Source organism: Pseudoalteromonas luteoviolacea DSM 6061, assembly GCF_001625655.1.
Classification (GTDB): domain Bacteria; phylum Pseudomonadota; class Gammaproteobacteria; order Enterobacterales; family Alteromonadaceae; genus Pseudoalteromonas; species Pseudoalteromonas luteoviolacea.
Genome location: NZ_AUYB01000002.1, coordinates 1 through 54,113, shown reverse-complemented (window position 1 = coordinate 54,113; position 54,113 = coordinate 1). Strand labels below are relative to the sequence as shown.

Here is a 54,113-nt window from a genome sequence, read left to right as displayed (position 1 = left end):
GCAGCGGCTTCGTTCAACAAGGCGGTTAAACTAGGGATACAAAACAGCAGGCTTGTGCTCCTTCTTCGCAAATTTTGCCTGCTATTTTACGCCGGTTAAGCAAGGCGTTATATGGAGTTAAGAGTACGAATGGGACAATCAGCATCACAAGCTGCCGCTTTCTATAAGGAAGTAGGTAGTAGCGGAAAACTGTGGACATGTAAGGATGCCGGTGGAGTTCCAGCTCCTCTCAAATCAAATGGGCAAAGAGCCATGCCTTTTTGGTCAAGTTTGTCGCGTGTTCAAAAAATCATAGACACGGTTTCTGACTACCGAAAATTTGAGCCTTACGAGCTGACTTGGAGCGCTTTCGTAACGGACTGGGCCCCAGGATTGAAAAAGGATGGCTTGTTGGTTGGTATAAACTGGAGCGGTATTTATGCCACAGGCTACGACTTGGACGTAAGTGATGTAATTGCAAACACTAGTTACCATGCGAAGAAATTCACATAACAAGGCCATCAAACATCGCCCCTTGCGGGGGCTTGACTTGCAAAATACGTTCGCTGTTTATGACAAGCGTTAGGTGACTCTATTGTCTAGCATTCCTAAATTAAGTTTGAAATTTAAAACTCGCATAGTTGCGGTTTTCGATTTAGGGTTGATGACTGAGGCCATGGACGGTAAAAAATACCAACTAAGGGTGCCAGAGTTTACATCTGAGTATCAGAAGTTAGATAGAGAAAGTAAGTTGCACGAAGTTGTAGGGAAAACAATATTTGTTTATGAGTTTATTGAAAATAGAGGTCAGGTAAGTCAATTATCAGAAGCAGAGTTAAAATTAAGAGCCAAAGAACATAAAAAAGAAATGGATAAACTACAGAGAAAATATAAAAATAAAGTGTAGTCTTTCAGTCTCCTAAAAAATTACTAAAGCGGGAAAATTAACATCTGGCTATTTTCACTGCGTTTAACATGTTAGCCAACTATAAATTTCCCCATAGTGGGACGTTATATGCTCTAGGAAATTATGAAACATTTAGTCAAACTTTGTCTTGTTTTTGCCATAGTGGGCTAGTAAGAATAATAGCTTGATTGAATTACATTTATTAGTTTGCGAAACTTGTTTCGGTCACAAAGTGCAGGTACATATAAATCTTGATGATAATGGTTATCTAAAGTTTTCTAAAAAGCTTCGGAACCGATTGATATTTCATGCCTAAGTGAAGCAAACAAAAATATAATATTTACCTTCGCTCCAGAAAAAAGCATATAACAAGTGAGCCAACGGGACAGTTTTAAGCCGGCTCCCGTCGCTTCGCTCATTATTCTAGCCAGCTTAAACATGGGGCGTTATGTACATATGGAGTCATCTTAAATAATGGATAACAAGCCAAATTTTAGTGAGTTTACTTATGATGAATTGCTTGATGCAGAGAAGCACATAGATAAGGACATTTACCCAGAAAGGTATGAAGCAGTAATTAAGTTATTAAACGACCCTGAACACTTACCTCAACCAAAAAAAGAATTCGCACAAGATATGGAAGTATGCAAATATTCTACTTTCTGGCCTCGTTTTTGGGCTGCGGCGATTGATGGTATTTTATTTGCTCTGCTCTTATACATTGAATGTTTAATATTTGGTGTCGAGTACAGTGCCCAGGATAAATTTCTACAAGCTTTAAACGGAGTTCAATTCGCGTTGTACGCTATTTTCATGCACGGCTATTTTGGTCAAACACTTGGGAAAATGGTTATGGGGGTTAAGGTACTGAATCATGATACTGAAACCAAAATAAATGTTAAACAAGCACTGCGTAGAGAGTCAGTTAATTTAGCACTAAATATTGCTTGGGTTCTAATTATTCTAACAGTTGCCGCAACACTAGAAATGACAGGTACTATTTCAGTCGGGCTATCGTATGCAGTTATTGGTTTTGGTATTTTAGCTATAGTTTGGGGAGTATCCGAATTCGTTACCATGCTATTTAATGATAAACGTAGAGCCATTCATGATTATATTGGTAAAACGGTTGTGGTACGTACATAGCGGGCTACTTAAGGCGAGACTGCTAACGTTTGGAGCAGTTTCGCTTCACTATAAATTAAGTCGAACATTAATCAACCCCTTAACAGGGCGTTATATATCATCATGATTAAGATTAGAGTAAAAATTAGCGGCCCAAGACCTCCATTTTATGCGTTGTCTAACGAGCTATGGCCGGGCCAAGATATAGATTCAGATGGGGATTCCGAATCGCCAGGTTCAGATAGCTGGACTGAACTCACGTTAATCAATCGTAGTGATGAAACACTAAGAGTTGACATTGATCCGGAATCGTTAGATCCATTAGTGTTAATTGTGAAATCTGAAACTAAAGAGTTGGCAGAGTATGCGGAAAACTTCCTTGTTAGCAATTGCGCTAGTGAGGTGATAAGCCATGTATAATAAGGCAATTGACTACGCACTTATGGCGCCGGGCACACTTTCAGCACGCTGGATATTGGAGCTTTAAGAGTAAAGAGAAAAATGGAAGCATCAATAAAAAAATCAGTAAATAAAATATCAATGGCATGTGGTGGTGTAATTGCACTACAAGGGCTAAATATTAACTTCATTATATCGTTAGCAATTTCATTTATAGTTTTATTTTGTGTATCTGCTTTGGTTAAAGCAAACATTCAATCATCATTAGCCAAAGGTGAGCTAAATAAAGAGGAACTACAAAAAGCTATTCTGACGTCTCCATATATTTGGTTAGGCCTTTTAGCTTTTGTTATTCTGGCGTTGTATTTTTGAGTTTACTGCTAACAATGCCTTTAGATCATGGACATAAAACAGCAGGCTTGCGCTCATTCTTTGCTTAGTTTAGCCAACTATTTTTAGCCGTTTATTTTAGGCGTCATATGTCTAGGGAAAGTTATGGTTTCATACGAAGAAAAAATAAAGTCTAAAAGTGTTGGTTATGGACTGATCGTTTTAGCCATTTTTTTCTTTTTATTACCCTTAATCTGGTTAGGAATGATTACAGCTACGAGTAATTTTAACCTTAACGAATTAATTGAAAAGATCACGGAAGAGTCCCAGATCGCGTTAGTGATTGGATTGTTTGCCATTTTATTTTGGGCTTTAAGTGTTGTGTTTTTTTACCAAGCATGGAATGAGATAAAAGCTAACGGGCTTTGGATATGTTCCGTAAAAAATAGAGTCTTAAAATTTATAGCTCCTAGCCCTAAATTAGAGAAAAGTATATCAATCGAAATCGAAAAAATACGATTCATTGAGAAAAAAGTAAAAGATATTGGAGATGGTGAGGAATCAGTTATATGGTCATTTATCCTTTTAAATGACTGTATAAATTTAGAGCATTTTGGGCTGTTAGATATTGAACAGGCAGTATCGTTTATTAACCAAAACCACAATACCCCAATAATAACCCGTAATTTCGATATTCGTGGTAACGAAATATAAAAAACGCATCAACGCATGGACTAATAAAGCTTGGCTTAGTTCGTGCCTCACTCCGTTTAGCCAAGCTTTATTAGTCCGTTATGCGGTTGTAAGGTACTTTTTTGACTCCAAGAGAAATTCGTAACACCAAGCTTCTACTCATGTTCTTAATAGTACCGTCAATAATAGGTTGGGGGGCTTTGTGTATTCTAGGCTTGTTGATATTTGGTCATGCTTTCTTGAAAGACTTTAATTCTTTGGGGTTAAGTTTGTTGGCGGTAATTGGGTTAGCTAGTTTAACTATCAGTGCAATTTCAATTTTTAGATACCCTTATGTTTCTAAATTAACAATTTTAACATTTATCCTAGGGTTAATAGCCTTAATCATTGGCGGATTTATTGGCTTTTTTGGTTCAACTTACATTTTATCTCTAGCCTCGCTCATTTGGGCGGGCGTTATATTAATTGCTCAGTTCAACAAACAATGCACCTAACAAGCTGTTAAACAAGGACAAAATACAGTTGGCTTTTGACCCTTAGTCGCATATTCTAGCCAATTATATTTAGCATGTTAACAAATGCATCATGCTACCGGTCACAATCTTCAATGAGGGATTCTATGAAACAGAACATTGTCCATATCGCTTTGGTCGTAAAGGACTATGATGAAGCGATTGATTTTTACGTGAACAAACTCAAATTTGAGCTTATTGAAGATACCTATCAACCTGAACAAGACAAACGTTGGGTGGTTGTAGCACCACCGAACTCTCATGGTGTTACGTTGTTATTGGCCAAAGCCTCGAAGCCAGAGCAACATGATTTCATTGGTAATCAAACAGGCGGTCGAGTATTTCTGTTCCTAAATACAGATGACTTCTGGCGAGATTTTGAGCATATGAAATCTATAGGTATTAACTTCGTCCGCGAGCCTGCTGATCAAGACTATGGAACGGTAGCCGTATTTGAAGACTTGTATGGAAATTTGTGGGATCTTCTTCAATTGAACCCAGGCCATCCAATGGCGAAAAGGTAGCATAACCAAGCGCTCAATTTGATTGCCAACGCTCTAGGGGTGAGCATGTGGCGGCATTGTCTGTCTATTAACAAGGCGTTATACGCAAATATGAATTTGAACTTTGTACCACAAAATAAGCATGATTTAGATGCGTGCAAGAATCTAAATAAGTTTACTAGTGAGGACTTGGTACCCCACTTTGAAATACTTCTGCCATGGCTGCAAGATATGAATTGGCCTGTGGCGTTACCTATTTCTGAAAAATTAGCAAGTGCAAATGCCGAAATAGTTCCATTTATAAATGAGGTGCTGTTAGGCGATGATGAAATATGGAAGTGTAATATCATCGAATATTTAGTTATGAAATTGAAGCCAGAGGTCATGGAGTTAGCTTTAATTGAAGTTGTAAAGATTATTAATTCGCCTTCTAAATCAGAAGTTGAAGAAGGTGTTAAATTAATTGCAAGAGAAGCCGTGTTCTATTACAGTCATTGTGTATAAAAATTACTTAAAAAGGACTCAAAATGCTTGGCTTGATCTCCTTCTTTGCTAATTTTTGCCAAGTATTTTCGCTGGTTATATGAGCGTAATATTTCAAGAGGTAGCATGAAAAAATTTCTAACGTTTATATTGATTTTATTCACTTCTTTTTATTCTTTTTCTTCAACTGACATTAGTTTAATTAGTGGTAAATGGGATTGTAGTGTACGCATTGAAGAAGGTAGTTTTAGTTCATATTTTAAGATTATAGATTCATATAATGTTGAGAGTTATAAATTTACTTCGGAAGGTAGTGTTGCCTTGAAATATAAAAGTACTAGCATATTTGAATTCGAATTTCAGTCACAAGGTACTTTTACTGTAGAGGGGGGTGTATTCAAACCAATTTTTACAGAGGTCGATGTTGAGTTAGTATCCGGAGATATGCTGGAAAGTGAGTTAAATAAGTTTAAAAATGATCTTTTGAATAGCAAAAGGTCTTACAAAACTCTAAAAATTAATAATAAAGAGCGGACTGTATTAGATTTGACAGATAATTCTGAAAGCACCTGTTTGAAAATATAACAAACGCATTTAGAGCCGGACTATACGCCCTTAGTATTATCGATGAAGTATTTTGTTCTTATCAGATAAGTCATATGCAGCTGTTAGTTCTCATGAGTGTGATGTCACTAAGGTTGAGTCGGGTAGCGATTCGTTAATGGTGTTCGTAGAAAACTGTGAAGTGAGGCCTGGTCCAAACACTACTATGTCTCAAGGCAATGCATCTAAAGATGATATAAGCGGGCCTCAAACGTACTTATGGTTTGCACAATCAAGCGTTGATGTTTAAGAAAAGCAGCATATGAGAAGTTTTCTTTTATCTTCCTTGGTCGCAAAAAGAAGAACTGTATATAGTTGGGAGCCTAATGGCACTAAAGCGATAATCAGTTATGTTTTAATCAAGGTAAGTGCTAGGTGTAACAAAACAAGTCACGCGAAGAGTGGGTGTTAGCGACGTTAGGCACTGTGAGCGTTTTCAGTGATCAAAGAAACATTAGAATATCTGATAGATATTTTTCCCGAATGGAAGGCTGAAATCTTCCGTGTTTGGTCAGACTCTAATTATTCAAGCCAATTTGTCCTTGATCCTAAATGGGAAGAACCAGCGGTTTGGGGAATCGCGCTTGCAGATATAGTGAGAAATATTGCTGTAGCGCATATTGAAAAACATGGTGGTAATTTTGAAGCGGTTACAGAGTCGATTTCACAGGTACTAATTGCTGAACTCAGCAACCCGATGGCACCAGTTCTAAGGGTTGAATAAATTTACGCATAACAAATTAATCAAACAATGAACTTAAAGCAGCAGGTTTTAGCTCATTGTTTGCTTTGTTCAGCCTGCAATTTTACGCCGTTTATTTGATGCTTTAAGTTTTTGGGTGAATACGAACGTCTTTGCAAGAATTGAACAAGTATATTGGTAGTCGCACTTTGCTATGCAGCCGAAGCTGTTGTTCCTGCGCTAAAGCGCCTCGTAGCGCTGGATTTGGTGAAAACTTAAACATAACAAGTTGATTTAATAATGGACGAAAGCAGTGTGCTTGCGCTCATTATTTGCTTAGTTTAGCCTGCTATTGAGACGTTAGTTACCAAGGAGAAAGTCGTGCAAGTAGATCAAATTAGAGTATTTATCCCGAGCAAGGATTACGAAACTAGTAAATCTTTCTATCAAGCTCTCGGTTTTAAAATGGACTATGTATCCGATGACCCTCGTTATTTGAAAATGGTGACTGTTTCTTCTTTTTACAAAGGTTTTATAACCACGACTTAGCAAATAATTTAGTTCTCCAATTGTCAGTTCTTGATATAAATGAAGCACATGAACGTATAAAAAATTTACAGGGCTTTGATTTTAAATATAATCCAATTCAAGAAGAACGTTGGGGTAAGGTTAATTTTTTTATGGGGGCTATCAGGTGAACTTTGGCAAATAACAGAGTTTACTAACAACTAACAAGCTACTCAAAATGACGCAAAACGCTTGGCTTGCGCTCCTTTGTCGCGAATTTTTTCCGAGCTCTTAGGTGTCTATTAGTAAAAAGTTAGACATAAAATCATGCTTGAAGAGTTTCGATACATTTTATCACCAATAAGAGTGAAACAGCACGCTGAATGGGGGCCATATATTGAACTTATTGATTACGAACACTTAGATTACATTGACGACGTATTGTGTGAATGTTTTGATTTGGACTGTGCGTTTTTTTTAAACGAGGATGTTACGGGAAAATACATCTTATATTTCGCTGAAAACGCAACATTTGATGTTGTAGAGAAAGCAGTAAATGAAATTAACGAATACCACAAGGTTAATAACAAAGAATATAAAGTGGCGCCGTATACCTAACAAATGCTTTAATCACAAAGGGCGCAAAATAGCAGGGGAACGCTCCTTCGTCACTAACTTGGCCTACTCTTTTAGACCGGTTAAGCGAGGCTTTATTTATGTTTAAAGAGGTAATAAGTGACTAGAGAGTTTACTGAAAATTTAGAAGAAATTGCTACCTTTGGCTTTGAGAAAATCGACCCAGATGAAAAAGTAGAAGTTAACCTAAAAGACTTGATGTATGTCTTTTCTACTTTACAAGAATATCAGAGGTTCTTTCATCAGCCATAGCACTACCAAAATATGAAGGATATCGAGCGCTTTCTTGGTTCAGTTAATGAGCCAGCAGGATTTAAGCTTCTCTATACTTCTATCCACGAAAAGATGGGTGATATGATCCCAAAACACATTGATGAGAAATACAGAGATGGTGATTTTGATTCCCCTAAATCACCTTTCTATTACGATGAAAATAGATAAAAACATAACAAGGAAAAATTAAAAATGGCGGACAAAAATAAGTCGGCTTTGTTTATGTCTCACAAATTATAACCAACTATTACTCACCGCATTAGGCGGGGTTATGTACCAAGGAGGACCTTATGGCAAAAATTGCTATAGGATTGTCGATAGTTTTTTCTTTACTTTGTATGCTGCTAGCCGCTGCACCATTTACTCCAGCTATAGGGGGATCTTTTCTAATGCTTTTATTCGCTGGCTTCATTGGCTATAAGGGCTATATCCAGTGTGGTTTGGTTTTGATATTAATTAATACTCTGGCTGTAATCGTAAGCCCGGGCATGTACATATCAAACCAAGAGGCACTTCTATTTGTTTTAGTTCTCTTCCCTGTTTCATTTGGTGGGGTTCTAATGGGCATAAGAAAACTGGTTGCAAGCACAGGCACATAATTATTTAATTAAACAATAGACGCAAACGTTATATATTAATGGAGTAAAGAGCATTGACAGAGTATAGAAAAGCATTCCTCAAAGAGCAGGATGAATTAAAAGCGCTACTTTGGGAATTCGGTCCAAATGAATGGAATTACTTAACACCAGAAGGAGTAAATGACGAGTTTTCTCTTGTAGAAAATGGAAATGCTCAAGTTATTGTTGCGACAATCGATGCAGAAATTATTGGGTTTGCTGTTTTAATTGATGGAGTAGCTAGCCCAGCTTACCTCGAAAAATATTGTGATTTACAAAAAATTAAATTCGTTGGGGATGTAGTTGTATCTTCGCTACACTCCGGAAAAGGTATTGCGACAAAGTTGCTAGAAAAATGCTTGTTGGAAGCAAAAAACCATAAGGCACATAGTGTATTAATAGAAAGGCATGAAGAAAACCTCGCTTCTGCAGGTATGATGCGAAAAGCAGGATTTGAGATTATAGACACATTTTTTGATCCTAAAAAGAGAGCTACAGGTTCACAAAATAGTGTAATTTTGGAATATAAAATATAATAATGCGCTCAAACGGTAAAGTTCAGTAGACTCGCGCTTTGCGCAGTCTCGCGTGACTGTACTTTTCCGTTTAGCTTAGCGTTATATTCACTGAGGTTTAGTGTAATTGGAAACATTAGTCGTCATTTTGATATTTTGCTGTATAGCTGCTATTGCAACAAAAGTGAGTAATTCTAATCGGGATAAAGAGCTTTACTATCTAAAAAACTTAAAATTTTTAGAGGAAAACTCACAAGCTGTAATAAGCGATATAAATAACTTCGGTGATTACTATGTTAGTTATGAGAAAGACGGAAAAAATCATTACCACTTTTTTGATAGTCGAAAAAAGCGAAATCTTCAGTGCCCTATAATTGCTAAAAAATACGGTGTAGACGATATCGTAATTGGTCAAAGGCCGTCTTATCTGCCTGAGCACAATAAATGGTAGTTAACATAGCAAGTTAATTAAGCGATGGACGTAAACAGCAGGTTTGCGCTCCTTCGTTGTTAACTTTAGTCTACTATTTTCCGCCTATTTAGGGGAATATTTAACTCTTGGGATAAGCGTGCACCGATGAAATTAGATAATATCACAAACAGATAAATACTATCTGCTCTAAAAGCTTCAGCTGCTCTGGGTATAAAGTTATATGTTTCCATTGGATTATTTGAAATGGCATATATCTAGGGGCATTAATCAATAGTAAAGATGCCATGGAAGCAAATAAGGCACTCCATGCGGCCAAAGTAAAAAGATCTGGTTTTCGCTTTCACCAAGAGATTGGCTTGGTGGGTAAAGAATATGAAAAAACAATTAAACGGCTATGTAAGATCTGTATGTAACAAATAGCTGCTAGGGACTGCATTGCGTTGCATCATAGCCTGAGGTTATATGTTTTTGAGAATTCTAATGAAACCTGAAAAATTAGTAGATGAAATACTTATACTCACATTGAACGATAATGTTACATTGTATTCTTAGGTATTGGAGAGTTTACCTCGAGATTAAGTAACAATCCCTTATTGCAAAGAGTTGTTGGCTTTTTACGATATAAGCAGCGACAGTAAGTGCGAGTTGAGTATTATATTAATGCGTCAAGGACTTCAAGACTCTATTGCTAGTTTACTTTCGATATTTGATAGCATTAGCTACTCTGTATGGGCTCTGAACAGCAACTTACAGGTTAAAGTAGTAAACAGCCACAAAAGGCGATTCATCTGATTTATTTATCAACAGGTGTGAGCGAATCAGCATATAACAAACTGATTAAAAGTGGACGGAGTTTCGTAGACTGATTTCGTTCCGCTGCATATTATAACCGAGAAAATTTTTCCATTAATAGGAGAGGGTGAATACATATGATGTTGCGAGTAATTTTACTATTATTTATTTTTTTATGCGGCTCCTCATTCGCGTCAAAACAAGTTGCGCCTAAGCCGAATTTTGAAAAGTTAATGCAAGGTGTCTGGGCCGAATCTTACAATGAGGACGGCAAGATATTGTCTTACATGGCTTATCTCCCTGAGGGAAGATTTCATGCTTTTGGCTATCTTGAGAATGACATTCGAAGTTATTGGTTCGCTGACGGGGTGTGGAAAATGGTAGGTGAAAAGAGTTGCATAATCTTCACATTCGATTCGTTCGGTATAACCAACAAAGATGAATTAGATTGCGTCACTGTTATATCGGTCAATGATACTACACTTGTTTATAGAGATGATAAAAATAACTCCATTAATACTTTAAAAAGAGTATCAACAGGATTTATCGAGTAAATACTCATAAAAAATTAATTAAATATGGATGCAAAACAGCAGGGTTGTACCCATTACCCTCTTGATTTGGTTTGCTATTTTTCTCGTTTTATTAGGGCGTTATACGTAAAAGAAACGATGGCCACATATATTGAACAATGCTGCGAATTGTCGTTAACCACGAGGTTTGCGATTGCTTTAAAAGTTTTGATGGTTTCTGTGCAGAAAACTCGTTAAGTAGTCCTTTAATCGATGAATTTGCTGATCACTTATGGAAATGGCCTTTCATCGATAGCCCAGACCAATTTACTCCATGGGAACCCTCTAAACCATACATAGTCAACTACGGTATTGGTGATGAAGCGAACTCCGAGTTGAAGTTCTGCGGGAGAGCTTCTGGGGGCGTGTGAAAATGAAAAATCCTTAAGTGCCCCCTCAGCAAAGTAATAGAACAACCTTCTATCCAGGATCTACCAAACCTAACCCCATTCAAATCTTCTAAATGTTCAGACAATGGAGGCTGGGGTAATAAAGAAGCTTTAGAAGATGAAATTGCCTATCATGACCCCCTAATTTTTGAGCACAAGACATATATTGCGGACCTGATTCATAATTAGTGGCTTTCGGATACAGGCGAATTAGTTTAAAATTACCAAGCCTATTAGGTAAAAGTTAAATAACGAATAACAAGGTACTCAAACGGTCGCAAAACGCTTGGCTTGCGCTCCTTCTTCGTTGATTTTAGCCAAGCATCTATGCGCCAATTAGTAAGGCGTTAAGTACTATGGAGTTGAAGTGAAAAAAATCGCATTTTTATTAATTTTCCTATCGGGTTGGGTCCGTGCAGGCGAGTGGGTAGAGTTTGCCCCCAGTGATTTATTGCAGTATGAATTAGTTCAAAGCAATGCTTTTTCGTTTGCTGAAGAAGGGCTCTATATCAGACATAAGTCTGCATTCACATTTGCTAATCAGGTTCAATGTAGTAGAAAAGAGTTCATTGTAATTACGGATGCAAAGTTAACAGATAGAGCTTTATCTAGTTTACTTTTTGCTATGAGTACTTCAAGAACCATAAAGCTCTATGTCAAAGGGTGTACAAAAGACTACCCTCTAGCTGTTGGCATAATGGTTAAGAACTGAAACAAAACAAACGCATCAAGCACGGACAATTAAAGGTTGCGGCTGTTCGTGCCTTGCAGACTTTAGCCAACATTAATACGCCGCCTATCATTGCGTAATGTTTTCAAGGTAAAAAATATAACTATGCATAAATTAAAGTTATTAGGATTTATAGCTATTGGCATTTTTCCATTTAGTGCACTGGCCAACTTACCAACGCTTTATTCAGAGTTAACGATCAAGCTAATTGAAACTTGGCCAAATGCGACAAGTCCAGAATATGGTTACACTGTTATATTGAATGAACAAATGCCTAATACAGGATGCTCAAATAACGATAGGTTCGTAGTAGAAGCTGGTGACTTTCAAGATGATACTCTGAGCATCTTATTGTCAGCGATGATGGCAAATAAAAAAATCCATGTGCGAGTAGCTCGGTGTACAGACAGACCTGTAGTTGATCGAGTTGCAATTCTAAATCACTAAAGAAATCTAATTAACACATCAACGCATGAACTGATAAAACTAGGTTTGGTTCATGCGTCACCAATTTTTGCCAAGCATTATTAGCTCTTTATGTGGGCGTTAAGTGTCTATGGAACTCGAGTCTAAAGTGACGGAAATATTAATGAAGCACGACTCAGATAAAAGTCTACCATTAGATAGGTTATCGTTGATAAAAACTAGGTCCAGTGAATTTATTAGAAAGCTTAATCAGATAATTGAGAAATTCCCTGATGTACACCAGTGGTACATAGAAAATTACCATCAAGATCTAAGCGACACCTAACAAGCAATTTAAAGTTGACAAAATTACGTAGGCTTGATTTCGCTTCAAATTATAGGCAGTATAATTTTTTCCATTAACAGGGCGTTATAACTACTCACAGGTTCGGCTGTAGTATTGATATTCCGGAGAGATAAAATTAATAAACTGATCACACAAGAACACAAGCTACTGTTGGTTTTGGGTATATCAATGTTTTTAGCAATTTTTATCATTCAATGGGCAAAGGAAGATAGTCCCGTTTACAGACCGCTAATTCAAGATATGCGTTTAGTTGACTCAGTGAAAATCGCTGATGTATTAGATCAAGAGCATATTTATTACTATGCGGATGTGAAAAATCATATGCTTTACGTTAACCAAGAACAATCAGAATTAGCTCGTGTCGCGCTAGCGAAAATCGGTATTGTCATTGAGTACCCACAAATTACTAAACACACTGATCTGAATAAAGCTTACGATGAGTTCATCAAGCAAACTAAAGCAGAAGAAGAAAACGGAAAAGTATGGGAAAGGCCTTGGTTTTTTAAACTGGTTAAATTGGTTATGGGCGCAACCATAATTATTGTTCTAATTTTTACCGTCGTTCGTCCAGCTTTAGCGTCAATAATTTATGATGAAGATGAAAAGTAGTTATAGCAAGGACTTTAACCACGAACTAAAATAGTAGGTTTGTGTTCATTCTTCGTTTGGCTTAGCCTGCTATTTCACGCCGTTTATCTAGGCATTAAGTTTTTAAATGTATATTGATGAATTCTTGAAGTTTGAAGAGCTTGGCTTAATCGATTAATCACTAATTAATGACAACTCTGATCTTGATAAAAGCTAAATTTTGAGTGCTGCATAATGCTCCCCTTACTAAAATCTGCTCAACGTAATTTGTTGATAGGCGATTGTTTAAAATTGCAGGGGTTGCAATCTACCTTAATCGGGCGGACAAATAACGAGTAAATATATGAGATGGATAATATGGGCTGGATTAATCTGCGTTATGATGATGTCACATGCCGTAAGGGCAGGCCAATGCCAAGGTATTGAGCAGTGTATTGCACAGATCCCTTACATACAGGAAAACGTAAGAGGCAGAGGCAAAGTTGACAAGTCAGTGAGAGAAAGGTTGAGGGCATATGGCAGAGAAGCGCTTTTGCCTTTGGCGCAAGTAGCGCAAGAGTCAAATCCTAATCGCCAAGCGGTAGCTGATAGTTTGATTGCTCAAATACAAGACTTGCAAGAAGAAGACTTTGAAGTAATCCAAAGTGTGATAAAACACAACCGTTCATATGAACTGGGGGGAGTATGGTCTTATCGGGCTTTAGGCTATGTGGGGGGCAAAAAAGCAGGCACGTTTTTAGTCAATGAACTCAAGCGTGTTCAAACTGCGTCAAATCAAATAGGTGCTGCGTTTATGCGTTTAGGTGTTGATGGCATTCCCTTTCTGATTGAAGGTCTCCGCTGTTTTGATTCCTGTAAAGAGGATGAGGAAACGTTTGATGGGATTGGAGAGGTTTTCTATATGCTCGGAAACGAACTCAACATAGTCGATGCAAAATATGCCAAACAGCTGATAAAACTCATAAAAAATGACAAAGTGACCGATGCTGCAAAGCACGTCGCTATGTCAGCAATAGGCGACATTACCCAAGACCCAAAAATTGCTCAATGGGTTTATGACTATGCCATTGCGCATCCCAAATTTGTTGACTCTGCAACCGAGTCATTGCAAACCATGAAAAGCCCATTGGTAGAGTATTTTTATTTAGCGCAGTTGAGTAAAGAAATAGAGGCTGGGTTTCCCTCTTCTGTTTATCAATTGCCGTTTTCTGATTTAGCTAGACTGGGGAAAGTATCTGAAAAAACGGGTAGTAAAGTCGTGGCTTTCTTACAAGCGCCAAGCTGGGAAGTCAGAGTCGAAGCTGCGCTAAGTTTGGGTTATATAGGGTATCATCAAGGCATTTCAGAACTGATTACGTTAGTTGATAACCCTTATGATTGGCGCCAATCCTACGCAGGTATCAAAGCACTACATTTATTATCTGCGAAATCTGCATTAACAGCGATTGAGCGCGTCGCGCAAACACATTGGTATGCACCACTGAGGCAATATGCCCATGAAGTCGTGACTGCTTTGAACTTGGATACTCCCTTAAGTGCCTCCTATCAAAAGCAGGATATATCTGAAGACTTTTTAAGGTTGATGGCATTGGCACAAGTTCCCCCTATATGCCATACACATTTTTTCGAAAAAGAGCTTGAATCGATTGAAGTCAAAAAGTATGCAACCAAAACACAGCCGTTAGCGGAGTATAGTTATCCAGAGCCTGTATGTGCTTATGAACCTGAATTTTGTGAAGTACCTCGCAACATCGTCCCGACCGTTGCAGCCAAGTTTCAAGGGCAGTGGCTCGCAGGTGATAGCCGTGGAGAGTTTGGTGGCGAGCTAATGTCTTTTGCGACAGATAGTAAGGCCCACATTATACTAAAAGAGAATATTGAAGATGTGTATGTCATTGGTGACTACGCTTATGCCATTACCGGGCTTGCACACGGGGTTTCCAATCTCGGCATGATTTTCAAGATCCAAATGACAAAACAAGGTTTTGTCATTGTGCCATTTTATCGGTTACCCGGGGCACCGAATGCATCTTGGAAGCTAAATGACGGCGCCATTTTTATTAAAGTGGGCGCAGGTGCTGTGATTTTTCACCCTGAAACAGGGCTAAAAGTGGCGGATTGTGACGAACAGAGCGTTCAACTATAGCAGGCCCAAAAAGAAGATAAAAAGAACAGGTAAGGGCATGATGAAATCATCACTTCAATTTTATTGCAATGACAGCCAAAAACGTTCTGACTGTGGTGACGTGTTGGACATTGAGTTTTCTAATCAAGGGCTCGATTGGCCGGGTATTGTATTAGAAAAGGGCCGCTCGCCTTACTTTTATCCGCAAAATGTGTATACCCCATACTTTTATTTTGCATTGGCATTGGAAAAAGACCTCAATTGGCAAGTTCACACCAGTGAAGGGATCACAGCGCTTAAAACAGTACCAGGCAACACCTGGATTAACCCTCCAAAAACGCCGTTTACACATGATATTTCTGAGCCTTGTTTCTTTGTAATTTTAGCGATTGAAGAGGACGTCTTTTTAGACAACTGCCCACTCGATATACAGGGTAAGTCGCTCCAGTTCTTGAACAACTATAATGTGCAAGATGACGCCATAAAAAGCGTTATGGAGCTGTTTATTTTAGAGGCAAAAAACAAAGGCAGAAATGGCAAGCCATTTATAAATAACTTAGTGTCACTGCTAAGCAATCACTACATCAATAACTACTCCAACTACCAAGGTTTAATCGACCAAAAAAAGCAAGCCTCCAAACTGGATACGTATCAGATTGAAAAAGTCGATAAGTTCATCTCCGATAATATCAGTAACACCATCACGGTGGATGACTTAGCCGAGCTGGTGGGGTGTAGTAAGTTTTACTTTTTACGAGAGTTTAAAAAGCGGATGGATATTACGCCATATCAATACTTGCTAAATCATCGTCTGCTTCGAGCCAAAGCGCTACTAGCACAACCGTCGGCACATATCGCTGATATTGCTGAGCAGCTCGGGTTCAATGACCAATCTCATTTTACCCGAATATTTAAAGCCAATGTGGGTTGTACACCGGGCCAATTTGTTAAAAATCACTTACCCGACTAACCCTAGCGATAAAGCAATAAAGTACAAAAAATCGAGCAGGATTGTTCAATCTTCTCATTTTGTTACTTGTTAATCTAACCCCAGTGCAAAGGCAGACTAAATCGTTTGCCTGACGGGTTAAGAGTAGGAGTGACAGTATGAAATCCCCCATAGGCAAACGTAAATCACTGACTATCTGTATTTTGTCGGTGTTAGCAGGGCTACCTTCAATTGGCGTGGCGGCAGAGAATTTGGCCAATCCCAATAAGTCTATAAGCTTAACTACGACGCAGCAGCAAGCTGAAATAAAGCAAGTGATCGTTGAAATGGTCAATGCCATAGACACAAAGCAATGGCAAAAGGCGCAATCTTCATTCGCTAATACCGTATTTGTTGATTATTCAAGCATGTCTGGTCAGGCTGGCAGCAAGGTGGCTGCCACTGAACTTATTGATGGATGGCGTAACCTGCTTTCCAAGGTTGAGACGCATCATATGCTGAGCAACTTTCAGGTGTCTGTTACAGGTAGTACAGCCCAAGTTTTCTCTCATGTTTATGCCAGTCACAACGCACAAGGCATTGAGTATTGGGATATTTATGGACGTTATGTTCACGCCTTAGAAAACGTTAATGGCCGCTGGCAAATCATCGAAATGACGTTTCAAACACACGGTCAAAAGGGCAATTTAAACTTTTTACAAGAGGCAAGCCAAATGAGCCAAGCTAAGCAATTAAGCAGCGTAATATCCCCAGTTATGAACACGGTTGAGTTTTTAAGTGATGGTGACAAGATAGTGGGAAACCTTTATTTACCAACAGACTATGATGCAAGTAGACAGTATCCCGCGGTGATTGTGTCAGGCAGCTGGACCACGGTAAAAGAGCAAATGGCGGGTCTTTATGCAAATAAACTGGCCGAGCAAGGCTTTATTGCGCTTGCTTTTGACTTTAGGAGTTTTGGCCAAAGTGAAGGCGAGCCGCGCTTTTACGAAAACCCAACGCAAAAAGTGGCGGATATAAAAAGCGCGATCACGTATTTACAATCATTGCCTATGGTTAACAATGACAAAATTGGTGCGCTCGGTATCTGTGCAGGCGCTATGTATACGCTCATCGCGGCGTCTCAAGATAACAGGATTCAGTCCGTTGTCACTGCGGCATCTTGGTTGCACGATGCTGAGGCCGATAAACTATTTTACGGCGGTGAAGCGGGGGTGTTTGAAAAAATTACACAAGCCCAGCAGGCGAAAAGGCAATACCAGTTAACCGGAGATGTCGCGTATATTCCTAGTATTTCGACAACAGATATAAATGCTGCGATGTATGGACCGTATGATTATTATCTTAACCCTGAACGCGGTGCTGTCCCTCAGTAGAGTGATGATAAATTTGCGGTCATGTCATGGGAAGATTGGTTAACTATTGATCCTATGCCATCGGCTAAAGAACTGAAAACTCCGACGCTGATGATCCACTCTGATGGCGCCGTATTACCAGATTACACAAAACGATATTTTGCAGATATCGCCAGTGAGGAAAAAAAGCTACATTGGATGGAAACTGACTTGGCGTCGCCTTATCATCAATTTAATTTTTATGACCAAGATGCAGAGGTCAACGAGTCAATTGTGCAAGCGAGTACGTGGTTTAATACCCATCTTTAAATGGAAAATGCCACCATCAAGGGATGGTGGCTGATTAGTGGTGATTAAAAGTACTTGACCCAAGTAGACTGACTTGAATGTTTAAACTGAGAAAACTTTTTACATGGCCAATAGAGTAGCGCTGCAAGCACAATGGCTGCAAGCCAAACTAACCAAACATTAGGGAACCCCAAGTAAGGGTAGTCGTTAGGGCCAATGACAGTGGTTGTGCCAATGACTTTTGACAGTATAAAGTAGGTAATGAGCAGCACGTATAAATGCAAAATGTAGAAGAACATCGGTACTGAACCAAAGGTTTTTAGCATCGCGCACAGCTTACTTTTTGCAGTTTCTAAATAGGCTAATACAAATGCGCCTATGCCAAGAGTAAAGAGCAAAAACATCAGCGATGGTGGGTATTTGGTAAAGTTCAAAAATGACATCACACTGCGAATAGACTCATCATACATTTGCCAAGGCTGTGACTCGCCATAAATGTTAAACGCTCTAAGTAGTACCAAAGCAATAAGGCACGCTGTACCACCCATTATTAAGGTTTTACGTCGTGTTAATTCATCTACTGTTTGGCTGAATAGCGGTCCTGCTGCATAGCCCACGGCAATCACACCTATCCAAGGCAGCACAGGGTATGATGCCCTGATCTTTAATGCCCCTTCGCTGACTAAAAATGCTCTGTCATGCAGGATAGTCCACAGTGTGTAACCCGTTTCATGAGGCGCAAACTCAATAAAACCAAGCGCGTTGTGGCCAAGTACAATGGCTAATCCGATGACTGCTATCCAAAGACGGGGCAAGTATAGGAGCGCGGCTAATGCAATCATGCTCACACCAATGGCCCAAATTACCTGTAAGTAGAGGGTGGTATAGGCTGCAAACCACGAAAAATTAACGAGCGTGATTTCAATTAAAATCAAAAATAAGCCGCGTTTAAGTAAAAAGCTCTGTGCACTGCGTGGTGCTTTATTGGCCGGATGGGCATATAACCACGCAGACAAGCCGGTTAAAAAGACAAAAATGGGTGCACAAAAATGCGCGAGTAACCGTGTGAAAAATAGATCGGGATCGGTACTATCAATATTCATCGGATCAGCGACGTTTTTGTGTAAATAGAACTTTTCGCGCGCATGGTCGACGAGCATGATTAAAATGACCAACCCCCGAAGCATATCGATGGAGTCGATGCGTTTTTTTATAGTTGTCTCATTCATAGTTTAAAGGGCCTGCAAGCAGGCCGTTCCTATTGATTAGAATTGATATTTTAGCGTTGCACTATACTTCGATGGCTGACCCGGCATCGTCCACATATGAGAATAGGAGTTTGCGTAGTAGCGCTCGTCAAACGCGTTATCTAGCTTCAATTGCAGGCCAAGGTCCTGCGTCAGCTCAACGTTGAAAAACAGATTTACCAGTGTGTAAGCTGGTAGGGTATAGTCTGGGTTGATGGTTTCACCTAACCGCGTGCCGACATATTGAACGTGAGCACCAAAGTCGACAGGGTAACCAGCCAGCGCACGGTTGTGGCGCAATATGACATTCGCACTGTGTTCAGGAATATTAATCAATTGACTGCCCGCGGGTAACTGCACACCCCAATCAAGGTTTACCATATCGTTGGCTGTTTCGGCTTTGGTATATGCGTAGCTGACAGACAACTCGGTCTGATTACTTATATCCCAAGCTAAGTCGAGTTCGACTCCCTTACTTTGTGCTTTACCAAGCGCCGCAGAGAAGCCTTCGTTGACAGGGTCGACCGTTAGAATGTTTGACTTTTCAGCTTGGAAAAGTGCAGCATTTAAACGCACGATATCGTTGGCTGTTATGAACTTTATACCGGTTTCTAGCGATTTACTCTTTTCCGGTTCGAACGTATTACCTTCAAAATCAGCCCCCGCGTTAGGTCTAAACCCTTCTGAATAGCTTGAGTACCAATTCAGCTGCTTATTGACGCGGTACACAACGCCAGCACGAGGATTAAACTCTGTTTGTGACTGTTCGCTGGCCGTTTGTTTAAGTTGATTTGTGACCGTTTGTTCAAATTTATCAAAGCGCGCGCCAACAAGTATTTGTAATGCGTCCGTGACATCAATTTGATCTTGCAGATATATCCCCCACGCTTGTTGCGCTTCGAGGTTGTGAATGGTTGGACTCATTGCAGGCTTTGCTTGTCCATAAACAGGGTTGAAAATATTGATACTGTAGGTTGGATCACCCTTACCCCAAGCTACACGGTAACGCTGTTGTTCAAAATCCAGTTCATAGTCATAAATATCGGCACCAATAAGCAGGTTATGGTTGAGTTCAAACAGTTGGAAATCGCCACTTATTTCAAGTCGTGCCGATAAATCTGTCGCATCATAATCACGATAACGACGTTGTCGATTCAGCGTTTTTCCATCTATGTACAAAAGCTGGCGTCCGGGCGAAAGCTCAGTGTCTGATGAGAGTCCGGTTAGTGAAGATGTACGATAGCCCAAACCCGCATTGAACATCCAAGTGTTATTCAATTGATGTGAGACTTCAAACTGATGACCTGTCGCTTCGACTTTAATTGGACCATCACTGGGCTCGCCTAAAAAACGCTCAATGGGTAATTCAAGCCCCGGTAAAACCGGAATACCACGGTCAAATGGGATCTCCTGATCGACATGTTCAAGCTCATAGTTAACCTGTGTCGAGTCAGAGACTTTAAAAGTGAATGAGGGCGTTAGTGCGAGTTTTTCAGAGCTGATGGTGTCTCTGTAACTATTGGCTTTTTCATAGGCGCCATTAATACGAAATGCCACAGAGTCAGTGAGTCCATTGGTGTAATCTGCTTCGACTCGACGCTGGGCAAATTCACCCGCAGTTAGTGCGATATAACCACTTTGTTCAAATTGAGGCTTTTTAGTGATGATATTAACGGTGCCTCCAGGTTCACTGCGACCATAAAGTGCAGACCCCGGGCCCTTCAAAACTTCAATAGATTGAATATTAGAGGTATCGCGCAAGCCGCTATAGCCTCTACCGGCACTGAACCCGTTAATTAAATAGGCTGAAGGTAGGTTTTCATCACCAGCAAACCCCCGAATTGCAAAGCTTTCCCAAAGGCCGCCAAAATTATTTTGTCGTGAAATTGCGCTAACCAAGCCCACCGCGTTTTGAAAGTCTTTCACGCCAATATCGTTGAGTAAATCGCTAGAAACGACAGAGACAGATTGCGGCAAATCGTTTATAGAGACATTTCCGCGATAAGGAAGTCGTTTTTCAACGACCTGAATAGTTTCAATTTCTTTATCTTGCTCGTTGGCAAATACAAAATTAGGGACAAGGAGAGAAGAGATAATAAGAGCTAGATACTGCTTAGACACTAGAATACCATTTGTTATGTTATAAAGTATCAATATGGTATTGATAAAGCAGATACTGCGCAATCATTTAAGTTAAGTAACAGTCAGCGTCGACGAATTAATTATTAATTTTATAAATTGCTGACTGATAGTCTGTTTTTACAACTTAGTGTGATAGGCCTCCGATGTTTTTTATTGGGGCCTATCCTCTGTTGGAGCTGTGAATTGAATTAGAGTTTAGCTTGCCTTTGGCCTGTCGATTTTGCTGCGAGATAGTTTCGATGCGGTTGTCAATTTCTGACAAAAGCGGCGAAATTTTCTGAAATAAGGCCTGACCATCCACGGTAAGAGAAAACTGTCGTGTGCTGCGATGGAACAAACGAGTACCTGTTTGCATTTCAAGTGCAGATATCATTTTAATTAGACTGTATTAATGCAATGCGCATGGTATGAAGCGGACGTGTTTTGTTGCGGTCACATACCAGTTTTACATCAAAATTAATTGAAAATTTCACAATGATATAAGTTGCAAACGTGAGTATCTCAATTGCGACGAAATATTCCAGCCTAACTCTATGATCTAATTGATAATTCAATGAAATTAATGGTCTTTTAATGCTAACTTTTAATCTAGAAATCTGAGATACGCATTGAGTCAGCGTTAATGAATTAACCAATAAAGGTAAAAATGAAAGCAAAATGTAAAAAATGAGTGTTAATTTACAAGTTTTGCGCAACATTCATAAATTTAATAACTCAAAAACATGAGGAAAACCATGAAATTTAATTACGCTGCAATACTTGGCGTCATCTCTGCGATCACATTGTCACCAGCCGCTGATGCATATCTATATAAAGATCCAGGTTATGTTGAGCGCAATGTGCGTTCAATTCAAAAAAATGACGTTATTGGGCAGTCTCATCAGTACCGTGATCAACAGGGGTGGATGTATGTTGATCAAGTCGCAAACGGTGCAACTCAGGGCTTTTATCAAGCTGGAAATTGGCTGAAACTACACAATCGCAATTTCAAAATGTCGATTGGTGAATTGGAATTTGCTTTTAACCCCAGCAAGTTAGATTGTACTCAGGGCATGAGCTTTAACTTTACCGTTGGTGACGACACGGTAGCGAGCTTCAAACCGAATTGTGATGATCTTTTGAATGCATCTATCACTTACCCTGTGGAATATTACTTTGATTTAATCCCTGAAGTAATTAAGCCAAAAGTTGAGCTACCACTCGATCCGCTTGGTTTGCTAAAAGTGGGTGTAAAGTTTGGTGCGGGTATTGAAGCTGGCGCTGAGTTTACCGTAGGCGGTGTTGTTGGTGGACATGGCAATGAAGAGCCATTTGAAGTTGACGGTGTAAGACGCCCAGACTATTTATACGCAGCTGTTGAGCCGTATGTGAGTGGCTTAGTATCAAGCTCAGCGTATGGTAGCTTTGGCCACGGTATTTCTGAAGCAGGCGTAAAAGGAAAGCTAAACCTATTGAAAGTAAAAGGTAAAGGCTACGTTGAAGCTGGTATTCGTCGTGTAGTTCAAGATGAGCAAGTTATTGAACAAGGCTTCTTAGAGCTCAAAGTGAGCACTAAGCTAACAGGTGGAGATGGAAAAATCCAAGCCTATTGTAAAAAGCTTTGGGGCTTGTTGCAGTTTAACGTTGACGTCATGAAGTGGGACCCACTTTATACGCGTGAAACGGTGTTATATGAATACGCAAGCCCAGTTTGGGAAGCGCTTTAATACTTGACTGTGGTGGCCTCGGCCACCACTTTGAGATAAGAACATGAAAAAAATAACGATTATTGCGATATTTGTCATTGCTGTTAGCGCATTTTTGGTATTAAAGGACTCAGATAGCAAACCCTCAGTGCAAGTGACATATACAGCCTCTGAATCAATGCAACCGATGCATAAGGATAACCAGGAATATGGGTATCAGGTTGAGATCCATTCAGCGGTTTTAAGTGAGAAAGGTACTCCAATTACATACTCAGATCTCAGCTGGCAGATGTATTTCAAGCCAAAGACTGAGGGGGCATCAGATTTGGTGGCGATGCTCACGAATATACAGTTCACGTCAGACAACAAAGCTCAAGAAATGCCTACCCAGTTGCCATTTTATATGACCTACAAGGATGGTCAGTTTACCAAGTTGAACTTACTCGGGTTAGGTGAACAACACACGTTATCTGTGCTACCTAAGGTACTGGATTTGATGAGTTACTCGCTTAGCGCTGCTTTGACATTTGAAGACGCGCAAGGGATGAAAACTTATCGCTATACCCAAAAAGATAACGCGGTAAGTCGCACGAGAATAAACACAGCATCCAACCCTGAACGCGAAGAAGAACAGTGGCAGCTAACGCTTAGTGACAACGGCTCCATTTTGGTCGGTATTCGCGAGCTTAACTATCATAATCAACAGGTTTGGCAGCAAGGTGAGCAACATTATGATGTCGTACAGTCGGTATTTGTGAGACCCATCGACTTTACAAGCTTTGACTATGTTGGCTGGAACAGTAACCAAAATGGGACAGTGTCCACAGCTCAATTAAAGGCCAAACAAGTCTATGACATCACAGACGAAAATTTGCTTTCTCATTTAACTGAGCTCAAATCGTCTTTGGATGCGGATCTTGCTGCACAGTTGGGTAAATACCTGCTGGCCAATCAGGACCCAAATGAGATTAAGTCGTTATTGATGAATCATGTAAGACTCAACTCGGCATTGATTTATGCGTTACAAAAAGCGCAAACCCCGCAAGCAGAGCAAATGCTGTCTGATCTGATCAGCGATGAAGAACTGGGTCAGCAAGTACGACAAAAAATAGTGATGGCCCTCGGGCGGTTTGAAAATGCCACAAATATTGCGTTTTCGAGCTTACAAACGGTGGCTGATAACGCTGAGAATAGTGCGCTGTCGAACATGGCAATGCTGAGCATCGGCACTATGAACCGCTTTTCACCCATGCAGTCTCAGCAGGTTGCTGGGTTTTTAAATACTAAACTCTCGGATCCAACTCAATTGCCTACGGCAATACTGGCTATAGCCAATAGTAAAAACCCTGAATTGGTCGAAAAGCTGCCTAATTACTTACATCATAGTGACACTCAGGTTCGCGATAACACGATCAAATCTTTGGCGCATAAAACAGAGTATCAAGATCAAGTAATCGCAAGTTTAGTGCAATCGCCTCATGTCACAACAATAGACTCTTTCACTCGGGTATATCAGCAAGCGAATTACAAACTGTCTGAAAATAATGTCGATAGGCTGCAAGCGCTTTACCGCGAACAAAATAATCCGCTTATTAAAAAGCGCTTAGCGGTAATTTTAGATATCTAGTGTCCGTGTAGATTTGGCGTTATCCGAGAATAGAAATGCGTGATAACGCCAAAATTTGGTCGTTAAAGTAACAGATTAATCATTATTGATAATACTTTTTAGCGCCGCGACATGATTATTAAATGCTAATTGACCAAGGTCTGTTAATGACACCCAAGTACGTGGGCGACCGTTGTAGCTGCGCTTTTTCGCTTCAATGTAATTGGCGTCTTCCAACGCTTTGAGTTGTTTCGAAAGTACAGAGTCACTCACATCTAGTTGTGCTTTTAGAAGCCTAAAGTCTAATTCAGCACTGGTCGCTAACATTGCGCAAATGCGTAACCTATTTGGGGCATGAATAATGGGATCTAACTCTGGCATCTCTATTTTTCCTCTACCACGGTTTCTCCTGTAGGGAGCATGATAAGCAGCCAAAACATGACAATTGAAGCCGTTGCGGCGCAAATGTGTGGCGCCCAATCAAGGCTTATGTCGGTGCGTAAAAAACGGCTGAAAAACCCAAGGGCTGCAAACCCAATTGCTGCATACGCATTTATTTTCTCAGCTTTAATAGAGCGAGGGATGATACGGATTTTGATCCCTTGTATTTTATATAAGTAATAATAAAGCGCAGTAGATAAGGTAAAGATGATTGCGCCAACTATCATTGCCAGCGCCCAATTGTTTTCGTGCTCGGTCATACCATAACCAAAGAATATCGCCCCATAACTTAAGCTCATGATCAGTCTCAACCAAACTGGTGGTGAATATTCAATGAGCAGGTTTTGTTGAATATTGTGCACCGCGTTGAGCGCATCTTCAGCTTCTGTCTGAGATGGTAAATCGTTTTTCACTGGGTATTTCCTTTTACTTTCCATGATGGAAATTTAGTCTAGTTTATAACTTTCCACTTTGGCAAGTTATAATTTTCCGTTATGGAAAGTAAATGAAAGTAGGGGTATGAAGTTCTATAAATTGAGTTTTTACTCTAAAATTAAGGTTCATTGCTTGCTAACTGGTTTTACCACTTGTAAGCTAAAAGTTATGCACTCATAATTTTTTGCCGTTATGTCAGAAATAACCAATCGAGAAATCACAATTATTTGCGAGGATAATTACCCATTAGCAGCAACCGTTTACCAACCAAACGATGGTGTAAAAGGGGCTGTTTTAATTGGTCCTGCAACAGGGATTAAGCGTCAGTTTTATACTGCTTTTGCGCAATTTTTAGCGAGTCACGATTATGGTGTTTTAACCTATGACAACCGAGGGATCGGCGACTCCCTACAGGGAGATATTGGCAAGCACCCAGCTAGCTTACAATGCTGGGGTCAGCTAGACCAACCAGCAGCGATTCGGGCTTTAACTCAAGAATTCCCACAATCAAACTATCATCTTATAGGACACAGTGCAGGCGGTCAGTTAATCGGTCTGGCGTCCAATGCAAAAGAACTGACATCCATGTTTAATTTTGCCAGTTCCTCTGGTCGGTTGTTGAATATGAAAATTCGAGACCAGTTTAAGTCTCACTTTTTTATGAACATGTTTATTCCATTTTCCAATTTATTGTTTGGGCATACTAAGTCACAGTGGTTTGGCATGGGGGAGCCACTTCCTGCAGCTGTAGGTCACCAATGGCGTACATGGTGCAATGGGGGTGGCTATGTTAAAACCGCATTTGGCAAGACCATTGATAAGCACTATTTTGAAGAGTTGACCTTGCCTGCTCTGTGGGTGAATGCCGTGGATGATTTTATTGCAAATGACAAAAACGTCAAAGATATGATGGCTGTTAGCCCAAACATCAAAGGTCAAACAATGACCTTAGATCCTAAAGAATATGGTTTGAAAGAAATTGGCCACATGAAGTTTTTTAGTCGCAGAGCCAGTAAGTTATGGCAAATTCCCCTGACTTGGTTGGATACGCACTCTGGTTGAGTTTAGACGCTGGCACTCATAGCCTAAAAGTCAGGCAATGCCGCTGTTTGGTACTAGTCCCAACTTGAAAAGCGAGCTAATAAAAAGTCGATAGCAAGTCTTGCCCTCAGGGGCATAAATTGTTTGTTTTGGTAAACAATCCAGCTAGTAGCGCCACTTATACAATATGGTTCAAGAATTGGTACTAGGGATTTTTGTGCAAGAGATTCGGTAAATGTGCTTTGTGGCATATAGGCAATACCGAGTCCCTGTTTGCAGGCCTCAAGGACAACGTTAGCATTATTGCTGCGCCAATTGCCTGTTACTTTGATACTTTGTTTAGTATCGTCAATATTAAATGTCCAATGGTCATTGTTGGCGATAATGCAGCGGTGGCTTTTTAACTGATTGGGGTGGTTGGGCGTACCATGCGCATCAAGATAGCTTGGACTTGCGACCACCATCATTGATCTGCTTATCAATTTGCGGGCGATTAAGTTAGAGTCATTTAACTCTCCATAACGAATGGCAAAATCAATACCGTCTTCAACAAAGTTTACCATACGGCTGTTAAAGTCTATTTCGATATTTAGCTCTGGATGTTGTGCAGCAAATTCCATTAGCGCTGGTGCAATGTATCGTTCGGCGAATGCGCCAGCAGCACTGACTTTGAGCGTGCCACTGAGGTCAAATTGTTGTTGGTTCAATCGTTCATTGGCTTGTTGTAATCCAGTCACCAATTGTTTGCATTGTTGATAATAAAACGCGCCATTTTCAGTTAAATTGATCTGTCTCGTAGTACGAGCAAACAAGACACTGCCTGTGCGTTTTTCAAGCCGCGCTACTTGCCGGCTTATATGGCTTGTAGAGCAGCCAAGCTTTTTTGCCGCTGCTGAAAAACCGCCACTTTCTGCCACTGCAACAAACTCAAAAATACCTTCAAAACTGTCCATAAAGACCCTATAACTTATCAATATGCTGAAAAGAGCATGCCAATATTAGTAATCTATTATTGCTAAATAGCAAAAGAGTTTCACCAATTTATATAATTATCATTTATGTGGGAATAATATAAAGTGTAATTCTACGATTTGAAAAGACCACATTGACACAAGGTATGCACCATGAAAAAAGTACTTATTCCAGTTACAAACCACGCAACTCTTGGTAGTACAGATCAAGCTAATGGTACCTACGCACCAGAGCTGACACACGTTATACATGTACTAAACAACAACCGCATTGCGTTTGATATTGCGTCTATCGAAGGCGGAAAAGCGCCACTTTACGGAACTGATATCGCAGAAGATGAAGTGAATAACCAAGTGCTAGGCGATGAGTCGTTTCAAACACAAATAAATAATACAGTGCCTATGACGCAAGTAAATATGAGCGACTACGATGCGATTTTTTATCCAGGTGGTTTTGGTTTGCTGTCGGATCTGGCTGACAATGACATGGTTGGAAAGCTGGCAGCTCAGCACTATGAGTCTGGTGGAATCATCGCTGCGGTATGTCATGGACCAGCAGCATTGCTGCCAATTACGCTAAGTTCAGGCGAACCTTTGCTTGCGAGCAAATCAGTGACAGCATTTACGCGAGAAGAAGAAGTAGACTTTGGCACCATTAACGACATTCCATTCTTATTAGAAGAAGCCTTGGCAAGAAAAGCGGCTAAATATAGCAAAGTTCAGCCATGGAACGAGCTGGTGATTGTGGATGAGCGGGTTATTACGGGTCAAAACCCTGCGAGTGCGCATGCAGTGGGTGAAGCGCTAGTAAAGCAACTAGCTAAGCAATAAAGGTTTTGAGCAAAAAAGGAATAAAGGTTTGATAATGAATCAAAGTACCCATGTTAATCGCCAGATCACGTTGGCTGCACGCCCAAATGGTGCACCAACGCCGAATGATTTTAAGCTGGTAGAGTCGCCTGTTCCAACTCCTTCGAGTGGTGAAATACTGCTCAGAACGCTCTACTTATCTTTGGACCCATATATGCGTGGCCGTATGAGTGATGCTAAGTCATATGCCGACCCCGTTGGAATTGGCGAGGTGATGGTAGGGGGCAGCATTTGCCGTGTTGAAGTATCAAATCATGCTGATTATGTCCAAGGTGACTTGGTTGTCGCATTTGGAGGTTGGCAAGACTATAGCGTGTCCGATGGTGTTGGCGTTATTAAGCTTGATAAAGCGATGCCAAATCCGTCGTATGGTTTAGGTGTGTTGGGTATGCCAGGCCTTACGGCTTACATGGGTTTGCTTGACATTGGTGCCCCTCAGGTTGGTGAGACAGTAGTAGTTGCAGCTGCGACTGGCGCTGTAGGCAGTTTAGTTGGCCAGATAGCTAAGCTTAAAGGCTGCACTGTAGTGGGTATCGCAGGTGGTCAAGAAAAGTGCGACTACGCAGTTAATGAGCTAGGTTTTGATGCTTGCATTGATCATCGTTCTACGGGTTTAGAAGAACAGTTGGCACAAGCTTGCCCCGCTGGCATTGATATTTACTATGAAAACGTTGGAGGCAAAGTCTTTGATGCGGTATTACCGTTGTTGAATACTAAAGCACGGGTTCCCCTGTGCGGCTTGATATCTCAATATAATGCAACAGCGCTTCCAGCCGGTCCTGATCGCATTGGTTTGTTAATGGGCAATATATTAGTTAAAAGAATCAAGATGCAAGGTTTTATTGTGTTTGATGATTACGGGCACCGTTACAGTGAGTTTCAAGAAGCCATGGTCCCTTGGTTAATGTCCGGCCAGATCAAATATAAAGAAGACAAAGTATTAGGCCTCGAAAACGCGGTATCGTCGTTTATAGGGCTATTGCAAGGCGATAACTTTGGCAAGCTAGTTGTTCAAGTTGGTCCAGAGCAAATAGACTTTGGGGCAAAATCATGATCAAAGTCCATCATTTAAACCAGTCTCGCTCCACGCGGATACTCTGGCTGCTTGAAGAGTTGCAAATGCAATATGAAGTTGAGCATCATCAACGTGATGAACAGACCCGTCTAGCAACAGCTAGTCTTGGTCAGGTACACCCGCTCAATAAGGCACCTGTTATAGAGCACAATGGCCTTAAAATATGTGAATCTGGTGCGATTGTGGAGTACATATTAGATCAAGCCAAGCAAAGTCATCTACGCCCTGAAAAAGGAACTCAAGCGTACTACCAATATCTTGAGTGGTGTCATTTTGCTGAAGGGTCTTTGGCGCTGCCAGTGATCACCAGTTTGTTGATGCAAATGGAGCGACGCGATGGTTCACAAGCAATGGATGGGTATATCGCAAAAGAGCTAAATCTGGACTTGTCGTTTATTGATGCAACCTTGTCAAAGCAACGCTATTTTGCTGGCGAGCATTTCAGTGCCGCTGACATCATGATGACTGTTTCATTGGACATCGCGTTAAGTGTCAACCTTATTGAAAATCGACCACATATTTCACGCTATTTAGCTGATATACATGGGCGTAGCGCATACCAAAAAGCGCGAGCTTATGGTTAACTAACATTCAACAAAGCCCGGTTTTTACCGGGCTTTATTCTTTGCCTCGATAGGCTCTACAGAGCTGATTTATTTTGCAAAAGTTGGATGATATCGTAGTATTGATAGCGCTTGGCCAGCTCCAGCGGCGTATCATTTTCGTAGGTGGTCAAATGGGTTGTTGCGCCACCTTTTAGAAATGCTTTGGCGGCAGCTGTGTTACCGTGCCAAATGGCATCATGAAGTGGGGTATAGCCATTATTTGGCCCCTGTGCATTAAGTACCTCTTTGGCTTTTGGTGCATTGAGCAGTAACTCAACAATTTCGGGGTGCCCCATATATCCAGCTTTATGAAAAGCGATGGCGTTCATCGGATAGCCCGGGATCGTTTGATCTGCGCCATTATCTAAAAGCAGTTTAACGATTTTTGGATAACCTTCTCTGGCTGCAACAAGCAAAGGTGTGTGCCAATCGTTGCGACTAGAGTAAACAGGTCTGCGCTGATTGACATCTTGGCCATAATCTATAAGTAACGAGATGCGTTTTACTTTTTGCGCTTCACTGAGAAGCGAGTCTTCCACCACGTTCAAAATTTTTTGCTTGGCAAGCGCGTGTTTTAACTCAGCATGCTTTTGATTAAACAGTTCGCTCAAAGCGCTATACAGCTTGGCTTCATGGGGCTCGATATGTTTGTCCCATCCACCAATCATGTCTGCCGCAGTTGTGCCCGTGCGTGTTTTGAGATTGATATTTAACTCTGGGTATTGAAACAACAGCTCGATATTCGCTTCTTTAGAATACCAAGCTGCTACCATCAAGGGGGTGAATCCAGAACGAGGGGCCTGCAGATTGATAAATGCGCCTTTATCTAACAAATACTTCAAGATGTCGTCATGATCTGTTTGGGCGGCGATATGCAGAGGGGAATTGCCCATGGCACTGTCTAATTGGTTTACATCTGCGCCACTTTCGACAAGCTTTTTCACTTTTTGTAAGTCGCCTGCAATGACAGCTTGATGCAACGATGGCAATGGATCGGCTTGAACGTGACCAATCATTAAACTGGCAATTAGAGTTGAAATACGCACAACATGTTTGAGTATTGAGCCCCCTCGCAAATATCATAAAAAGAAGCCGCAGTATAAGTGAGCAAGCTGTTTTGCATTAGGTGGGTAAAAGCTATTTAATTATTAGGCTGTAACTAATAATGGTGAGTGCAACTAGGGGCGTATCCCAAACTACTGCCACCAAGATAGCTTTTTGCTGGATGGCTTAGGCCATCCCATCGAAAGTTTTACTAATAAACAGATCCTTTTGTTTTATGTTCACCAGCGGTTTCCAAGTAGATACCATAAATGGAAGTTGAACAATGCCAGTTTCTTGTCCCGTCGGGACTAACGCCATAAATGGGTGACGCTTGTAGGATTTAAGGTTATTGCCCAGTAGTTGCTTCGCGATTGAATTGGCAAGGTGCTTTCCTTGCTCTACGGCCAAATAACCCAATTTGGCTTCACCTACATCAGCGATGTCACCAATAGCAAACATATTTCTTTGCCCAACAACTTTGAGATTTTCATCCACAATTACATGCCCTTGCTTGTTCAGTATATGTGCAAAGTGTTGCTTTAAAAACTCATTGTTTGGGACTACACCTGTGGCACTAAAAGCGATATCTGGACTTATCTTCTTGCGTGTTTTTTCGTCTTTAAAGCCACTTTCATTCGCTTGATAATGCGCATCGAACTCTACCCTCACACCCAAACGGGTTAATTGCTCGAGTGCTTTTTTGCTGGCTTTGCTTTTGAAGCCATTCAATAAATGAGTGCCATTGTGTGCCAGCGTGATTTTAAGATGAGGCATGGCATAGGCAAGTTCACCTGCCAACTCAACACCCACAACTCCACCACCAATGATAAGTACCGCCGAGGCATCTTTGAGCTGCTTATGATAGTGCGTCAACTCTTCATTTCTATTGTTCAATGTAATCGCATTGACTGATTTGGCCAATGGTAAGCTTGGATAACGGGAGCCTGAAGCGATAATCACTTTTTCAAAATAAATAGTTTGACCATTTTCTAACGATGCGCAGTTGGCTTGAAGAGCCATAACCGTACCTTGAACGAATTGGCCGTCGATAAACTCGCTATATAGCTTGCGTGATTGTCCTCTGTTTTTACTCGGAGCAGCTACATCGCGAAGTACAGCGTAAGTTACTTCAAAATAGTTTTTTTTATCCACCAATATGGTTTTTATACCTTTTTTTTCGAGTGCTTGCGCTGTGGAAGCACCGGCGAATCCGCCACCAATGATTAAAACTTGTGTTCTCATATGCTTATCTGTGATGTTGTTTCAAGAGATGTTGCAAGACTACTTTGTTGCGAATGTTTTTTTAATGAGAGAAAATAAAACCCATATGTGCATATATGCAACAAGGTGGGTTATGAATAAATGGACTGAAATGCGAACCGCATATCGTCTTGGAAAACTTGGCACACTCAGTGCGACTGCTAAAGAACTCGGCATACACAGAAGCACCGTGATGCGACATGTAGATGTACTCGAAGAAGCTTTGTCAGTTAAGTTGTTTCAACGTAACGATCGTGGCTATATTCCCACCGAAGCAGGGTTAGAAGTCATGCGTCTAGGAGAGGTGACTGATGTTCAGTTTAGCCAATTTGCCAATAAAGCCATTAGCAGAGAAAATGAGTTAGAAGGAAAACTTTCAATTACCTGTGTTAGTGAGTTAGCCCCAGTGCTGATGCCACTAATTATGGAGTATCAAACACGGTTCCCAAAAATGCAGGTAGATATACTTGGGGATATTCGAAAGTTTGCATTGGAATACGGTGAGGCCGATATTGCAATCCGGATGGGACCAAAGCCAGATACCTTAGACAATATTGTATTTCACTTCGCAACCATTGAGTTGCAGCTGTGTGTACATACCAAATATATTGAGCGCTTTGGAATGCCGTGTGATCACAACCTCAGCGAGCATAAATTTATCGCTTTGAATGAACGTGCCTCCCATCTTCCTTGGAATGAATGGGTGTATAACCAAATACCGAAAGAGAACATTATTTTAACCAGTTCCGCTGGGCAAGTGTTGAATTATGCATTGCACAACGGGGTAGGGATCGGCGTAAGTACAGATGAAACTATCAAAAATAACTCAGACTTAATTGAAGTTAACATTGATGAAAGGTGGCAGATAGATGCGTGGATGCTAATTCATCGTGATATGTTAAATATTCCCAAGGTGAGAAAGTTCGTTGATCTTGTAAAGCAAGGTACGCCTGTTGGTTTAAATCTCAGTGTGTAATTTTTATATTTAATTAAATATGATTAGATTATAACTTTTATAACCCGCTCGTTGGTAATCGCTTATCTTTTTATAGCTCTTTTAAACGACCATTTTATGGTTTTAACCCGCTGAGTTTAATTAGATAGTCATCAATATATATACGAGGGAGGAGTACAACTACAATTTTGCTATTTTAGTGACAATTCTATACAGTATTTCTCAAAAATAAGGAAATACGATGCGATACATACTATCCGCTTTGTCAGCGATTGCACTTTCGATTACTTCAAATGCCGCATTTAGCTGCGATAATTTAGAGCAAATTCAGTCTATTTCTTCAAAGGTGTTGGCGGAGACTCGGGTGGTCAACATCAAACTGCCTAACTCTTATTGCAGCGAACAAGCAAAAGTTTACCCTGTTTTATACCTGCTTGATGGCAAAGAAAACCTTGCTGTTGAGTCTTCGATGTTAGACAAACTCTCCCGTTTTGGTGCTGTGCCAGAAATGATCATTGTGGCGATAGAAAACACAGATAGAGCCCGTGATCTAGCGCCTACAGTAAATCACGACCCTAGAGGTCCGGTTGGTGTTGGTGGCGGGGGTGATAACTTTTTGGATTTTATTGAGCTTGAGCTCATTCCTAATATTAATAAAAGCTATCGCACTCATGATTTTAAGGTGTTTTCTGGCGCTTCTATTGGGGGATTATTAGTGCTCCACGCGATGCAATCTCGACCTCATTTATTTCAGGGGCATGTGGCTTATAGTCCAGCGGTATGGTGGGGAGCTCAAACTACTCTGAGCAAGGTAAAAGCGTTTATTTCAAAGCAAACAAAGTTTGAGAATTATCTTTATATTAATATTGGTTCCGAGCCTGCGCCAATGCGTGATTATTATGACGAGTTAGCAACGCATTTATCGTTGCATAAACCGACAGGTTTTGAACTAGTTGCAAACACGTTTAATGATGTGCCACATGCCATGACCTCGGCTGCGGGGTCTTTTAACGCATACAGTAACCTGTTTTTACCATTGAACATGCCAAACAGCGCGCTCACCGAAGGGGTGAAATCTATAAAACAATATTATGAGCGAGTATCAGAACAGCGCGGCAAAAAAACTGTTGCACAGGAGTGGGTGCTACGTGAGCTCGGCTATGGGTTAGTGAATAACAAAGACTTTACCCAAGCTATCGAGGTTTTCAAATACAATATCGAACAATATCCGAATATGGCGAGTGCATACAACGGGCTTGCCTATGCTTTTGAGCAAAACAAACAATTTAAACAATCACTTGAGCAGGTTAACATCGCCTTAAAACTCGCTAAAAAAGGCGATGAAGGTTATGAAGTTTACCAAAATCGGAAACGGCGTCTCGTTGCTGCAATAAACAGCAAACAGAATATGCTTTAAAGGTTGGGAATTTACCCAACCAAAAGATGGTTTCACTCATAAAAAGTGTAGTCAGGGGGTTGTATATGATAACCCCCTGACTACCGTTTTATAAGAAAACTGCCTCACCTATAATTAATTCTGACCATGGCACGCGCAAAAGCGCAAATATGTATTGCGGTACTAACTAACTTCACACCCTTGCCTGAGACTCCCTGCCAGTTAAACAATATAAAGCCTTGCTGAATTTTACAGCAGCGCATTGAAGCAAAAAATGCCGTTTGCTTACTATAGATAGCGTCACACAATAGAGGCCTTTTTCACGCTGTTACCTGGTGTTGCAGAGCGTAATCGTAATTGGGTTTGCTACACTTCAAGCACTGTACCAAACTTAAATTTGAAATAATCAATGAGGAAAAAATACGTGAAAGCGAATATATTTTTGATGACTTTACTGGTAGTTTTTCTAGGTGGCTGTAAATCAGTTCAGTCGACAAATGAAAAAACAATGTCGGAACTCTGTCAACCGTTGACTTACCGTTGCCATGCTGAGCAAAAGTTGTCAGAACATACTAAAGAAGTATGGGCAACAGTCGTGAAAACACACACATTTGTGACTGAGCAAAACGCGCTTCGTATGTTAAATGGACTAACGGCTAATACGAATTTAGACAAGGCGCTAATTTATAAGCGTAAAGCAGAAATCAAAAACAAGATGGGCAATTACAAGGAGTCATTGGAAGACAATTTAAAAGCGCAAGAGTTAGATGTTTTAGATGCTACCTCTTACCGTAGCTTATTGTTATTAGAAATTAGAATATTATTCGTGTTAGAGGACTTCAATGCCACTAAAGATAGAGCGAATAAATTATGGCAATACTTAGAGCAGGCTTACAATCCTCATGTTGCGACAATGCTGGCATATATTGCTCAAAAAGAGGGTAATATAACAGAGTATGACAAGTGGGTGTTGTTAATCAAACAAAACGAACCTGCAGATCGAGCAGCCAGATTACTCAGTGCATTGCCTGATTACTCGGGTAAGCAAATGAAAGGAAAGCCTGCGTCTGTATATACATCAACAGGAAAATACCCTAAAGACATTCCGCAATTTGATCATGTAGAAAGAGGGCCCAAAGCGCCTAAAGTGACCTCTAGAAAAGGACCCCGTTACCCTTTAGAGGCGGCTCAAAAAGCAATAGAGGGAAAGGTTGCTATGACCTATGATATCAATGCGAAAGGGGAGCCGATCAATATAAAAGTTGTCTATGCATATCCTGAAGGCGTATTTGAAAATGCTGGGGTTGAAGCACTCAAAAGTTGGCGCTACGAAGTAAATTTAGACGCAAGTGGTAAGGTAATTGAAGGCAAAGGCTTTAACTTGGTTTTAAGCTGGGCACTTGAATAACATCAAGCATGTTACACAGGGTAAGCAAACCCTTGGGTTATTCAAATTTGGCTTACCCTTTATTGCACAAGGCACTTTACTGTGACAAGAGCTTAAAAAGCGACATTTGTGAACCTCATTTGTAAACGGGCATCGTCCATGCTTTGCGTTTAGCATCCTTTAGAGCCACTGCGTTTGAGGTGTTGTAATCGAATAGATGACCTTTGTTTACTCAGGGTTTTGTATAGAGTGAGCTTTTAAAGAATTTCAGTGCGCAAGTATGGCCAACAAATTGTTGACCGTGAAGCAAGCGATTAAAGCATGACAGGCCCATATATTAGCCTTGCCTGCGTCGAAATCTGGGCCGTTTGGGTAACAACATCCATCTTATAAGTAATCGTTATTAGAGTGACGGGTTTGAAGGTAATAAGATGTTGTGGTTGTGGCAAACTCCGTAAAGCTCTCTCTTTAGTGCATTGCCAATCTAGCAGAGGCTTGCTTCAAAATAATCTTCTATCTGTAAATAATGCGTACTTAATGCAATGAATTCTCATTCTTACTCGTGTATATTGATATGATATATTGTATCAATATTGGGTGTAGAGATGTCGAATGAAAAGCAAATAACAAAAACAGAAGTCGTAATAGTGGGTGCTGGTCCTGCTGGGTTGGGTTGTGCCGCGCTTTTGAAGCAAATGGGTATTGAAGATCAAGAGCTTATTGTATTGGAGCGGGGTGAAGTTGGAGAGTCATTTTTACGTTGGCCAAAAGACATGCGATTAATTACTCCCTCATTTCCCAGTAATGGATACCACCAAACAGATTTGAATGCGATTACACCAGATACATCACCTGCGTTCAATGCGGGCAAAGAGCATTTAAGCGGTGAGGAATATGCCAAGTATCTTTCAATGGTTGTAAACCATTACAAGATCCAAGTGACGACTCACACTGAGCTAGAGACCGTGATTTCTCGCGGGCCAGGAAAGGGATTCGAGTTAGTCGCGGGCGATTTCACAATACATTGTAAGTTTTTAATTTGGGCTGGTGGAGAATTTCAATCTCCAAATACCACCGGATTTACAGGTGCAGATCTTTGTACACACAACTCTATGGTCAAGGAGTGGAAAACACTGGAAAAGGGCCGTTATGTTGTTATTGGGGGTTATGAAAGCGGTGTAGATGCTGCATTTAACTTAGTTAATAATGGCAATGAAGTCACGTTATTAGACCTAAATGGAGAAGAGCAAGATACTTTTGATCCGAGCAGGGTTTTATCTCCTTACACTGCTGAGCGTTTATCTAATATGTCTAATGCTGAAGGTGTGGAATATGATGACAACTTTGAAGTAAGCAACGTTTTTAAGCAAGGAGATGGGTATGTTGTGCAATCAACAGATGGCAAAGAAGTTTTCTCGCAATATCCGCCTATCAACTGTACCGGGTTTGACATTGATCTGGGTCCAGTCACCGACTTTTTTGTATATCAAGACAATGGCTACCCTTGGGTAAGCCCGTTTGACGAGTCAACGAAAATACGCAATGTATTTCTCGCTGGCCCTCGTTTATATCATGATCCCACACTACTTTGCTTTATCTATAAGTTTAGGGGGCGGTTTGCGGCTCCCTGTGCTGTAATTGCGGGGGAACTGGAGTTAGATACGTCCATTTTTAAACACTATCAGCAAGCAGGTATGTTGTTACAAGAGCTAGACTGTTGCAAAGAGCAGGAGTGCTTTTGCTAATGGAGCAATGTATTGATGTACAAACTTTTTACCCAGAGCCTAAAAGAAAAAGTAAGTGGCTATTAATCGGTAAAGAAAGCGTTGGTAAGACTGCACTTACTGAGAACTTAACAGGTAAGCGGGCAGGCAGCAGTAACTTACAAGGTAGCTCGCTATTTTGCCAAGAATACGTTTGGAATGGCCAGGTGATCACTGATACGCCAGGGATCCAAACGCGCATGGATAGTGTCGTTACTTCGCAAGTATTACGACGTTTAAAAGCCAGTGAACACGTCATTCTGACACTCAAATCGACCGAATTGCCTACTGACCTGAGTGATTTGTGGGAAATGGTGCAAGGGCGTAGTGGCGTTATTATTATTACTTATTGGGACAAAGTTAAGCATCGCATTGACGTGCAACGCGAATTGGCAAAGTTACGAGCGCAGACTAATTTAGCGTGGATCACTATCGATAATCGCCATATAACATCAGAACAACTGGCGCAAATAGAGTTGGCACTTGAACGTCCAGCAAAATTTCCAACAAAGACCCCAGAAATCACCGCAAACTGGTCAGTTAAACCCAAGCGTTTGTTTTTTGAGTCTGACTATCTTGGGCCTTTGTTATCCTTTTTCTTATTAGTGTTACCGGCTTGGCTCGCTGTAACTAACGCGAATGCCTTTGCTGATTTACTCTATCCCCATGTAGAATCGCCAGTGAATTCGATTAAAGAGATGTTGAGCGCTTTGCCTTCACCAGTTGATCACATGTTGATTGGAGATTATGGCTTAATATCAATGCTGCCATTTTTAATACTGTATGCTCTACCTACAGTTATTGTATTTTCCGCTATTATTTCAATTTACAAAACAACAGGGCTTATTGATAGATTATCCTATCGCCTAGACCCGTTTATGCACAAAATCGGCCTAAGCGGTAGAGATTTAGTGCGCGTTATCATGGGCTTTGGATGTAATGTTCCAGCAATTATCCAAACTAGAAATTGCTCTTGTTGCACAAGAGGAAGTTGTATCTCTGCAATTTCATTTGGCTCTGCTTGCTCATATCAATTGCCTGCTACAGTTGCGGTCTTTTCTGCAGCAGGCAAGCCGTACTTGACCCTGCCATATTTAATAATATTAGCGGTAACAACGTGTATTTACTTGTTAATAACTACTACAAAACAACAAAGGGCTGCTGCTGCATCATACAACTTATTGAGCCGCGGCTTTTTACAGCCACCCAATTGGCGGTTTGCAATATCAGAAATGAAGAGTGTGATGAAATCATTTTTTTCCACTGCATTTCCTCTTTTTATTGGGATTTGTTTACTGGTCGGTTTATTGGAATGGTTAGGGGCTATTGAAACATTGATTGCTACCGTCTCACCATTAATGTCTGCGGTTAACTTACCCGAAGGTGCTGCAATCGCCGTTATTTTAGGTGCAATTAGAAAAGATGGATTGGCGATTGGGTTGATAGATAGCACAACTCAAGGGCTCAAGTTGCTCGAAATAACCGATATGCAGCTGCTTTGTGCCGTCTATCTAGCCGGGGTGATGTTACCCTGCGTGGTCTCACTGCTTACTATTGTTCGTGAAATGAGTGTTGGTTATGCATCGCGGCTAGCGATACGTCAAATTTTCTGGGCGCTCTCTTTTACGATGGTATTGTCTTGGGGCGCACCCCTTTTATTTTCGATATAACCTATACAAACCAGAGCTGGTGTTTAGCTAACCAGCTCTATGTCTAATGAATGCTCGAAACTCTGCGTTACTTCTTTAATTTCTAGGCTGCACCTGAGTTTGCTTCCACTATTTCCATCAAGAGTTTACGCATGAAAGCAGAGAATTTGCATTTTAGCGGTTTAATTTAGTAGCTGGACGTATTTTTATCCACTATGGTCAAAGGTATGTTATTGATTAATGCATAGATTGGTCGTCTTAATTTGTGGCTATAGATTGATCTTGTTGCCAATTTCGACTGTATCATTCTTTGGGCATAACACTAAGGAGCATAAATGCACTTTCCCACTGCTAAATCCGCTATGGTTGCTTTGAGCTTTGTTTTATTCAGCGCTTGGGCTGCATCAATTGAGTCTGTCGAAGCGCAAGTTATAAGCGATAAAGTTACTTGGCATAAAGCTCCTGAGTTACCGATTGCGATGCAGGAGATTTACCCAGCAGTTTTTAAAGAGCGAATTGTTGTTGGAGGAGGGTTTACTCCCTCAGACTCTCCATCATTTTTTGGGCTTGGCCCAAGCACTTCAGTGTACCTATTAAATCCACCGACTGGACGGTGGCAAAAAAAACCGTCATTACCAGAGCCTAGGCATCATTTAGGGATGGTTAGCAACCGGCATTACGTTTATGGAATTGGTGGCTTTGCTGGTGAGAAAGGCAGTGCGTGGCAGATTCAGCGTTCAGTGTACAGGTTAGACGGCACCTTCAGAGAATGGCGAAAAGGCCCTTCATTACCGATCCCTCTGGCTGAGTCAGTGTATGCTAATGTTGGCAAAAATATCCATGTAATTGGTGGTAAAACCATTTCTAAAAAAACAGGCAAAAATGTCGATAGTGACGCACATTTTGTTTTGGTAAACAATGCATACTGGCGTAAGGCAAAACCTGCAAAAATTGTTAGAAACTCTGCTGCCAGTGCAGTAATAGGCGACAAAATTTACGTGATTGGCGGGCGCACATCTGGTGAAAATAGTGCAAATTTACAAGATGTTGAGGTATACGATAGTAAAAAGGGCAGCTGGGCTTCTTTAGCACCCTTACCCGTTGCTGCTGGTGGGCTTTCCGCGAGCGTATTGAATGGCAAAATAATTGTTACTGGCGGAGAGGTGTTTGGTCCAAAAAATAACTGGAAAGCAGGACAGGCATTCAAACAGGTGTGGAGTTACGACCCACAAACTGATAGCTGGGAAGCGCTACCTGACATGCCAACACCTAGACATGGCCATGGCATGGTCACTTTAAATAACACCTTATATATTATTGGTGGTGCAGAGAAGGTTGGTCCTCAGCAGCCCTTATCCTCAGTCATATCTATTGAAGGACAAAAACCACAATAAACAGGTTAATCATGTGGCTCGTTACAATCGGGCCTGCATGTCTACTTCAAACCTACCTTTTATGTAGTTTACAAGTTGCTTTATTTGGCTTTGAACATGCCTTTTGCCAAAATAGTAGGCGTACATCACTCGCTTACGAGGGCGCAACCCAGACACTTTTAATGTAACCAGTTCATTTGTCACCATGGTATTAGGCAGCATTGCCATATAATGCGTTGTCATGGCTGCATGTTGTGCAAGCCCAAGATCATCAACAGCGAGACTTTCTTGTGGGGATAGCGTGACTTCGGTATTAGCAGCATCTAAAAAGGTCCACTTCTTGGCAGGATGCGAAATCACACAGGGCAAAGAGGCTATCTGTTGAATAGTAATTGTATTTTGCACTAGGCCATACTTTTTTAAATATGCTGGGTGTGCGCAAACCGAATAAGGAATATCCCATAAATGCAATGCTACGGCAGAGGAGTCAAGCAATGGACCGACGCGAAAAGCGAGGTCAATATCGTCTTTTAAAAGGTTTTTATTGGTGTTTGAAAGCGTGACATTGAGCTTTAAATCTGGATGCTCTGTGGCAAAATCGATGAGCCAACTGCCAAGAAAGTCAATGCCAGCTCGCACGGGCATAGATACATTCAGTGTGCCTTTAAATTTTGCCTCTGCATCTTCTGCAAGCGCAATCGAATCATTGAGGTTACTGAAAAGAGGTGCACAATCAAGATACAACTCCTTCCCTCGTGGCGTGACTTTTATTTCTCTTGTGGTTCTTTGTAGTAGCACTAAACCGAGCGCACGTTCAAGCGCTTCAATTCGCCTACTGACGGTACTATGTGGCACCCCAGTTTTAGAAGATGCGGCTTTTAAGCTGCCTAATTCGACTACTTTACAAAAGAGGTTTAGGTCGTCAAGTACACGCTTCATTATCTTGCTCGAATAAGTGTAGGAATCTTTATTATCCCACTTTTGGGATTGATAAGTCCATTATTGCTGATTTTTATATCGTCTCAGGCTCGCTAAAGTACGGTTCATACCAACACGAATAACGTCCAAACACGGGAGCAAGAACATGAAAGCGATTTTATTAGAGCAAACCGGTGGTAGTGAGCAACTTCGATATAAAGATGTTGAAGCTCCAGCACTTCAGAGTGGGCAAGTTTTGATTAAAGTAGCCGCTGCACCGGTAAACTTTATTGATACCGTTATCCGCGAAGGCAATATGCCGCCAGGTATGGTGCCTGATTTACCCTTTATATCTGGTGTGGAGGGGAGCGGCACCGTCATTGACGCAAATGGGTCAGGATTAAAACTGGGTCAGAAAGTCGCATTTTTAGGCGCAATTGGCGCTGCTACGTACGCTCAGTACACAGCTGTTGATGCTGACAAGTTGATCATTTTAAGTGACGAAGCCGATCTGACAGAAGCCGCAGCGATGCCAGTTACATACTTTACTGCTTATCATATGCTGCATAACGTTGTCAGAGCTCAACAAGGGAAATTTGCTCTAGTCTACGCCTCAACTGGAGGAGTTGGAACTGCACTGATCCAGCTTGCAAAAGCGGCTGGCATTAAGGTTATTGCATTGGATAGAAAAGATGAAAAAATGGCGCAAGCACTTAAACTCGGTGCTGACTACGCATTTAACTCTACTACAGACTGGGTAGAACAAGTCAAAGAAGTGACCGATGGCAACGGGGTTGATTATGTTTTTAACCCTGTTGCAGGAGATTCCATAAAGCAAGATTTAGAAGTTCTCGCAACTTTAGGGCATATCGTCATTTTTGGTTTTCTTGGCGGGGTTGGTGAAACCAATATGCAAGCTGAAGTCGTCAATTATTTCAGTAAAGCGCCCACGATTAGCTATTCAGAGATTTACGCCACTTATTTTAGTAACTTTACCCTTGTTATGGACTCTTTAGCGCATGTTTACGAGTTGCTTGCACAAGGTAAACTTCAACCCGTATTTTCGACCATGCCACTTGAACAGGCAGCAAAAGCACATGAACAAATTCAAAGTGGAAAGGTGCTAGGTAAGCTGATACTCACTCCTACATTCGCCGACTAACATCACGCACAACTTGGGGCTGTAAGTTCATTCATGTAAGTGCCTTGCGCCATGCCTTCTGGCATATAGCTGCTATAGTTAAAATTAGCTACTAGTGAACCGCTGCAAGGAAGTGTATGGACGGCAACATCCCCTTTCTCGTGACCGACAAGGACTTATTGATTAAGTTTATCAGCCCTGCTGCATCAAAGTTATTGGGCTGTAAAAATGTCTTAAACTTGTCCATTGAAGCTCTCCTTAATTTTCAATTAGATAACCAAGATAGTGCCATCGGCAGCTACAAAACTCAGTACTTCAAACTGGTTAAATATTCAAACCCAGAAGGGTATTCTTTTGTACTTCAACATAGTAGTACGATCTTTGATGAAGGCAGTTTTTTAGCTGACGCTATAGACAGTGCAAACATTGGCCTTTGGCGCTACAACGTAGACTCAAAATATGTGTATTTATCTGATCTCTCAAAACAGTTTGCAGGTGTAGAAGGGGTTGCCAAAATTACTTGGCGCAAACTTCTATGTTTGGTGCATAAAGATGATCGCGCATTGTTTCCTCTGTTTTTTGAAAACCATGTGCAATTTGGAGTGCCACTACAGTTTGAATTTAGGCTGAGAAGCAGTGGGCAAAAGCGTTGGTTTTCGCTCAAAGGTAGCAAAGCCCAGTGCGAAACATCTCAATGGATCAACGGCACACTGCAAGATTGCACATTAGAAAAAAACACCGTAATTGCACTGAATGATGCAGATGAAAGTAAACAACTGGCCATTGAAGCTGGGAAAATAGGAACTTGGAGAGCCACTAAGTCCGGCAAGTTATGGCGCTGGAAATGGGACATGCTGGCTAACAGTATGTTTGGGTTAGATCCAAAAGACATTGGTGATTTAAACAAGTGGGTTGAACTATTGCACCCCGAAGATAGGCCCAAGGTGCTGGCTGCACTGGATGAGAGCCTCAAAACTGGCGTCGAGTTCAAACAACATTACCGTAGTGTGCTAAAAAATGGTGAGGTAATCTACGTGTTTGCACAGGGCCGAGTTGGTGAGAACTACAAAGGGGAACACTGCAGAATTGATGGTGTTTGTATTAATCAAACTGAAATTCATCAGGCTCAGCAGGCGCTAAAGGAGCTTAATACCGAGCTCGAGTCTAGAGTGAACGACCGCACCGCTGAATTACATAACACCCTTCAAAAAGCGGAACGTGCAAATAAAATCAAATCAGAATTTTTGTCAATGATCAGCCACGAGTTGAGAACGCCGCTCAATGGGATTATTGGAGCACTAGATTTGTTGGCTCATTGTACGCTGTCTAATGAGTCAAAAGATTTGGTTTATACCGCTTCGACTTCAGCGAATCATTTGATAACGATTTTGAATGATTTACTCGATTTGAACAAAATAGAAGCGGGTAAATTAGAATTAGAAACAGTTGAATTTGACTTGCCAGCTTTGATATCTGATGTAGTTTGCACGTTTAGTGCTTCTGCAAAAGAGAAAGGTATTGGTATCAAAGTGTATGAGCAATTAGCTATGCTAGCCCCTTTAAAAGGTGATGAAAATCGCTTCAGGCAAATCTTATTAAACATACTTGGCAATGCGATTAAGTTCACAAACACCGATGGTATCAAACAAAAAGAAATCACCCTCACAGCTCAATATAAAAGACTGAATATCTATCAAAGCGAAATTATCATCAGTATTGCGGATACCGGCGTAGGTATGAGTCCAGAAACCGTTAATAAGCTTTTCACTCCTTTCACGCAAGCTGAGAAGTCAACGACACGTAAATTTGGTGGCACAGGTTTAGGGTTATCAATTTGTGGAAAACTCATTGATATGATGGGGGGGCAGATTATTGTTGAGAGTGAGCTTCACAAGGGGAGTAAATTTACGATAAAAGCGCCATTTTGGGTAGATATTAGTGAACGTGAAGCACCACCTAAGGCCCCACTTACTTGCTATGTAGTCGCAGCGCTTTCTCATGACAATCAACATATCCTGAATTTGGCAAAGTCCCTTTATGACGTCACTGAGGTAGTGCATATTGAACACCACAGCAATTGGCATAATTCAAATACCAAATTGAACCTGGTCCTATCTAGCGAGTTGGAATTGATGTCTCAATATTTAACCGAGATAGAGCAGCTTCCCAACTTAGTTATATACACTGATGGCGGTATACACAGCCAGTTCACTTTGTCTTTGCCCCAGTTTGCGGTGTATGCAAACCAACCAATCACAGCTCATCAGTTTTACACGCAAATCCAAGCACAGCAGCAAGAGATGCTTAGCATCGATGACTTCGCCTTTGACAGTGAAGAACAAGAAAGCAGCATTGAGGCTGTGTCATGTACACACGATATCTTACTCGTTGAAGATAATCCATTTAATCAAAAACTGATCAAAAGCCAGCTTGAAAAACTTGGTTTTTACTGTGATGTTGCTAGTAATGGCGCGGAAGGATTTAACTTTTGGTATAGCCACAATTACAAGCTCATTCTGACAGATTGCCATATGCCAGAGGTAGACGGATATGAGATGACCAAGCAGATCCGAACCGAAGAAGCGAAGAATGAGCAATCACCAGTGCCTATTATTGCTGTCACGGGCGCTGTGATGCAGGGAGAGAAGGATATGTGCACATCCATTGGGATGAATGATTTCTTGTGCAAACCAGTAAGACTGACCGATATAAAGCAGATCATGGAGCGTTGGTATGAATACTCAACCTGATGAATTAAAAACGCTAAATCGCAGTACTATCATTGACTTAGTGGGTGATGAACCAGACAAGATAAAAAAGTTTCACTCAGAGTTTTTAGCACAGGCCGCAAGCGTGTTAAAAACTATCGTTAAATCATTCAATATCAACGATTTTGGTGAACTAAAAAGCCAAGCCCACTTTCTCAAAACATCTGCCAGAGCCGTCGGTGCTGAGCGCAGTGCCTACTTTTTAGAAACTATAGAGCACTACAGTTTAGCGAAAAATAAAGCTGCCATTAAACAAGTTATTATCAAGTTGAATAGTGAGTTTATTGCAATTAAAAAGGAGCTAACCAATGGTGAGTAATAATCGTATTGCAAAGCGTCATCCAGCAGTTTTGGTGCTGGCCAACAGGGAAGATGATATTCAAGGTGTTGCGCAGCTTATTTCGGAACAAACTAATGACTTTAGATGCTTGGTGGTAAAGAAAACCGCACTTGATGACATTGAGCAAATGGCACCAAAAGTGATTTTATTTGCATTATCTGACGTGAAAAAAAGCATTTGTTTGTACAACATGCTGATTAAAGAGAAACGCTTAGTTAAAAATCACTATAGTGTTTTGTTGTGTAGCAACAAGGAATCAGGGTTAGCTTTTAAGTGCTGTTTAAAGAATCTATTTGATAGTTACTTTGTTTATCAGCCCTTGTATGAGAAGTTTCGTTTGCAGCTCATTGTTTATGAAGGGCTCAAACAATTTACAGACTCAGATACCTACATTGAATCTTTAGACAATATCATTCAGAACCAGAGTGAGGAGCTTAACTCGCTGATAGAAATGGGGCTGAGCTATAAAGCCTCTGTTGTTGAAGAGATTAATAAGAGCCGAGAAGAAGTTAACAGCATCAATCAAGATATTCTAAACAAACTGCCAGATAGTATGCATAAAGAATTGCTCTCTGAACTAAATGAAACACATATTCAACCGCTCTTAAGTGCGCTGGAGGAGTCGCTTTCAAGTAAATTGCTTGGTCTAGTCGATGGTCTCAAACAATCAAAAGATTTAAATAACTTGCTAATGCAGCAACTGCAGCAGCCAATAAAAGACAAGCAGGCGTCTGAGCTTCAAGGCACCGGTCTGAGTAATGGGTTTTTAGAAGAGCCAGAAAGTACACAGTCGATCTTACTGGTAGAGGATAATCATATTTACCGAGAAATGATCAGTGACGTATTGAGTAATGTTGGTTATGAAATAGAGCAAGTAGATGATGGCTTAGCAGCAATCAAAAAAATAAAATTGACGCAATATGACTTAATTGTGATGGATCTCTTTTTGCCTAATTTAGACGGTTTAAATACCACTAAGCATATTCGAAATGTGGGTAAAAACATTAAAACTCCTGTTGTGGCACTGACAGGCAATAAGAATAAGCAGCTTGTGAAAAAGTGGGCTGAACATGGGCTAGATGGCTATATTTTGAAACCGTCAACCAAGCAAGAGATCCTTGCTGTGGTTAACAAAGCGATTGGTAACTAAGCCACTTAATCATCACAAGCCTGTTTTGAGTGGTATAAGTTTTTGTTTCTATTTAAATACATGAATTTATTGCTTATCTATTGGTAAGTATAAAATCAAAGATAAGTCATACATACGTCAGGATCTGCAATCGCGAAGAGCATAACTTAACTGGAAATTAGATTATCAGTTAAGAGAGTGCAGCTTTTTTCTGCACTTAAAGGAAATGTATGAATTCACGTCTATTAAAGTTGTCGCTTGCATCTACAATAGCTGTTGTAGCAGGCACGCAGATTTTGGGTTGTCATGCTACGCAAAGCGATGAGCATGCTTCATATAAATTAATTTACTCTTCTTTAGAATCTACAAAACGTTCAATTTACCTAAGTGATGAACACGGAGTGCGGCGCTTAAAAGTTATCGACGCCACGGATTCAGATGGTTACCCAGCGGTATCTCCAGATGGTAAATTAGTTGCTTTTTATGGAAAGTATGACAAGTTTAAAACTTGGTCGATCCACTCCGTTGCTATAGATGGTTCTAATCTGAAGCGTCTGACCCATACAAAAAACAAGTGGGATAGTGCGCCAGCTTGGTCACTTGATGGCAGAACTATTTTATTTACTAGGGAGTATAAAAACCCCAATGGGAAGTGGCAAAGCCAGATTTGGTTAATGAATGCAGATGGCAGTGAACAGCGTAAAATTAGTGGGCTGCAAGGTGGAGGTGCAAGCTTTATAGACAACGACAGAGTGCTGTTTCACTCTCATACCAGCCCAAGCCAAATAAGCATTGCAAATATTGATGGCAGCAACATGGTTAAGCTGACCAATGACGCAACGGATAATCGTGCTCCACGCCTTTCACCAGATGGAAATCACATAGTTTACTTATCGAATAGGGATGGCAACCAAGAGGTGTATATCATGGACATTAATGGCAAAAATCAAAAGCGATTAACGTTTAATCAAGTTGAGGACTGGGATGCAACTTGGTCAGCAGATGGCAACCAAATATTTTTTGCATCTGAAAATTCACAAGGATCCTTTGATATATACAAAGTAAAACGAGATGGCTCGTCTTTACAAAAAGTGCTTAATAGGGGGTCTCAAGTCGCAGCAGTAAAAACCCTTAATGCTGCTGCACTACAAAAACTTATTCAGAGCAACCCACCGAATTAGCGTCTGAACAGCAAATGTGTGTCAAAGTTATGATCAAAGAGCTGATGCAAATGAGTAAAAGTAGAGTGGCGGATCGTGCACGAAAAAGCAAAATACTGCGTTCATAAATGCATAAATCCGTGCTCCCCTGTTGTTTAACGATGCAATTAAACCTCTTAGAGCCTCCAAGTAATTGAGGCTCTAAGAGGTTTTTGATTGTGCCGAACTAGAACGCTAGCTTAGGCTATCTAGTCGTTTTTAGACTGTGTGTTGTCTGAACTATCACCTTGTATTTTTTCCAATAACTTTTGCTCAACTCGGCGTGCTTGAATACCTTGTTTAAAAGCATCCCAAGGTTGGACCACAGGTTCAGATGGTACGTCATTTGTGGGGTTTTTAGTCGCTGAGAACATAACGTTAGCGAAGCGATTGAAAACGAATAAGCGTTTCAATACATCAAACCAAAAGGGAGAGCCTAGCCCAATCAACATGCCGGTAATGAGTGTGGTAACTATCCAAATTAACCACCCCAAGCCAAATTGGTCGATACCCATTGCTATGGAGTCTCGAAATGCCAATGCATAGGCCCCGATATCAAGTGGCATAGCATCATTATTGATAAATGGTTGTTTCGGCCATCCATAAGGTATGTTCAAACTGTTTATTTCGGTCAATACGGATTGTAATTCTGTTGATGAGGGAGCGTTAGGTTGCGCATGAACTAAGGTTGCGGCTTTTTCCACTAATGCCTTGCTTGCATCGTTGTTATATTGCAGAGAATGTACGATTGTGATTAGGTTGATGTTCATAGCGAATGCAAGAAAAACAGAGACCAAAATGTTCACTTTTCTAGCGTGAAGTCGGTAATACTCGCTGTATCGTTCACCAATTTCTTCAAACCTGTAGGCAATATCTTCAATAAAATACTGAGCGTTGTTTTCTATACTTTCAAAAATTTGATAACCGGTATCCGTTTTAGCGAGGCTGCGCATAAATTCATTTGTCGTGATGCGCTCTTTACTGTCTTTTTTGTCTACATGCCGTACAAATTTGTCAGCGGCATCAGCTGGTTCATCGCTTGTAGTATAAGGTTTTAATTCTTCAGTATAAAAGGTGTGCAGCATGTCGTTTAATTGCTTGCTGCGGGTGTTCAATTTGCGGTTTATCAGCTCAACCAACATTGAGCTTAGTGACGAAAATAAAAACATCGTGAGAGAAACGGCGATGATAACTGAAAATATTTCCATATCTGATTTCTTATTGATAAATATGATTTAAAGTATATTGATATACACTACTTTAGTTTAAATACTAAACAAAAGCCCAAATAAAAATTCAATGAGAATACGCAGCGATATCGCCATAGCGCTTGATGCAGGATTTACTGAGGAGGAGAGGTTAAGCCTTGCATCCAAAACTCACTGAGTTGTTTTATATCTGGCATAGGTGGGGTTGGAAAAGTTTCATATTCATCAGCAAACACTTGAGCGGCTATATGCCTTCCAGCCACTTGCGCAGCTGTCGTTTTTGCTATTCGTTTCTGATAAAACCCGTCTAATATTTTCTCTAATGGTAACTGGAGATCTAAGGTTGTCGCCAAATGCCAAGCATCTTCTAGCGCTTGGCAAGCGCCTTGACCTGAGGTAGGTAAAGGTGCATGGGCCGCATCCCCTAACAGTAAGAGGTTATCAGAATGCCAGTGAGGCAAAGGGTCAAGATCGTGAACAAAAATAGGTTTTACATCAAGTGATTGTCGATTCTGAATGGCTTGGCGAATCTCATTGGGCCAAGTATCAAACCGTAAACATAGCTCATCTTGCCAATGACGATTGCTTCCCATACAGCTTTGCGATTCGCGCCATGCGGCAGCCCAATAGCAGAGGTTAGATTTTAGTGGAACAATACCAAACCGCTGTCTTTCACCGCGATATTCCCGTATGTCAGCACTTGCCAAATTATCCACCTGACTCACACCGATGATGTTGATAAACCCTTGATATTGAGGCATTACGCTTTGGCCAAACAGAGCGCGGCGAGTTGCTGAGTGCATTCGCCCGTCGGCACCTACAACAAGGTCATACTGAGCCATTAATTGGTTGGTTTTTGTTATCTCAATATTGTGTCCAAAATGTACTTTAATATCTAAACTTGTAGCGCGTTGATACAAGATGCACATTAATTTTTGGCGCAAAATAGCCACACTTGGGTAGCCGCATGCCTTATTCAGCTCATCAATGTTAAGAATAACTCTGGAGTGGTTATATTTATCAAATTGGGATATAGCCTGTGGTAATCCACCGGCACTTTGGACCTCCTCTAATAGCCCCATCTGATCCAAGACAAACATAGCATTTGGCCAAAGCGTGACACCTGCACCCAAAGTAGAAATGTTATTGTTTCGCTCGAATATCTTGACTTGATGACCTCGTTGCGTCGCCAAAATGGCAAAGGCCAGACCAGCCACGCCTGCACCTATAACTGCAATATTTTTACTCATAATAGTGTCCTTTTTTGTTTTTTAGAGTATTCCAAATGCCAATATTGGGATAAATCTGTTATTTTGATTTTAATAATCCCATTTTATGAGAGAGTTAAGTGCTGGAAGGTTTAGAGATAAAATGGCTAATGAGCTTTAAAGCTGTATATGAGAGTCTGAGTTTTAAACTGGCAGCCGAGAAGCTTCATGTTCCTAGCTCTAATGTAAGTCGTCATGTCGCTTTACTAGAAGCGCACTTAAATGTGCGCTTACTACAGAGAACTACTCGTAAAATGCACCCAACGGTTGCTGGCACGATGCTATATGAATCTCTTACTCCAAATCTTGTGGCCATAGAGGGGGCCCTAATTGAAGCATCTTTTGGCAGCGATACTGTAAAAGGCCATTTAAGTGTTGTTATGCCAGATCTGCCTTTTATGGCTGGGATCGTTGCTGAATTTGCGGCGCTCCATCCTCAAATACAACTAAGCTGTGATACCCAGCTAAATCCAAAAGAAGGCTTAGTGGATGGAATTGACGTTGTAATCAGCTTTAGTCGTGGCAAGCTACAAGACTCGGGGTGGGTTGCAAAAGAATTGCTACGGTGGAGAAGTTGCGTGGTGGTTTCACCGCAGCTGTTGGGCAGTGATGAACCTCAATTGACATTAAGCGAAATACTCAAGAAACCCTGTATTACGACCCATTCAGTCCTGCAAGGGAAACCGTGGCGATTTAAAAATAATATTCAGTTAAATGTTCAATCCCGGTTTAAAGTTAATAGTGGACACATGGCAAAAGCCGCTGCGATAAAAGGGATTGGCTTTGCCTTGCTTCCCTTACATGCCTGTGAATCAGAACTTGAGTCAGGCCAGCTGGTTAAAGTCACGCTAGATCAAGAGCCTGAGGATTTGGTTTTAAATGCATTTTATGCCGGCCGTAAGCATTTGCCTGCCAAGATCAAACACTTTGTTGAATTTCTCCAAACCGAAATCGCCAAATTAGAATAAAAAGGCGACAGAGCTATTACAATGGGTACAGACACTGAGTACCCATTGTGAAGCAAATTAAAACTCATTGAAAAATGAAAGCTGCACAGGGTGCTTTAAAGCCTTGGGTCTAACTTGTTGGACTTGCTCAATAATGTTGTTTTTGCTGTAACCGAGCTGTTTCATCAGCAAGCCAATAACTAGCCCAGTTCTACCCGAACCACCTTTACAATGAACCGCAATGGTGCCTCGGTTTTCTAATATGGACATCAGTGCATTTTTACTGGCATTAAATGCATGGGTAAAGTCTTGGTTTGGTTCAGCATCATCAGGAAGCGGTAATTGAAACCATTTGAGACCTAAGTTTTGACATGCCTCTGGTATGCCCTCAGCATTGTTCTTTTGCATTTCAGCATCGTACATTAATGTCACAATGGCTTGTGCACCGGCGTCTTTTAATTGACCGACCGAAGCATCGAGCGCCACATCTTTTGTGCCAGGGCACGGTGTAAATATAAACGTTGGGCCATTTTTGAGTGTAAGAGTGTCAAAAGGGTGTTTTTGCATAATAGTCTCGAGTTCAAGTTATGAGTTAAACCAATGTTTGGTTTTGTTGACAATAGCAACCAGCGATAACATGACAGGTACCTCAACGAGCACACCCACGACAGTTGCCAGTGCAGCGCCTGAATGTAAACCAAATAGAGAAATGGCCACTGCTACAGCCAGCTCAAAGAAATTTGATGTGCCGATTAAACAAGCTGGAGCTGCAATATTGTGTTTAAGCTTGAGTTTTAACGCTGCAAAATAAGCGATGAAAAAAATGCCATAAGTTTGCAAAATTAAAGGAATGGCAATAAGCACGATATTGAAAGGTTGCGAAATGATCGTGTTGGCTTGAAAGCCAAACAGCAAAGCGACGGTTGCAAGCAAACCTATGACTGAAAAAGGTTTAAGCTTTGCGAGTAATGTGTTGATGGCGTCGTCTTGCTTACCTGAATTGTTGAGCTTTTTTCTGGTAACAATACCGGCCATTAAAGGCAATAGTACATATAAAACCACGGAGATAAATAAGGTATTCCAAGGTACGTGAATATCAGACACACCAAGTAGCAGCCCAGCAATAGGGGCAAATGCGAAGATCATGATTACATCATTTACTGACACTTGTATTAGTGTGTAATTTGCATCACCCTTGGTGAGCTGAGACCATACAAATACCATCGCTGTACAAGGCGCGACACCTAATAGAATCATCCCTGCAATATACTCTTGCGCGCTTTCAGGTGACACGTAACTGGCAAATATTCCCTCAAAAAACAACCAGCCCAATGCCGCCATTGAGAAAGGTTTAATAAGCCAGTTTATGATAATGGTTAGAAGCAGCCCTTGCGGGTTTTTGCCCACCTCTTTTATCGTTGAGAAATCGATTTGCACCATCATTGGGTAAATCATGACCCAGATAAAAAGTGCGACAACCAAATTTACATTTGCAACGGTGATTGAAGCTATTAATTCAAATAAAGGTGGGAATATAAGGCCAAGTCCCACTCCGACTGCAATACTTGCAGCAACCCATACAGACAAATAACGCTCAAAAATGCCCATTTACAGCCTCTTAGCTACATAGATTAGAAAAACGAGTAGGGCGATCGCCCATCGCATTTAAGCGTGCAAGTTGTTGCTCGATAAAACTTGGCTCATTTATAACTGTTGAAGTAATCGTGTGCTTCATCCACTCTGGTAAGGTTGGATTGAGAGAATAAAAGACCCATTGATGATACTTTCTATCTGACAAAATACCGGCTTTTCTTAACTGAGCTAAATGGCGAGACACTTTAGGCTGGCTTGGTTCATCTAATGCGGTCATCAGTTCACAAACACAAGCTTCCTTTTCAACAGCAATAATTAGTAAGGTTTTTAATCTGGTCTCATCAGCCAGTGCTTTAAAGAATGCTGTTGGGTCAATCGCTATTGGTGGTTGAGTTGTACGCTCCAATAATAAGGTTTGTATTTTTTCATTGATCTCTTGGAGAGTTTTTTCAAATGGGTTGTCACCGGAGCGGGACTTTGGTTCTTTGATATCCCATGCTAAACAGTTGACGCCGTTGACTCTGCCTTCACACTCTTTTGTAGCGCTGCTACATAAAGTAATCACGTAATCAAAGTGCATATTAGCAAAGTCATCTATGTGTTGAGAATTAAGCCCTTCGGTAGGGAGACCAAAGTGCTCCAACGCTGCTAATGTGCGCGAGTCAGCACCAGTTGGCTTTGTGCCTGCGCTATATACTTCATATGCCCCTTTACCATGGTGTTTTAAAAGCACCTCTGCCATTAGAGATCTGGCTGAGTTTTCAGTACATAAAAACAGAACTTTCACTGCAATGCCCTCATCAAAAGTTAGTACATAACAAATTTGTTATATACTAACTTTGTTATGTACTAGCTGCAAGTAGTATTTGGCATTGCCGTAAATCAAGATTAGCTTAGTTT

General features: G+C 40.9%; 59 protein-coding genes and 1 pseudogene. 46 read left to right on the top strand and 14 right to left on the bottom strand.

Features of this window, described 5'->3' with window-relative positions; genetic code table 11:
* Window positions 1-111 precede the first annotated feature (111 nt).
* The 28 genes and pseudogenes from N475_RS00385 (at window position 112) to N475_RS25875 (ending at window position 17,778) form a co-directional block, all read left to right on the top strand.
* Complete coding sequence (locus tag N475_RS00385; protein ID WP_227008487.1) at window positions 112-492, top strand: DUF2750 domain-containing protein; 381 nt, start codon at window positions 112-114, stop codon at window positions 490-492.
* 82 nt (window positions 493-574) lie between these two features.
* Window positions 575-886 (top strand): hypothetical protein, encoded by a 312-nt coding sequence (locus N475_RS00380; RefSeq protein ID WP_063358097.1) that lies wholly within the window; start codon window positions 575-577, stop codon window positions 884-886.
* A gap of 474 nt (window positions 887-1,360) precedes the next feature.
* The gene (locus N475_RS00375; protein ID WP_063358098.1) at window positions 1,361-2,032 is read left to right on the top strand and encodes an RDD family protein; all 672 of its coding nucleotides are present in this window, start codon (window positions 1,361-1,363) and stop codon (window positions 2,030-2,032) included.
* Window positions 2,033-2,134: 102 nt separating this feature from the next.
* Window positions 2,135-2,431, top strand: a complete 297-nt coding sequence (locus N475_RS00370) for a hypothetical protein (RefSeq protein WP_063358099.1) — start codon at window positions 2,135-2,137, stop codon at window positions 2,429-2,431.
* Between the two features lie 81 nt (window positions 2,432-2,512).
* On the top strand, window positions 2,513-2,782 hold the full coding sequence (locus tag N475_RS00365; RefSeq protein ID WP_063358100.1) for a hypothetical protein: 270 nt from the start codon (window positions 2,513-2,515) through the stop codon (window positions 2,780-2,782).
* 123 nt (window positions 2,783-2,905) lie between these two features.
* On the top strand, window positions 2,906-3,454 hold the full coding sequence (locus tag N475_RS00360) for a hypothetical protein (protein WP_063358101.1): 549 nt from the start codon (window positions 2,906-2,908) through the stop codon (window positions 3,452-3,454).
* Between the two features lie 101 nt (window positions 3,455-3,555).
* Window positions 3,556-3,927: a hypothetical protein gene (locus N475_RS00355; RefSeq protein ID WP_063358102.1), complete on the top strand. Its 372-nt coding sequence runs from the start codon at window positions 3,556-3,558 to the stop codon at window positions 3,925-3,927.
* 125 nt (window positions 3,928-4,052) lie between these two features.
* A complete protein-coding gene (locus tag N475_RS00350) occupies window positions 4,053-4,469 on the top strand; it encodes a VOC family protein (RefSeq protein ID WP_063358103.1) in 417 nt (138 codons plus the stop codon).
* A gap of 90 nt (window positions 4,470-4,559) precedes the next feature.
* Window positions 4,560-4,952, top strand: a complete 393-nt coding sequence (locus N475_RS00345; protein WP_063358104.1) for a DUF5071 domain-containing protein — start codon at window positions 4,560-4,562, stop codon at window positions 4,950-4,952.
* 105 nt (window positions 4,953-5,057) lie between these two features.
* Window positions 5,058-5,516 (top strand): hypothetical protein, encoded by a 459-nt coding sequence (locus tag N475_RS00340; protein ID WP_063364497.1) that lies wholly within the window; start codon window positions 5,058-5,060, stop codon window positions 5,514-5,516.
* Window positions 5,517-5,568: 52 nt separating this feature from the next.
* Entirely contained in the window at window positions 5,569-5,784 is a 216-nt protein-coding gene (locus N475_RS00335) for a hypothetical protein (protein WP_063358106.1), read from the top strand.
* Window positions 5,785-5,973: 189 nt separating this feature from the next.
* Window positions 5,974-6,258 carry a DUF5076 domain-containing protein gene (locus tag N475_RS00330; RefSeq protein WP_063358107.1) on the top strand — a complete coding sequence of 95 codons (285 nt, stop codon included), beginning with the start codon at window positions 5,974-5,976 and terminating at the stop codon, window positions 6,256-6,258.
* A gap of 339 nt (window positions 6,259-6,597) precedes the next feature.
* Window positions 6,598-6,948: pseudogene (locus tag N475_RS25990) on the top strand (VOC family protein).
* A 102-nt stretch (window positions 6,949-7,050) separates the two neighbouring features.
* On the top strand, window positions 7,051-7,341 hold the full coding sequence (locus N475_RS00320; RefSeq protein ID WP_063358108.1) for a hypothetical protein: 291 nt from the start codon (window positions 7,051-7,053) through the stop codon (window positions 7,339-7,341).
* 117 nt (window positions 7,342-7,458) lie between these two features.
* Window positions 7,459-7,611: a hypothetical protein gene (locus tag N475_RS25890; RefSeq protein ID WP_196765658.1), complete on the top strand. Its 153-nt coding sequence runs from the start codon at window positions 7,459-7,461 to the stop codon at window positions 7,609-7,611.
* A 12-nt stretch (window positions 7,612-7,623) separates the two neighbouring features.
* A complete protein-coding gene (locus N475_RS25885) occupies window positions 7,624-7,800 on the top strand; it encodes a hypothetical protein (RefSeq protein ID WP_196765659.1) in 177 nt (58 codons plus the stop codon).
* 122 nt (window positions 7,801-7,922) lie between these two features.
* Complete coding sequence (locus N475_RS00310) at window positions 7,923-8,231, top strand: DUF6419 family natural product biosynthesis protein (RefSeq protein WP_063364496.1); 309 nt, start codon at window positions 7,923-7,925, stop codon at window positions 8,229-8,231.
* Between the two features lie 53 nt (window positions 8,232-8,284).
* Window positions 8,285-8,785 (top strand): GNAT family N-acetyltransferase, encoded by a 501-nt coding sequence (locus tag N475_RS00305; protein ID WP_063359718.1) that lies wholly within the window; start codon window positions 8,285-8,287, stop codon window positions 8,783-8,785.
* A 106-nt stretch (window positions 8,786-8,891) separates the two neighbouring features.
* Window positions 8,892-9,215, top strand: a complete 324-nt coding sequence (locus N475_RS00300) for a hypothetical protein (protein WP_063359719.1) — start codon at window positions 8,892-8,894, stop codon at window positions 9,213-9,215.
* A 911-nt stretch (window positions 9,216-10,126) separates the two neighbouring features.
* Complete coding sequence (locus N475_RS00295) at window positions 10,127-10,543, top strand: hypothetical protein (protein WP_063364495.1); 417 nt, start codon at window positions 10,127-10,129, stop codon at window positions 10,541-10,543.
* A gap of 774 nt (window positions 10,544-11,317) precedes the next feature.
* Entirely contained in the window at window positions 11,318-11,662 is a 345-nt protein-coding gene (locus N475_RS00285; protein WP_063359722.1) for a hypothetical protein, read from the top strand.
* Between the two features lie 123 nt (window positions 11,663-11,785).
* The gene (locus tag N475_RS00280) at window positions 11,786-12,127 is read left to right on the top strand and encodes a hypothetical protein (RefSeq protein WP_063359723.1); all 342 of its coding nucleotides are present in this window, start codon (window positions 11,786-11,788) and stop codon (window positions 12,125-12,127) included.
* 109 nt (window positions 12,128-12,236) lie between these two features.
* The gene (locus N475_RS00275) at window positions 12,237-12,431 is read left to right on the top strand and encodes a hypothetical protein (RefSeq protein ID WP_063364494.1); all 195 of its coding nucleotides are present in this window, start codon (window positions 12,237-12,239) and stop codon (window positions 12,429-12,431) included.
* Window positions 12,432-12,620: 189 nt separating this feature from the next.
* Entirely contained in the window at window positions 12,621-13,061 is a 441-nt protein-coding gene (locus N475_RS00270) for a hypothetical protein (RefSeq protein ID WP_063364493.1), read from the top strand.
* A gap of 322 nt (window positions 13,062-13,383) precedes the next feature.
* Window positions 13,384-15,186 carry a HEAT repeat domain-containing protein gene (locus N475_RS00265; protein WP_155732511.1) on the top strand — a complete coding sequence of 601 codons (1,803 nt, stop codon included), beginning with the start codon at window positions 13,384-13,386 and terminating at the stop codon, window positions 15,184-15,186.
* A 37-nt stretch (window positions 15,187-15,223) separates the two neighbouring features.
* The gene (locus tag N475_RS00260) at window positions 15,224-16,135 is read left to right on the top strand and encodes a helix-turn-helix domain-containing protein (RefSeq protein ID WP_227008488.1); all 912 of its coding nucleotides are present in this window, start codon (window positions 15,224-15,226) and stop codon (window positions 16,133-16,135) included.
* Between the two features lie 137 nt (window positions 16,136-16,272).
* On the top strand, window positions 16,273-17,490 hold the full coding sequence (locus N475_RS25880; RefSeq protein WP_211270583.1) for a nuclear transport factor 2 family protein: 1,218 nt from the start codon (window positions 16,273-16,275) through the stop codon (window positions 17,488-17,490).
* 21 nt (window positions 17,491-17,511) lie between these two features.
* On the top strand, window positions 17,512-17,778 hold the full coding sequence (locus N475_RS25875) for an alpha/beta hydrolase family protein (protein ID WP_196765643.1): 267 nt from the start codon (window positions 17,512-17,514) through the stop codon (window positions 17,776-17,778).
* Window positions 17,779-17,822: 44 nt separating this feature from the next.
* Here N475_RS25875 and N475_RS00250 read toward each other — a convergent pair whose 3' ends face one another.
* The 3 genes from N475_RS00250 to N475_RS00240 all read right to left on the bottom strand — a co-directional run bounded on the left by N475_RS00250 (window position 17,823) and on the right by N475_RS00240 (window position 21,519).
* The gene (locus N475_RS00250; protein WP_063364491.1) at window positions 17,823-18,986 is read right to left on the bottom strand and encodes an acetyltransferase domain-containing protein; all 1,164 of its coding nucleotides are present in this window, start codon (window positions 18,984-18,986) and stop codon (window positions 17,823-17,825) included.
* A 36-nt stretch (window positions 18,987-19,022) separates the two neighbouring features.
* Window positions 19,023-21,125, bottom strand: a complete 2,103-nt coding sequence (locus tag N475_RS00245) for a TonB-dependent siderophore receptor (protein ID WP_063364490.1) — start codon at window positions 21,123-21,125, stop codon at window positions 19,023-19,025.
* 181 nt (window positions 21,126-21,306) lie between these two features.
* Window positions 21,307-21,519, bottom strand: a complete 213-nt coding sequence (locus N475_RS00240) for a LysR family transcriptional regulator (RefSeq protein WP_063359032.1) — start codon at window positions 21,517-21,519, stop codon at window positions 21,307-21,309.
* Between the two features lie 361 nt (window positions 21,520-21,880).
* Here N475_RS00240 and N475_RS00230 point away from each other — a divergent pair, with 361 nt between their 5' ends.
* A complete protein-coding gene (locus N475_RS00230) occupies window positions 21,881-22,852 on the top strand; it encodes a hypothetical protein (protein ID WP_063364488.1) in 972 nt (323 codons plus the stop codon).
* A gap of 43 nt (window positions 22,853-22,895) precedes the next feature.
* Entirely contained in the window at window positions 22,896-24,458 is a 1,563-nt protein-coding gene (locus tag N475_RS00225; protein WP_063364487.1) for a HEAT repeat domain-containing protein, read from the top strand.
* Between the two features lie 75 nt (window positions 24,459-24,533).
* On the opposite strand, the gene N475_RS00220 is transcribed toward N475_RS00225, so the two are convergent.
* Together N475_RS00220 and N475_RS00215 are read right to left on the bottom strand one after the other, a co-directional pair.
* Entirely contained in the window at window positions 24,534-24,818 is a 285-nt protein-coding gene (locus tag N475_RS00220; protein WP_063359028.1) for a transcriptional regulator, read from the bottom strand.
* A 2-nt stretch (window positions 24,819-24,820) separates the two neighbouring features.
* Window positions 24,821-25,291 carry a hypothetical protein gene (locus N475_RS00215; RefSeq protein WP_063364486.1) on the bottom strand — a complete coding sequence of 157 codons (471 nt, stop codon included), beginning with the start codon at window positions 25,289-25,291 and terminating at the stop codon, window positions 24,821-24,823.
* 214 nt (window positions 25,292-25,505) lie between these two features.
* On the opposite strand from N475_RS00215, the gene N475_RS00210 reads away from it, so the two are divergent.
* Window positions 25,506-26,375 (top strand): alpha/beta hydrolase family protein, encoded by an 870-nt coding sequence (locus tag N475_RS00210; RefSeq protein ID WP_063364485.1) that lies wholly within the window; start codon window positions 25,506-25,508, stop codon window positions 26,373-26,375.
* A 53-nt stretch (window positions 26,376-26,428) separates the two neighbouring features.
* Here the strand turns inward: N475_RS00210 and N475_RS00205 are convergent, their stop codons facing one another.
* Window positions 26,429-27,307 carry a LysR family transcriptional regulator gene (locus N475_RS00205; protein WP_063359025.1) on the bottom strand — a complete coding sequence of 293 codons (879 nt, stop codon included), beginning with the start codon at window positions 27,305-27,307 and terminating at the stop codon, window positions 26,429-26,431.
* 171 nt (window positions 27,308-27,478) lie between these two features.
* On the opposite strand from N475_RS00205, the gene N475_RS00200 reads away from it, so the two are divergent.
* The 3 genes from N475_RS00200 to N475_RS00190 are packed head-to-tail and all read left to right on the top strand — an operon-like array spanning window position 27,479 to window position 29,854.
* A complete protein-coding gene (locus N475_RS00200) occupies window positions 27,479-28,156 on the top strand; it encodes a type 1 glutamine amidotransferase domain-containing protein (protein WP_063359024.1) in 678 nt (225 codons plus the stop codon).
* A 34-nt stretch (window positions 28,157-28,190) separates the two neighbouring features.
* Window positions 28,191-29,249 (top strand): NADP-dependent oxidoreductase, encoded by a 1,059-nt coding sequence (locus N475_RS00195; RefSeq protein ID WP_063364484.1) that lies wholly within the window; start codon window positions 28,191-28,193, stop codon window positions 29,247-29,249.
* Window positions 29,246-29,854, top strand: coding sequence for a glutathione S-transferase family protein (locus N475_RS00190; RefSeq protein WP_063359022.1), 609 nt, complete (start codon window positions 29,246-29,248; stop codon window positions 29,852-29,854). The genes N475_RS00195 and N475_RS00190 overlap by 4 nt, the downstream gene beginning before the upstream one ends.
* Before the next feature lie 56 nt (window positions 29,855-29,910).
* Here N475_RS00190 and N475_RS00185 read toward each other — a convergent pair whose 3' ends face one another.
* Window positions 29,911-30,921 (bottom strand): ankyrin repeat domain-containing protein, encoded by a 1,011-nt coding sequence (locus N475_RS00185; protein ID WP_081232352.1) that lies wholly within the window; start codon window positions 30,919-30,921, stop codon window positions 29,911-29,913.
* Between the two features lie 184 nt (window positions 30,922-31,105).
* Complete coding sequence (locus tag N475_RS00180; protein WP_063364483.1) at window positions 31,106-32,161, bottom strand: NAD(P)/FAD-dependent oxidoreductase; 1,056 nt, start codon at window positions 32,159-32,161, stop codon at window positions 31,106-31,108.
* 112 nt (window positions 32,162-32,273) lie between these two features.
* Between N475_RS00180 and N475_RS00175 the strand changes: the two genes are divergently transcribed.
* The 6 genes from N475_RS00175 (at window position 32,274) to N475_RS00150 (ending at window position 40,723) form a co-directional block, all read left to right on the top strand.
* Window positions 32,274-33,155, top strand: a complete 882-nt coding sequence (locus N475_RS00175) for a LysR family transcriptional regulator (RefSeq protein ID WP_162269570.1) — start codon at window positions 32,274-32,276, stop codon at window positions 33,153-33,155.
* 220 nt (window positions 33,156-33,375) lie between these two features.
* Window positions 33,376-34,551: an alpha/beta hydrolase-fold protein gene (locus tag N475_RS00170; protein WP_063364481.1), complete on the top strand. Its 1,176-nt coding sequence runs from the start codon at window positions 33,376-33,378 to the stop codon at window positions 34,549-34,551.
* A 403-nt stretch (window positions 34,552-34,954) separates the two neighbouring features.
* Window positions 34,955-35,938, top strand: a complete 984-nt coding sequence (locus tag N475_RS00165; protein WP_063364480.1) for a TonB family protein — start codon at window positions 34,955-34,957, stop codon at window positions 35,936-35,938.
* 584 nt (window positions 35,939-36,522) lie between these two features.
* On the top strand, window positions 36,523-37,662 hold the full coding sequence (locus N475_RS00160; protein WP_063364479.1) for an NAD(P)/FAD-dependent oxidoreductase: 1,140 nt from the start codon (window positions 36,523-36,525) through the stop codon (window positions 37,660-37,662).
* A complete protein-coding gene (locus tag N475_RS00155) occupies window positions 37,662-39,350 on the top strand; it encodes a nucleoside recognition domain-containing protein (protein ID WP_063364478.1) in 1,689 nt (562 codons plus the stop codon). Before N475_RS00160 ends, N475_RS00155 begins: the two co-directional genes overlap by 1 nt.
* Window positions 39,351-39,664: 314 nt before the next feature.
* Window positions 39,665-40,723: a Kelch repeat-containing protein gene (locus tag N475_RS00150; protein ID WP_227008489.1), complete on the top strand. Its 1,059-nt coding sequence runs from the start codon at window positions 39,665-39,667 to the stop codon at window positions 40,721-40,723.
* A 21-nt stretch (window positions 40,724-40,744) separates the two neighbouring features.
* Here N475_RS00150 and N475_RS00145 read toward each other — a convergent pair whose 3' ends face one another.
* On the bottom strand, window positions 40,745-41,641 hold the full coding sequence (locus N475_RS00145; RefSeq protein WP_063364477.1) for a LysR family transcriptional regulator: 897 nt from the start codon (window positions 41,639-41,641) through the stop codon (window positions 40,745-40,747).
* 145 nt (window positions 41,642-41,786) lie between these two features.
* On the opposite strand from N475_RS00145, the gene N475_RS00140 reads away from it, so the two are divergent.
* The 5 genes from N475_RS00140 (at window position 41,787) to N475_RS00120 (ending at window position 48,179) form a co-directional block, all read left to right on the top strand.
* On the top strand, window positions 41,787-42,782 hold the full coding sequence (locus N475_RS00140) for a quinone oxidoreductase family protein (RefSeq protein WP_063364476.1): 996 nt from the start codon (window positions 41,787-41,789) through the stop codon (window positions 42,780-42,782).
* Between the two features lie 116 nt (window positions 42,783-42,898).
* Window positions 42,899-45,511 (top strand): ATP-binding protein, encoded by a 2,613-nt coding sequence (locus N475_RS00135; RefSeq protein ID WP_063364475.1) that lies wholly within the window; start codon window positions 42,899-42,901, stop codon window positions 45,509-45,511.
* Complete coding sequence (locus N475_RS00130; RefSeq protein WP_063359010.1) at window positions 45,495-45,848, top strand: Hpt domain-containing protein; 354 nt, start codon at window positions 45,495-45,497, stop codon at window positions 45,846-45,848. The genes N475_RS00135 and N475_RS00130 overlap by 17 nt, the downstream gene beginning before the upstream one ends.
* Entirely contained in the window at window positions 45,838-47,019 is a 1,182-nt protein-coding gene (locus N475_RS00125) for a response regulator (protein WP_063359009.1), read from the top strand. Before N475_RS00130 ends, N475_RS00125 begins: the two co-directional genes overlap by 11 nt.
* Window positions 47,020-47,228: 209 nt before the next feature.
* On the top strand, window positions 47,229-48,179 hold the full coding sequence (locus tag N475_RS00120; protein ID WP_063364474.1) for a TolB family protein: 951 nt from the start codon (window positions 47,229-47,231) through the stop codon (window positions 48,177-48,179).
* 227 nt (window positions 48,180-48,406) lie between these two features.
* Here the strand turns inward: N475_RS00120 and N475_RS00115 are convergent, their stop codons facing one another.
* Together N475_RS00115 and N475_RS00110 are read right to left on the bottom strand one after the other, a co-directional pair.
* Complete coding sequence (locus N475_RS00115; RefSeq protein ID WP_063364473.1) at window positions 48,407-49,405, bottom strand: hypothetical protein; 999 nt, start codon at window positions 49,403-49,405, stop codon at window positions 48,407-48,409.
* Between the two features lie 134 nt (window positions 49,406-49,539).
* Window positions 49,540-50,655 carry an FAD-dependent monooxygenase gene (locus N475_RS00110; protein WP_063364472.1) on the bottom strand — a complete coding sequence of 372 codons (1,116 nt, stop codon included), beginning with the start codon at window positions 50,653-50,655 and terminating at the stop codon, window positions 49,540-49,542.
* Between the two features lie 98 nt (window positions 50,656-50,753).
* Here N475_RS00110 and N475_RS00105 point away from each other — a divergent pair, with 98 nt between their 5' ends.
* On the top strand, window positions 50,754-51,641 hold the full coding sequence (locus tag N475_RS00105; protein WP_193343378.1) for a LysR family transcriptional regulator: 888 nt from the start codon (window positions 50,754-50,756) through the stop codon (window positions 51,639-51,641).
* Between the two features lie 57 nt (window positions 51,642-51,698).
* Here the strand turns inward: N475_RS00105 and N475_RS00100 are convergent, their stop codons facing one another.
* The 3 genes from N475_RS00100 to N475_RS00090 are packed head-to-tail and all read right to left on the bottom strand — an operon-like array spanning window position 51,699 to window position 54,000.
* The gene (locus N475_RS00100) at window positions 51,699-52,187 is read right to left on the bottom strand and encodes a dual specificity protein phosphatase family protein (RefSeq protein WP_063359005.1); all 489 of its coding nucleotides are present in this window, start codon (window positions 52,185-52,187) and stop codon (window positions 51,699-51,701) included.
* An 18-nt stretch (window positions 52,188-52,205) separates the two neighbouring features.
* Complete coding sequence (gene arsB, locus N475_RS00095) at window positions 52,206-53,228, bottom strand: ACR3 family arsenite efflux transporter (RefSeq protein ID WP_063364471.1); 1,023 nt, start codon at window positions 53,226-53,228, stop codon at window positions 52,206-52,208.
* Window positions 53,229-53,238: 10 nt separating this feature from the next.
* Window positions 53,239-54,000, bottom strand: a complete 762-nt coding sequence (locus N475_RS00090) for a metalloregulator ArsR/SmtB family transcription factor (protein WP_063364470.1) — start codon at window positions 53,998-54,000, stop codon at window positions 53,239-53,241.
* Between the last annotated feature and the right edge of the window lie 113 nt (window positions 54,001-54,113).

Bases quoted from the DNA above. Each gene is read 5' to 3' on its own strand.
- N475_RS00385 (WP_227008487.1), top strand. From the start codon at position 112: ATGGAGTTAAGAGTACGAATGGGACAATCAGCATCACAAGCTGCCGCT.
- N475_RS00375 (WP_063358098.1), top strand. From the start codon at position 1,361: ATGGATAACAAGCCAAATTTTAGTGAGTTTACTTATGATGAATTGCTT.
- N475_RS00370 (WP_063358099.1), top strand. From the start codon at position 2,135: ATGATTAAGATTAGAGTAAAAATTAGCGGCCCAAGACCTCCATTTTAT.
- N475_RS00365 (WP_063358100.1), top strand. From the start codon at position 2,513: ATGGAAGCATCAATAAAAAAATCAGTAAATAAAATATCAATGGCATGT.
- N475_RS00360 (WP_063358101.1), top strand. From the start codon at position 2,906: ATGGTTTCATACGAAGAAAAAATAAAGTCTAAAAGTGTTGGTTATGGA.
- N475_RS00350 (WP_063358103.1), top strand. From the start codon at position 4,053: ATGAAACAGAACATTGTCCATATCGCTTTGGTCGTAAAGGACTATGAT.
- N475_RS00345 (WP_063358104.1), top strand. From the start codon at position 4,560: ATGAATTTGAACTTTGTACCACAAAATAAGCATGATTTAGATGCGTGC.
- N475_RS00340 (WP_063364497.1), top strand. From the start codon at position 5,058: ATGAAAAAATTTCTAACGTTTATATTGATTTTATTCACTTCTTTTTAT.
- N475_RS00320 (WP_063358108.1), top strand. From the start codon at position 7,051: ATGCTTGAAGAGTTTCGATACATTTTATCACCAATAAGAGTGAAACAG.
- N475_RS25885 (WP_196765659.1), top strand. From the start codon at position 7,624: ATGAAGGATATCGAGCGCTTTCTTGGTTCAGTTAATGAGCCAGCAGGA.
- N475_RS00310 (WP_063364496.1), top strand. From the start codon at position 7,923: ATGGCAAAAATTGCTATAGGATTGTCGATAGTTTTTTCTTTACTTTGT.
- N475_RS00295 (WP_063364495.1), top strand. From the start codon at position 10,127: ATGATGTTGCGAGTAATTTTACTATTATTTATTTTTTTATGCGGCTCC.
- N475_RS00280 (WP_063359723.1), top strand. From the start codon at position 11,786: ATGCATAAATTAAAGTTATTAGGATTTATAGCTATTGGCATTTTTCCA.
- N475_RS00275 (WP_063364494.1), top strand. From the start codon at position 12,237: ATGGAACTCGAGTCTAAAGTGACGGAAATATTAATGAAGCACGACTCA.
- N475_RS00270 (WP_063364493.1), top strand. From the start codon at position 12,621: ATGTTTTTAGCAATTTTTATCATTCAATGGGCAAAGGAAGATAGTCCC.
- N475_RS00265 (WP_155732511.1), top strand. From the start codon at position 13,384: ATGAGATGGATAATATGGGCTGGATTAATCTGCGTTATGATGATGTCA.
- N475_RS00260 (WP_227008488.1), top strand. From the start codon at position 15,224: ATGATGAAATCATCACTTCAATTTTATTGCAATGACAGCCAAAAACGT.
- N475_RS25880 (WP_211270583.1), top strand. From the start codon at position 16,273: ATGAAATCCCCCATAGGCAAACGTAAATCACTGACTATCTGTATTTTG.
- N475_RS25875 (WP_196765643.1), top strand. From the start codon at position 17,512: ATGTCATGGGAAGATTGGTTAACTATTGATCCTATGCCATCGGCTAAA.
- N475_RS00250 (WP_063364491.1), bottom strand. From the start codon at position 18,986: ATGAATGAGACAACTATAAAAAAACGCATCGACTCCATCGATATGCTT.
- N475_RS00240 (WP_063359032.1), bottom strand. From the start codon at position 21,519: ATGATATCTGCACTTGAAATGCAAACAGGTACTCGTTTGTTCCATCGC.
- N475_RS00230 (WP_063364488.1), top strand. From the start codon at position 21,881: ATGAAATTTAATTACGCTGCAATACTTGGCGTCATCTCTGCGATCACA.
- N475_RS00225 (WP_063364487.1), top strand. From the start codon at position 22,896: ATGAAAAAAATAACGATTATTGCGATATTTGTCATTGCTGTTAGCGCA.
- N475_RS00220 (WP_063359028.1), bottom strand. From the start codon at position 24,818: ATGCCAGAGTTAGATCCCATTATTCATGCCCCAAATAGGTTACGCATT.
- N475_RS00210 (WP_063364485.1), top strand. From the start codon at position 25,506: ATGTCAGAAATAACCAATCGAGAAATCACAATTATTTGCGAGGATAAT.
- N475_RS00205 (WP_063359025.1), bottom strand. From the start codon at position 27,307: ATGGACAGTTTTGAAGGTATTTTTGAGTTTGTTGCAGTGGCAGAAAGT.
- N475_RS00200 (WP_063359024.1), top strand. From the start codon at position 27,479: ATGAAAAAAGTACTTATTCCAGTTACAAACCACGCAACTCTTGGTAGT.
- N475_RS00195 (WP_063364484.1), top strand. From the start codon at position 28,191: ATGAATCAAAGTACCCATGTTAATCGCCAGATCACGTTGGCTGCACGC.
- N475_RS00190 (WP_063359022.1), top strand. From the start codon at position 29,246: ATGATCAAAGTCCATCATTTAAACCAGTCTCGCTCCACGCGGATACTC.
- N475_RS00180 (WP_063364483.1), bottom strand. From the start codon at position 32,161: ATGAGAACACAAGTTTTAATCATTGGTGGCGGATTCGCCGGTGCTTCC.
- N475_RS00175 (WP_162269570.1), top strand. From the start codon at position 32,274: ATGAATAAATGGACTGAAATGCGAACCGCATATCGTCTTGGAAAACTT.
- N475_RS00170 (WP_063364481.1), top strand. From the start codon at position 33,376: ATGCGATACATACTATCCGCTTTGTCAGCGATTGCACTTTCGATTACT.
- N475_RS00160 (WP_063364479.1), top strand. From the start codon at position 36,523: ATGTCGAATGAAAAGCAAATAACAAAAACAGAAGTCGTAATAGTGGGT.
- N475_RS00155 (WP_063364478.1), top strand. From the start codon at position 37,662: ATGGAGCAATGTATTGATGTACAAACTTTTTACCCAGAGCCTAAAAGA.
- N475_RS00150 (WP_227008489.1), top strand. From the start codon at position 39,665: ATGCACTTTCCCACTGCTAAATCCGCTATGGTTGCTTTGAGCTTTGTT.
- N475_RS00145 (WP_063364477.1), bottom strand. From the start codon at position 41,641: ATGAAGCGTGTACTTGACGACCTAAACCTCTTTTGTAAAGTAGTCGAA.
- N475_RS00140 (WP_063364476.1), top strand. From the start codon at position 41,787: ATGAAAGCGATTTTATTAGAGCAAACCGGTGGTAGTGAGCAACTTCGA.
- N475_RS00135 (WP_063364475.1), top strand. From the start codon at position 42,899: ATGGACGGCAACATCCCCTTTCTCGTGACCGACAAGGACTTATTGATT.
- N475_RS00130 (WP_063359010.1), top strand. From the start codon at position 45,495: ATGAATACTCAACCTGATGAATTAAAAACGCTAAATCGCAGTACTATC.
- N475_RS00125 (WP_063359009.1), top strand. From the start codon at position 45,838: ATGGTGAGTAATAATCGTATTGCAAAGCGTCATCCAGCAGTTTTGGTG.
- N475_RS00120 (WP_063364474.1), top strand. From the start codon at position 47,229: ATGAATTCACGTCTATTAAAGTTGTCGCTTGCATCTACAATAGCTGTT.
- N475_RS00115 (WP_063364473.1), bottom strand. From the start codon at position 49,405: ATGGAAATATTTTCAGTTATCATCGCCGTTTCTCTCACGATGTTTTTA.
- N475_RS00110 (WP_063364472.1), bottom strand. From the start codon at position 50,655: ATGAGTAAAAATATTGCAGTTATAGGTGCAGGCGTGGCTGGTCTGGCC.
- N475_RS00100 (WP_063359005.1), bottom strand. From the start codon at position 52,187: ATGCAAAAACACCCTTTTGACACTCTTACACTCAAAAATGGCCCAACG.
- arsB (WP_063364471.1), bottom strand. From the start codon at position 53,228: ATGGGCATTTTTGAGCGTTATTTGTCTGTATGGGTTGCTGCAAGTATT.